Source organism: Pseudomonas sp. c313 (assembly GCF_055407145.1).
This window is the reverse complement of the sequence record NZ_JBUZRD010000014.1, coordinates 1-57,671: the sequence shown is the minus strand read 5'-3', so window position 1 is coordinate 57,671 and position 57,671 is coordinate 1. Positions and strand designations below refer to the sequence as shown.

General features: G+C 52.7%; 54 protein-coding genes (1 of these 54 running past the window's edge). 23 read left to right on the top strand and 31 right to left on the bottom strand.

Annotation, left to right across the window (positions count from 1 at the left end; genetic code table 11):
* The 5 genes from ACZRKZ_RS24735 to ACZRKZ_RS24715 form a co-directional block, all read left to right on the top strand.
* A protein-coding gene (locus ACZRKZ_RS24735; protein ID WP_463983034.1) for a helicase HerA domain-containing protein crosses the window boundary here: on the top strand, window positions 1–1,356 show its 3' portion. The gene continues 15 nt to the left of window position 1, outside the view; only the last 1,356 of its 1,371 coding nucleotides appear in the window; its start codon lies beyond the left edge, outside the window; the stop codon is at window positions 1,354–1,356.
* Between the two features lie 18 nt (window positions 1,357–1,374).
* Complete coding sequence (locus ACZRKZ_RS24730; RefSeq protein ID WP_172689279.1) at window positions 1,375–1,602, top strand: hypothetical protein; 228 nt, start codon at window positions 1,375–1,377, stop codon at window positions 1,600–1,602.
* Window positions 1,603–1,679: 77 nt separating this feature from the next.
* Window positions 1,680–1,940, top strand: coding sequence for a hypothetical protein (locus tag ACZRKZ_RS24725; protein WP_463983033.1), 261 nt, complete (start codon window positions 1,680–1,682; stop codon window positions 1,938–1,940).
* A 416-nt stretch (window positions 1,941–2,356) separates the two neighbouring features.
* Entirely contained in the window at window positions 2,357–2,689 is a 333-nt protein-coding gene (locus tag ACZRKZ_RS24720) for a hypothetical protein (RefSeq protein ID WP_177031951.1), read from the top strand.
* A 513-nt stretch (window positions 2,690–3,202) separates the two neighbouring features.
* Window positions 3,203–3,337: a hypothetical protein gene (locus ACZRKZ_RS24715; RefSeq protein WP_463983032.1), complete on the top strand. Its 135-nt coding sequence runs from the start codon at window positions 3,203–3,205 to the stop codon at window positions 3,335–3,337.
* Window positions 3,338–3,672: 335 nt separating this feature from the next.
* On the opposite strand, the gene ACZRKZ_RS24710 is transcribed toward ACZRKZ_RS24715, so the two are convergent.
* From ACZRKZ_RS24710 to mads1, 14 genes are all read right to left on the bottom strand, one after another.
* Window positions 3,673–4,233 (bottom strand): hypothetical protein, encoded by a 561-nt coding sequence (locus ACZRKZ_RS24710; RefSeq protein ID WP_463983031.1) that lies wholly within the window; start codon window positions 4,231–4,233, stop codon window positions 3,673–3,675.
* A gap of 285 nt (window positions 4,234–4,518) precedes the next feature.
* Window positions 4,519–5,208, bottom strand: a complete 690-nt coding sequence (locus ACZRKZ_RS24705) for a hypothetical protein (RefSeq protein WP_463983030.1) — start codon at window positions 5,206–5,208, stop codon at window positions 4,519–4,521.
* Between the two features lie 119 nt (window positions 5,209–5,327).
* Complete coding sequence (locus ACZRKZ_RS24700) at window positions 5,328–6,353, bottom strand: DUF4238 domain-containing protein (protein ID WP_463983029.1); 1,026 nt, start codon at window positions 6,351–6,353, stop codon at window positions 5,328–5,330.
* Window positions 6,354–6,709: 356 nt separating this feature from the next.
* Window positions 6,710–7,255 (bottom strand): IS110 family RNA-guided transposase, encoded by a 546-nt coding sequence (locus ACZRKZ_RS24695; RefSeq protein WP_463983053.1) that lies wholly within the window; start codon window positions 7,253–7,255, stop codon window positions 6,710–6,712.
* A gap of 586 nt (window positions 7,256–7,841) precedes the next feature.
* The gene (locus ACZRKZ_RS24690) at window positions 7,842–10,457 is read right to left on the bottom strand and encodes an AAA family ATPase (RefSeq protein WP_463983028.1); all 2,616 of its coding nucleotides are present in this window, start codon (window positions 10,455–10,457) and stop codon (window positions 7,842–7,844) included.
* Between the two features lie 514 nt (window positions 10,458–10,971).
* Window positions 10,972–13,074 carry a BREX system Lon protease-like protein BrxL gene (gene brxL, locus ACZRKZ_RS24685; RefSeq protein WP_463983027.1) on the bottom strand — a complete coding sequence of 701 codons (2,103 nt, stop codon included), beginning with the start codon at window positions 13,072–13,074 and terminating at the stop codon, window positions 10,972–10,974.
* 12 nt (window positions 13,075–13,086) lie between these two features.
* Window positions 13,087–15,594: a BREX-1 system phosphatase PglZ type A gene (gene pglZ, locus ACZRKZ_RS24680; RefSeq protein ID WP_463983026.1), complete on the bottom strand. Its 2,508-nt coding sequence runs from the start codon at window positions 15,592–15,594 to the stop codon at window positions 13,087–13,089.
* Entirely contained in the window at window positions 15,591–16,238 is a 648-nt protein-coding gene (locus ACZRKZ_RS24675) for a retron system putative HNH endonuclease (protein ID WP_463983025.1), read from the bottom strand. Before ACZRKZ_RS24675 ends, pglZ begins: the two co-directional genes overlap by 4 nt.
* Complete coding sequence (locus ACZRKZ_RS24670) at window positions 16,235–17,509, bottom strand: AAA family ATPase (protein ID WP_463983024.1); 1,275 nt, start codon at window positions 17,507–17,509, stop codon at window positions 16,235–16,237. The genes ACZRKZ_RS24675 and ACZRKZ_RS24670 overlap by 4 nt, the downstream gene beginning before the upstream one ends.
* Window positions 17,510–17,512: 3 nt before the next feature.
* On the bottom strand, window positions 17,513–20,944 hold the full coding sequence (pglX, locus tag ACZRKZ_RS24665; protein WP_463983023.1) for a BREX-1 system adenine-specific DNA-methyltransferase PglX: 3,432 nt from the start codon (window positions 20,942–20,944) through the stop codon (window positions 17,513–17,515).
* 72 nt (window positions 20,945–21,016) lie between these two features.
* A complete protein-coding gene (gene brxC, locus ACZRKZ_RS24660; RefSeq protein WP_463983022.1) occupies window positions 21,017–24,574 on the bottom strand; it encodes a BREX system P-loop protein BrxC in 3,558 nt (1,185 codons plus the stop codon).
* 11 nt (window positions 24,575–24,585) lie between these two features.
* The gene (locus ACZRKZ_RS24655; protein ID WP_463983021.1) at window positions 24,586–25,242 is read right to left on the bottom strand and encodes a DUF1788 domain-containing protein; all 657 of its coding nucleotides are present in this window, start codon (window positions 25,240–25,242) and stop codon (window positions 24,586–24,588) included.
* On the bottom strand, window positions 25,239–25,850 hold the full coding sequence (locus ACZRKZ_RS24650; RefSeq protein ID WP_218430055.1) for a DUF1819 family protein: 612 nt from the start codon (window positions 25,848–25,850) through the stop codon (window positions 25,239–25,241). The genes ACZRKZ_RS24655 and ACZRKZ_RS24650 overlap by 4 nt, the downstream gene beginning before the upstream one ends.
* The gene (gene mads1, locus ACZRKZ_RS24645) at window positions 25,843–26,046 is read right to left on the bottom strand and encodes a methylation-associated defense system helix-turn-helix domain-containing protein MAD1 (protein WP_256357230.1); all 204 of its coding nucleotides are present in this window, start codon (window positions 26,044–26,046) and stop codon (window positions 25,843–25,845) included. Before mads1 ends, ACZRKZ_RS24650 begins: the two co-directional genes overlap by 8 nt.
* Window positions 26,047–26,484: 438 nt before the next feature.
* Between mads1 and ACZRKZ_RS24640 the strand changes: the two genes are divergently transcribed.
* Both ACZRKZ_RS24640 and ACZRKZ_RS24635 read left to right on the top strand, forming a co-directional pair.
* Window positions 26,485–26,721 (top strand): hypothetical protein, encoded by a 237-nt coding sequence (locus ACZRKZ_RS24640; protein WP_463983020.1) that lies wholly within the window; start codon window positions 26,485–26,487, stop codon window positions 26,719–26,721.
* 133 nt (window positions 26,722–26,854) lie between these two features.
* A complete protein-coding gene (locus ACZRKZ_RS24635; RefSeq protein WP_463983019.1) occupies window positions 26,855–27,103 on the top strand; it encodes an antirestriction protein ArdR in 249 nt (82 codons plus the stop codon).
* Between the two features lie 62 nt (window positions 27,104–27,165).
* Here ACZRKZ_RS24635 and ACZRKZ_RS24630 read toward each other — a convergent pair whose 3' ends face one another.
* The 14 genes from ACZRKZ_RS24630 to ACZRKZ_RS24565 all read right to left on the bottom strand — a co-directional run bounded on the left by ACZRKZ_RS24630 (window position 27,166) and on the right by ACZRKZ_RS24565 (window position 42,488).
* On the bottom strand, window positions 27,166–27,849 hold the full coding sequence (locus ACZRKZ_RS24630; protein ID WP_463983018.1) for a hypothetical protein: 684 nt from the start codon (window positions 27,847–27,849) through the stop codon (window positions 27,166–27,168).
* A 262-nt stretch (window positions 27,850–28,111) separates the two neighbouring features.
* Window positions 28,112–28,915 (bottom strand): hypothetical protein, encoded by an 804-nt coding sequence (locus tag ACZRKZ_RS24625; RefSeq protein ID WP_172693427.1) that lies wholly within the window; start codon window positions 28,913–28,915, stop codon window positions 28,112–28,114.
* Window positions 28,916–28,953: 38 nt separating this feature from the next.
* Window positions 28,954–29,451: a hypothetical protein gene (locus ACZRKZ_RS24620; RefSeq protein WP_138962855.1), complete on the bottom strand. Its 498-nt coding sequence runs from the start codon at window positions 29,449–29,451 to the stop codon at window positions 28,954–28,956.
* Window positions 29,452–29,572: 121 nt separating this feature from the next.
* Window positions 29,573–31,759, bottom strand: coding sequence for a DotA/TraY family protein (locus ACZRKZ_RS24615; protein WP_172693426.1), 2,187 nt, complete (start codon window positions 31,757–31,759; stop codon window positions 29,573–29,575).
* Complete coding sequence (locus tag ACZRKZ_RS24610) at window positions 31,756–32,349, bottom strand: hypothetical protein (RefSeq protein WP_172693425.1); 594 nt, start codon at window positions 32,347–32,349, stop codon at window positions 31,756–31,758. The genes ACZRKZ_RS24615 and ACZRKZ_RS24610 overlap by 4 nt, the downstream gene beginning before the upstream one ends.
* The gene (gene traW, locus ACZRKZ_RS24605) at window positions 32,349–33,593 is read right to left on the bottom strand and encodes a conjugal transfer protein TraW (protein WP_172693424.1); all 1,245 of its coding nucleotides are present in this window, start codon (window positions 33,591–33,593) and stop codon (window positions 32,349–32,351) included. Before traW ends, ACZRKZ_RS24610 begins: the two co-directional genes overlap by 1 nt.
* Window positions 33,593–36,649: a conjugal transfer protein TraU gene (locus ACZRKZ_RS24600; protein ID WP_172693423.1), complete on the bottom strand. Its 3,057-nt coding sequence runs from the start codon at window positions 36,647–36,649 to the stop codon at window positions 33,593–33,595. The genes traW and ACZRKZ_RS24600 overlap by 1 nt, the downstream gene beginning before the upstream one ends.
* A gap of 11 nt (window positions 36,650–36,660) precedes the next feature.
* Window positions 36,661–37,386 carry an HNH endonuclease gene (locus tag ACZRKZ_RS24595; RefSeq protein WP_172693422.1) on the bottom strand — a complete coding sequence of 242 codons (726 nt, stop codon included), beginning with the start codon at window positions 37,384–37,386 and terminating at the stop codon, window positions 36,661–36,663.
* A 45-nt stretch (window positions 37,387–37,431) separates the two neighbouring features.
* Window positions 37,432–37,875 (bottom strand): DUF6750 family protein, encoded by a 444-nt coding sequence (locus ACZRKZ_RS24590; RefSeq protein ID WP_172689334.1) that lies wholly within the window; start codon window positions 37,873–37,875, stop codon window positions 37,432–37,434.
* A 19-nt stretch (window positions 37,876–37,894) separates the two neighbouring features.
* Window positions 37,895–38,428 (bottom strand): conjugal transfer protein TraQ, encoded by a 534-nt coding sequence (traQ, locus tag ACZRKZ_RS24585; RefSeq protein ID WP_172689333.1) that lies wholly within the window; start codon window positions 38,426–38,428, stop codon window positions 37,895–37,897.
* A 10-nt stretch (window positions 38,429–38,438) separates the two neighbouring features.
* Window positions 38,439–39,149, bottom strand: a complete 711-nt coding sequence (locus ACZRKZ_RS24580) for a hypothetical protein (RefSeq protein WP_172693421.1) — start codon at window positions 39,147–39,149, stop codon at window positions 38,439–38,441.
* 23 nt (window positions 39,150–39,172) lie between these two features.
* Complete coding sequence (traO, locus tag ACZRKZ_RS24575; RefSeq protein WP_463983017.1) at window positions 39,173–40,507, bottom strand: conjugal transfer protein TraO; 1,335 nt, start codon at window positions 40,505–40,507, stop codon at window positions 39,173–39,175.
* A 7-nt stretch (window positions 40,508–40,514) separates the two neighbouring features.
* Complete coding sequence (locus ACZRKZ_RS24570) at window positions 40,515–41,720, bottom strand: DotH/IcmK family type IV secretion protein (protein WP_254176737.1); 1,206 nt, start codon at window positions 41,718–41,720, stop codon at window positions 40,515–40,517.
* A gap of 12 nt (window positions 41,721–41,732) precedes the next feature.
* The gene (locus ACZRKZ_RS24565; protein WP_172693419.1) at window positions 41,733–42,488 is read right to left on the bottom strand and encodes a DotI/IcmL family type IV secretion protein; all 756 of its coding nucleotides are present in this window, start codon (window positions 42,486–42,488) and stop codon (window positions 41,733–41,735) included.
* A 981-nt stretch (window positions 42,489–43,469) separates the two neighbouring features.
* Between ACZRKZ_RS24565 and ACZRKZ_RS24560 the strand changes: the two genes are divergently transcribed.
* From ACZRKZ_RS24560 to ACZRKZ_RS24525, 8 genes are all read left to right on the top strand, one after another.
* On the top strand, window positions 43,470–44,735 hold the full coding sequence (locus ACZRKZ_RS24560) for a replication initiation protein (protein ID WP_463983016.1): 1,266 nt from the start codon (window positions 43,470–43,472) through the stop codon (window positions 44,733–44,735).
* A gap of 174 nt (window positions 44,736–44,909) precedes the next feature.
* The gene (locus ACZRKZ_RS24555) at window positions 44,910–45,743 is read left to right on the top strand and encodes a hypothetical protein (protein WP_463983015.1); all 834 of its coding nucleotides are present in this window, start codon (window positions 44,910–44,912) and stop codon (window positions 45,741–45,743) included.
* A 187-nt stretch (window positions 45,744–45,930) separates the two neighbouring features.
* Window positions 45,931–46,860, top strand: a complete 930-nt coding sequence (locus tag ACZRKZ_RS24550; RefSeq protein ID WP_172693415.1) for a replication initiator protein A — start codon at window positions 45,931–45,933, stop codon at window positions 46,858–46,860.
* A gap of 150 nt (window positions 46,861–47,010) precedes the next feature.
* Window positions 47,011–47,325 carry a hypothetical protein gene (locus ACZRKZ_RS24545; protein WP_172693414.1) on the top strand — a complete coding sequence of 105 codons (315 nt, stop codon included), beginning with the start codon at window positions 47,011–47,013 and terminating at the stop codon, window positions 47,323–47,325.
* Between the two features lie 93 nt (window positions 47,326–47,418).
* Entirely contained in the window at window positions 47,419–47,598 is a 180-nt protein-coding gene (locus tag ACZRKZ_RS24540) for a hypothetical protein (protein WP_172689325.1), read from the top strand.
* A 531-nt stretch (window positions 47,599–48,129) separates the two neighbouring features.
* Entirely contained in the window at window positions 48,130–49,194 is a 1,065-nt protein-coding gene (locus tag ACZRKZ_RS24535) for a DNA cytosine methyltransferase (RefSeq protein WP_172693412.1), read from the top strand.
* 173 nt (window positions 49,195–49,367) lie between these two features.
* Window positions 49,368–50,498 carry a ParA family protein gene (locus ACZRKZ_RS24530; protein ID WP_172689323.1) on the top strand — a complete coding sequence of 377 codons (1,131 nt, stop codon included), beginning with the start codon at window positions 49,368–49,370 and terminating at the stop codon, window positions 50,496–50,498.
* A 69-nt stretch (window positions 50,499–50,567) separates the two neighbouring features.
* On the top strand, window positions 50,568–51,536 hold the full coding sequence (locus tag ACZRKZ_RS24525) for a ParB/RepB/Spo0J family partition protein (protein ID WP_172693411.1): 969 nt from the start codon (window positions 50,568–50,570) through the stop codon (window positions 51,534–51,536).
* A 573-nt stretch (window positions 51,537–52,109) separates the two neighbouring features.
* Here ACZRKZ_RS24525 and ACZRKZ_RS24520 read toward each other — a convergent pair.
* Window positions 52,110–53,393, bottom strand: coding sequence for a Y-family DNA polymerase (locus ACZRKZ_RS24520; RefSeq protein WP_463983014.1), 1,284 nt, complete (start codon window positions 53,391–53,393; stop codon window positions 52,110–52,112).
* On the bottom strand, window positions 53,383–53,811 hold the full coding sequence (locus ACZRKZ_RS24515; RefSeq protein WP_172693409.1) for a LexA family protein: 429 nt from the start codon (window positions 53,809–53,811) through the stop codon (window positions 53,383–53,385). Before ACZRKZ_RS24515 ends, ACZRKZ_RS24520 begins: the two co-directional genes overlap by 11 nt.
* Before the next feature lie 155 nt (window positions 53,812–53,966).
* On the opposite strand from ACZRKZ_RS24515, the gene ACZRKZ_RS24510 reads away from it, so the two are divergent.
* From ACZRKZ_RS24510 to ACZRKZ_RS24485, 6 genes are all read left to right on the top strand, one after another.
* Window positions 53,967–54,464 (top strand): hypothetical protein, encoded by a 498-nt coding sequence (locus tag ACZRKZ_RS24510; RefSeq protein WP_463983013.1) that lies wholly within the window; start codon window positions 53,967–53,969, stop codon window positions 54,462–54,464.
* Complete coding sequence (locus ACZRKZ_RS24505) at window positions 54,461–54,682, top strand: hypothetical protein (RefSeq protein WP_172693407.1); 222 nt, start codon at window positions 54,461–54,463, stop codon at window positions 54,680–54,682. Before ACZRKZ_RS24510 ends, ACZRKZ_RS24505 begins: the two co-directional genes overlap by 4 nt.
* Entirely contained in the window at window positions 54,683–55,096 is a 414-nt protein-coding gene (locus ACZRKZ_RS24500; protein ID WP_172693406.1) for a hypothetical protein, read from the top strand. It begins immediately after the preceding gene.
* A 102-nt stretch (window positions 55,097–55,198) separates the two neighbouring features.
* Window positions 55,199–55,426 (top strand): hypothetical protein, encoded by a 228-nt coding sequence (locus ACZRKZ_RS24495; RefSeq protein WP_172689317.1) that lies wholly within the window; start codon window positions 55,199–55,201, stop codon window positions 55,424–55,426.
* Window positions 55,427–55,539: 113 nt separating this feature from the next.
* Window positions 55,540–55,731, top strand: a complete 192-nt coding sequence (locus ACZRKZ_RS24490; RefSeq protein WP_172693405.1) for a hypothetical protein — start codon at window positions 55,540–55,542, stop codon at window positions 55,729–55,731.
* Between the two features lie 83 nt (window positions 55,732–55,814).
* Window positions 55,815–56,003, top strand: a complete 189-nt coding sequence (locus ACZRKZ_RS24485) for a hypothetical protein (protein WP_463983012.1) — start codon at window positions 55,815–55,817, stop codon at window positions 56,001–56,003.
* A 434-nt stretch (window positions 56,004–56,437) separates the two neighbouring features.
* Here ACZRKZ_RS24485 and ACZRKZ_RS24480 read toward each other — a convergent pair whose 3' ends face one another.
* Window positions 56,438–56,677: a hypothetical protein gene (locus ACZRKZ_RS24480; protein WP_463983011.1), complete on the bottom strand. Its 240-nt coding sequence runs from the start codon at window positions 56,675–56,677 to the stop codon at window positions 56,438–56,440.
* A gap of 138 nt (window positions 56,678–56,815) precedes the next feature.
* Here ACZRKZ_RS24480 and ACZRKZ_RS24475 point away from each other — a divergent pair, with 138 nt between their 5' ends.
* Entirely contained in the window at window positions 56,816–57,229 is a 414-nt protein-coding gene (locus ACZRKZ_RS24475; protein WP_463983010.1) for a hypothetical protein, read from the top strand.
* Between the two features lie 166 nt (window positions 57,230–57,395).
* Window positions 57,396–57,671 (top strand): hypothetical protein (locus ACZRKZ_RS24470; RefSeq protein ID WP_463983009.1); only part of this gene is annotated, 276 nt, incomplete at its 3' end.

The following is a 57,671-nucleotide window of genomic DNA, read 5'->3' as shown; positions in this document are numbered from 1 at the left end:
CTGGGCAATGACTTTTGGAAACTGACCAAGGACCAGGTCGAGCTGCCTATTTACTGGCGTCCTGATGCAGTGTCGAATCACCACGTCGGAGTTGCAGGGACCTCGGGTGCCGGCAAGACGCACTGGATCAGGGAATTTGTTACCAACATGGACGATCAGGTAGAGATCGACATCTTCGACTATCACGGAGACATCGAAATACCTGGTGCAGAAACTGTACTTTTCAGTGAGGCGACACGCTACGGATTTAACCCGCTGGTATTGAACACCGACCCCCATTACGGCGGCGTGCGCAGGGCTGTGAATGATGTGATTGAAGCAATGAACAGTACTTCCAGGAAGCTTGGTGGCAACCAGGAAGGTGTGCTACGGCACCTTCTAACGGATGCCTACGCAGCCCGCGGAATATATGTTGATAAGCCTCACACATGGCAGCGCCGTGAGGCGACGGATGACGAAATCAAAGACATCATCCAGCACAAGCGCTGGGCCGAGCTGAAAGGCGTTTACCCTACCCTTTCCGACGTCGTGAGGCTGGCCAAACGGAAGTTGCGCGCCCTTTGGATGGGAATTGATGACCAGGATGACGGTAAACAAGCTCTGAGCTGCTTCGAAGACTACTGCAGAACAATGGCTGCGATGAACAAGCGACGTTCAGATCTGGCCAAGTCACAGGGGCGAAACGACGACTCCGATATCGAAGCTCTGGAAAAACGGCTTGATACAGCGAAGACGAAGGCCGCTGAAGCTCACCAAACGTTCTTGAACAACCTGCAGACCGGGCGAGAGTTTGATGATGCGATGAAGTACCACAGCAAGGATGTAATGCTGAGCGTCATTACTCGACTGGAGAACCTGATCGCAACCGGAATTTTCAATCCAAATCCCCCACCGTTCGGCAACGCTCGGATTCGCCGGCACAACATCAAACCCCTCGCCCAGTCCGAGGATGAATTGAAGATGTTCGTCAGGTTCCGGATGCGCGCAATCATCCGGGAGATGATGCAGCGTGGGGAATCCCATGGAAAACTTCGCCGCTTGATCGTCCTGGATGAGTCAAAAAAATTCAATGACGAAGACGCCTCGAATCCGATCAACGTTGTCGTTACGGAGATGCGTAAATTCGGCCTTGCAATACTTCTGGCAGGTCAGTCCCCTGCGCACTTCAGCTCCGATTTCATCAAGAATGCAGGCACGCTTTTGCTGCTCAACCTTGCTACTGCCGACTGGGATGAGGCTGCTCGCAAACTGAAGATCGATATCAAAGATTTGAAGTACCTTCGTCCTCAAACAAGCGGTGCGGTACGCATGCTTGAAAAAGGCCAGATCGCCAATTTCCGCCAAATTCACTTCTAAACGAGGCATGGAGTCGCTATGAACCCAGTGTTGTTGAACCTTATTCGCAGTATCCGCCGACTCAGCATGGTTGTGGCCTACGTTGTCATATTCGGGCTCATTTTCTACGGAATGGCATTGCAATTCAGCGGCCGAGAGCTCGAGCGCGGCCTGATGGAGTCGGCCCTGAATTGTGCATTTGTAGCGTTGGGAATAAAACTGCTGATCGACATCTTTTTTGGTGACAAGTTGAAGGTGAAAGCTTAATGTACGTATGTACGTATGTACGCATATAAGCGGTGATGGGGCGGCTACCCCGGATCAGAGATGTCTAGGAGCGTTACATGTCTTTAAAAATACCTTGCAGCAATATTTCACAAGCTCTCGCAGAGCTTCAACCAGGTGAATCACTGCTGATTCCCTGCAATGGGAAGACCATTCAAGTTACTCAGTCCAGCATCACGTCGATGCTCAAAAAGCGGAAACTGGTCATGGCAGAATTCTCCCAGAGAAAGACGCTCCTGATTCGGGATGAGAACACCCTTCCCGATCCGCTGATTCTTGTTACCAGGCAAAGTGTGCGGAGCGTGCCTTCAGCTGCCTGAGTGGGGCTAGAGTCCTCTACAGCGGATCGCCCTGCTACATGGGGCACCGCTGAAATAAGAAGTTTAAACGCGCTAACGCGGCAAGCCAAAAACCGGCGCTTCGGGTCGCCGGTTTTTTTTCGTCTGGCAATTGCTGCCGGCGCATTTTCCGTGACCTTTTGGCTACCGAAAGAATCCACAGAATAGTGCCCTTGGGGGACGATAGAGAAAACGGAAAAAATCGTACGCTAAGCATACGGCCTGTCAGGTTGGGGCTATAGAGGTTGACGCCAAAGCGTCAGAAAAATGCACAAAGCGGCCCTACTCTGACGCTACGCCAAGGGTTTAGAGCTGATCAGAGGGGGCACGCTACTGGAGAAATTCGTCATCCTGATAGAATCGTACTAGCTACTCATAACATCCCTCTGAGAATTGGCATGAACCCAGAATTAACTGAAGAAGAGATGCGCCGGGCGCTGTTCGGTGGTGGCGAGCAAGTTGCGCAGGGCAGTGCGCCTCCAGTGCAAAAGCCTCTCTCGGATATCGTGATCACGCAGTCGGCGAAGGCGGCAGAGAAAAAGAAAATCGCGAAAGCATTCACGCCCAGGCTGAGAGTCACGCTGCGGGTGGGCAATGAATTTGAAGGCAAGACGCACGAGATGGTCCATGAGGCCGATACGTTGAGTACCCTCCTAGCTGAGCAAGAAGCTACTAAGGCGGCTAGGAAAAAATTCCGATTTGTCGAAGTGGTTTCGATCAAGTCGATGTAAGTGGATTTTCACGAGGCTTGCGGGCTAGGCGTTGTTGGTGGCTAACCCGAACGATCTCTCTGGGAAGGGCCCCTCCGGCCTGACGTCACTGGCGGCAATCGACCCAGGCTGTGTGAAAACGTTTTAGAGCAAGTTCGACAGTCAGAATCGGAATGAAAGTCTCGTTCCTACGCAAACTTCAGGTCTGCTGACTAACCAAAACACTGGCAGATTTTACGTAGCAACGCAGACTTCAAAACGGGGCATGCGTTTTTACACAGCCTGGGCCGATTGCTGTCTGTAGTCCGCGCCCGCACGCTGCGGTTTATTTGTTGATCAGATCGATTAAGCCCGCTCCCTGGTTTTTCACATTCCCCACAGCCTTATCGACGGCAAGTGGCTTTGAGTGCGATTTCGCGGGCGCTGTGGGGAAACGGGGCGCCGAAGACTAGCGCGGGGCAGCAGATATGAGAAGTGGTTGCTGGACTCTGCCAAAGCTCGTCAATTTAGGTTCGAATGGCCACGCCCGCGTGCATGACCACCCTAGCCTTACATCCTCGTCAAGACGACAGCAACGCAAAGCACCAGTACAACAGCGGTTACTGGAGCAAGGCCGGCAGTGCAAAGCACGCCAACCACGCCGCCGAACGCCGTAAGGCGTTGGGGTAAAGCTGCTGAACCAGCTTGTTCAGAAATGCGCATGGCAATCCTCCCTAGCTGTTCTCCCAGTCTCATAAAGCAGTTGGCAAGGAGGTTCAGACTGCGCTGTCAATTTCCTGTTTCCCGGTTGCCCGGGGCTTTCCAGCGAGGGTGGCGACAGCGACCCAACTGGCCTTGTGCAGCAAGCCACCGTTAGGCGCCATTGCTGTCATTCTGTTGTCATTACTTAGCCAAAGCAGCCCATTTAATCTCGCTAATCGCTTGATTTATAGGCTTATATTTTGTGGAATTTTTAACCCTCTAAGCCGAGCGCAGCGGGGCTGAAAGATGATAGCGCAAAGCTATCAATCGTTGACTTGGAAAGCAAGTTGCAAACCCGCCTTCTCCACAGCGCGGGCGTGCAATGCCGCATCGCTCTGCAAGGCATCTTGGAATCGCCCCAGCGCATTAATGTACTCGATCAGCAGGGCGTGATACTGCACCAGTGTCACCTGGGACGACGCTATCCCTTGGCTCTGTAGGTAGGGATCGATGATTTGCATTACCTCTGCGTCCGATCGTTTGTCGTTGACGAGGTAATAGATCAAGTTCGCATTGTTTTTGCGGTAATCGCGGGATTCGGCAGCCCCGGTATGGAGCAGGCCGCATCGCGCTGCCCACAGGTCGTTAGCGGTGTATGGCAGCGGCTGACCGGAAATAAAGTAGGCGTCTACCCAGGCCTTAAAATCTTTTCCCTCGCTTTCGTGACCGACTGTGGTGAGCCATGCCATCTTGTCAATAGACGAAAACATGGCCGCCAGCGCATGCGTGAAGAGATTGTTTACCCGCAGTACAGTGACTGCTCGCATGTCATCTTCAAGCGTCCGGTTTAGCTTCGTATCCAGCACCTGTTTCGCTTGGGTCATCCTGATTCCTATCTATCGGGTTGAGTTGCCAAAGCGTCTCGGCTTTGCTTCCCGCCTTTGTATCAGCTGCAGATACCCAGCGACCAGACATCCTAGCGAACAAAGTCCAGTCGCTACAGCCCATCTGCGTTGCCATGCACATGGTGGCTCGCCTGCAGGTATCAGCATCGAGGCATAGGTGTGGCGCGGGTGGTACGGCCGCCGGAAAAGAAGAGGTTAACAGTTATTCAATAACGGCAGCTTTCGACCCTTTGCAGAAATTCATAACGATTAAGCGGCGCCTTGTTAACTTCTTGTGTATACATTTGATATGTAACTTGCAAATTTGTCACTCAGTCCGTTATCTAAGTATATGAAGTAGCATGTGCACCTATTAATTTCTTCAGGTTTGCAGAGGCATTGTTTGAGCATTTCAATTTTTTGGCCTCCTGCATTTAGGATTGTTCTTCCATCAAATGGAAAAAATACTGCTAGACGATACTCATCTTCATCTTTAAAAGATAAGTGCTTCATAAAAACGCTATTATGTGGATCTGTCATGTTGAGCAATGGATTCACATCGTAATAAGTGACAGGTCGGTGTTCTACTTGACAGCCATGATCTTTAGGGAAAACAAACTCTAGAAATTCAGTTAGGCTGTCAACGTTAAACTCAAGGCATACATCTGCATCAAATTTATTATATAATTCCGGGGCGTCTTTTTTACTGCTGAAACATATGCAATAACAAAGCCTGGTCGGTAAATTTAATTTTAGATTCGATGCGAACTCTTCAGCCTGTATTTCGTGATCATTGATGCTTAATGTTATTGCTCCCGGCTCATATTCGTACTCTTTGCGCTCTTCTAAGTCTCTAATTTTTTCATTCTCCAGGCGCCCATAATGTCGAATATCACATAGGCGAAGTGTACCGCCACCTTCTATAAGTCCAGATAGGAACTCACTTTTTCCGTATAAATATTTAATTGTGCTCATTGTAGACTGGGCTCGTAGTGAGTTGATTTTGACGATTGAGTTAAAGGGCGCGTACTAACCCTTTTAGATATAAAGCTCTCAATTAGCAGAGTAAATCTGCTGAATGCGCTCATCAGTACTCAGTCTGGGTATTCCGCCTCTTCTTTGGATTGACTGCTGTGCCAATTCGACCACATCTTGATTTCATGGCGGCACTGTTCCTGTGAGATTGTGCGTGGCCTAATAATATTAATCTCGGCTGGGTCAACAGCGAAAACATACCGAAGGGCACTCTCAAGAATAACCTGGCGAAAAAAAACTGCTTCTTGCCAGTTGAGAGTCGTGCCTTTTGGAGGTGGACGCACCCCCAGCCTTGTGTAAAGAAGGTGCTTAGGACTGAGCGGGAGTATTATTTGCACTCCTGGTGTGGCCCATCCGCCGTCCAGGTAATACTCACCTCTCGCATTGAAAGAAATTTTAACTAAAGGATTGTCACTTGTAGGCCAAGTCATTCCTGGCGGTGCGTGTAAGATCGTCCAGCGGTATTTTGGCAACCGATGAATGGTATGGGTTAGCACATGGCGCAATTGCCAAATCCACATCTTCCTACCATTCAGTGCTGTTACCTGCACCCCTTCCGTACCCTCAGCATTCGTAACGCGTGAAACCTTGATTGGCAGCTTGTTCTCAGCGTCGTCGGCAGGATGGGATTGCAGCTTAATACCAGCCTTTGCCGCTGCTTTGAGCTTGGCTAGTGACTTTTCCAGCGTATCAGTGATCAAGCTTGGCAGGGTCTTTTGTTGTCTTTCGGTAAACTGGTGGAGCCCAGATGGTGTTCTAACAGACTGGGCTACAGCGAAGCGAAACAAATTATGCCAATCCTCAGGCTCAATACGATGCCCTATCACTACCTTAGCAATCGAAACAGTCGCCGGACTTTCGAAGTCTCGGTCAAGCCAGCGTTCGACTTCGTCAGTGTCTGCGGTTCCTGAATAGTAAGTATACAAATGTTGATGTTTAGCAATACTGCCGGGAGAGTGATTTTTCCACATCTCGCAATTTTCATGCGGCACTAATAATCGGTAAGTGGGTATTTCGCCTTCAATTGCCCACTGTTTGAGATACGCCTGCGGGACATAGTGATTGTCTTTCTTAAGGTGCCTCACCGTATGACTGCTCCTGAACTGCAAATAGCTAACCTAATGGTGGACTCCATCGTTGCGTGGATCGATGGCGTCAGTAAAGCCCTTCAGCGGCAACAACACCCACAGGATCTGCAATAAACTCAATCACCTCTAGGTTCTTAGATATACCGAATTACCGCTTTTGTCCGGAAGCGCGCCTGATCCGAGCAACCGCTTTTGGTCGGGGCTGTCCTTGGTCGAACGTCCGATTCTGGCCGATTGCTGCCTGTCATCACCATCGGCATCGTGCAGTTCTCAGGCACACGGCAGGCCTACGTTGGTTTTTGGGTCTATTGCTCCAAAGCCGCGAATAGGGAGCACCGGAACAGGGTACGCACTTAAGCCCAGTGGTTTAGCGTACGATTTTTTCCGAATTCTGCGGCCTCCCCCCTTGCGAAGAGGCAGCGGTGATGGGTTTGCGGCAGGACCACCCCAAATTCAGAAAGCAATCCGCGCAGTCGGTTGTAAGTCGCTGTGCGCTCTTCGATAAACCCCTGCCGAGTGCGATGAAGGCAAAGAGTCGCCTGTTGATGCTCGTCCTTGACGGGTACGAACCGCATGCTGGGTCGGGTCACTGCCTCACAGATTGCCGCAGCATCTGCTGCATCATTCTTGCCGCGCTTACCTGACATCCGATAAGGCGCAACGAGTTTAGGCGCCATCAACCTGACAGTATGTCCTTGCTGAACAAACACCCTCGCCCAGTGGTGCGCCCCTGAGCAAGCCTCCATGCCAATCAAACACGGCGGTAACTGCGCGATCAATGGCACCAACTGATCACGCGCAACCTTCGGCTTCACCAATATGGCTTTGCCAGCCTCATTGACGCCGTGAACGGCGAATACCGTCTTGGCTAAATCGATTCCCAGCGTGATAACTGATATGGCTTCCCCTCCCGTAATTGATGCAGCTTTGAAACTTCATCATGGCACTTGGATGCCGCCTCGCGACTTTCGCCGCAGACTTGGACGGGGAAGTCCCTTTCATTCGCTAAGCATTCGGCCTGTCAGGTTGGGGCTTATAGAGGTTGACGCCAAAGCGTCAGAAAATGCACAAAGCGGCCCTACTCTGACGCTACGCGAGTGATTCGCCTGACGCCCAATTGAGGTGTACTTCAACTGGACGTTCGCGGTGAGTAATTGCATGGTCTTAACCAGCTATTTGCATCGCATTTGACCAATAAGTCTCGGGGCAATGACCGACAGAGAACGACCGATTCTGTTGAAAAAGTCGGCCATGGTTTCCACGGTAGAAAAGTACGCGCTTGAGATTGAAATCTTTACATTGAGCAGAGGATTCCGGGCTCAGATTTCGCGTAGCGGCGCGCAAAAAAGGCGTTTTCAGCGGTCACCATGCGGGCAGTCTGGAAGAACCGACTTTTTCAACAGAATCGACCCAAAGCAGCCTATCGGCGTAACTTTCCCCGTGCACGTATCATTGGCTGAGGAGGTGCTAGCAGTGGAGTGTCGCTTAGCCTCTGCGCCTGCGGATGCCTTGGAACAAGGTGTTGACCGCCTCGAGATCTCGCAGCAGCTCGTCCGGTTGCGTAACAGCACGCTGCTGACCGGCCGCATGTGAATGCGCACGCACATTGCGGCAGCACCTATCATGCAAACGCTGCACTTCGCGGAACTCAGCCTCCTGCACGACCATCACACCATCAAGCCGGCCGACCGAGATACCGTCGCGGAACCGCACTACTGTTCCGTTTAGTATTGTGTCCTCGATTCCAACTTCTAGCGTAACGCGAAGGTCATCGTACGCATTGCGGACCGCAATCCGCTCGTCATCCCCAGGGGGGTTATTGAACATAGCTGCAATCCGCTGCTGGTCGGCACGATGTTGTCCAATGCGTTCATTATGCCTTCGCATGTCATAAGGCAGTCCGGCATCAATGTAACCAGGACCTTCTGCGCGATAGCTGATCGACCTCACTTCAGGGACCAGCTGGGCATCTTGGCTCAGCGCAATCAACTCCCCGAAGAACACCGCATCGTGTGTGAACACAATGACTTGCCGGTTGGCGGACTCCTCAACGATCCGTCGTGCTACAGCGGTTCGATGATTGTGGTCAAGGCTCGAAACCGGATCGTCGAATACGATTCCTGAGTTGGACCCTGACTGGTGGAGTTCCGCGAAGAAATAGGCGAGGGCACACATACGCTGCTCCGCCTCACTTAGAACAAGATGCGGATCTATCCGGCATTCGTGAAGCTGGACTCCAAGGCGAACTGAGCCTGCGTCACCGGTTGAACTGACCCTCGCCCTGATGTGGTAAAGATCCAGCCCACTGAGTTCATCGTTCATCCGCCCAGCCAACGCCTCACTGACGTAAGTCCTCGCGAGCTGACCTGCAAGCACGCTAATCGAGCGCGTATTACCGATGTCATCAAAGCAGTTCTGGAGTTTTGCCCTGTGGGCAAGATTCTCGATCACCTGGGCGATACCTTCAATATGCTCGGAAAGTAGCCGCCGTGCGTCCAACTCTTTTAGGCGAAGCCGCTTGGCCGTTAGGGCTTCTGCATCGAGGTTCGCGCGCAATCCGGTCGCTTCGGCGCGAAGGCTCTCCGCAATTTGGCGGAGCGATGCAGTCGGGTTTGCGCCGCGATACGCTGGCCGGTCCAGCCATTCCCCGTTGGCAACGCCAGTTCTGAGCCACTGAAGTCGAGCAACTAGGTCTTCTTGGAAGGTCCGGATCTCATCAGGCAGCGTTGCTACGCGACTACCCAAGCTCTCCAACATGACTGGGGGTACGATGAAGGTGACGATCGCCTGGCCGACATCGCGTACGGTCTCCTGCCAGGCGTTGCGCGCGACTTGAGCGGCTTCGGCCGCCTTTTCCCGAATATAGCGATCGAAGCGCTGCAAGCGATCCTTCGCTGCAGGAGTCAGCTCCTGCTGGCAAAGCACGCATGCTGCACCGTCGTCGGTCACCGGGAAGGCTTGTCCCGGATACGCAGTGGTGGTCGAGTACTCGCGTGCGGCATTGAACAGGAACGACCATGGGCCCTGCCCCGTTCCGGGAAGCAGCGGCGTGGCATCTTCCGTCTGCAGCAGGGCAGATGCGGCGCGCTCGGCCGCCTCGGCTTCAACCAATCTTCGATGCACCAATTGCGCGGCGCCGATCGCATCATCAGACACTACGCTGGCGGTGGTGGCGATGCTGTTGCACAACTCATCGACCCTCGTAGCGGCATTGTCGAGGTTCATCGCCTTGGCGCTAGGGTCCGCCTCGCTGATCTCCTGAGGAAGGCGCGCGTGTTCTGCTTGCTCATCCTGAGTGAGCGTGGCCAGGGCGCGCGCGCGCGTCAGATCCGTGGCCGGCCCGATCGGATGCACTGCTTGGCCGGCCTCGGTATTGGCGGGGATGACATTGAACGGCGTAACGTCTGTGGCGAGACCTGCGATTTCTGCCTGAAGCCCTGGGCGTAGGGCCTGATTGAGACCATTGGCCAGTTGCTGGAGGTAGGTTAGGGCGGACGGCTGAAAGGCGGCTGCCTCTTTCGACTGGAGGTAGTGGCGCGCGCAGTCGCCATCGAACACGGAGATGCCTCTGAGCTCAGTCCGAGGGACATCGCCGCGTTGACCGCTCCAGATAGCCTGGTCGGGGGCACCGTCCAACTCGAAGTCGATAGTGGCGCTCGGTGTGAGCTGCTGGAAGTTCGGGGCATAGGCGTTCGCATAGACGGTACCCGGGCTCCTAGCTCGGCACGCCTGCTTCAGCACGCGCGCATAGCCGGACTTACCGGTGCCATTGCCACCGTACGCGATGGTGAGCCCCCGCGACTGAAATTCCAGAGCCTGGTCGCTCGGGATTTTCCCAACATTAATCAGTGTATGTAGGGACGTGAGAACGACAGCCCTGTCCTGGTTCGCCTCGGCGGGAAAATGGTCTGCGGCGAACCTGATCGGCTGCGGCGTAGGCTCGATTGCGCTGCGGATTCCGTGATGCTGCTTGGCGAGATCGAGAATTTCTCCAAGGTCCGCTTCGCTCCAGCCCCCCTGAACACACAGGCGCCGCAAGGCGTCCTGCCTCCATGGTGGCAACCTGTCCGCCCATGCCAGCACTTCCTCGTAAATAGCCATCTCGATACTCCATATCGGCAAGGGGAATAAGCGCAAGATTATCATTGTGCCATCAGACGACTCATCCCATGCGGCGATCTCGTTGTCTTTCGCGGCTAAGCCCAGTGGTTTAGCGTACGATTTTTTCCGAATTCTGCGGCCTCCCCATCTTGGTCGTAACGGCTGTGCCAAGCTGGCCGAGCGTTACGGCGAATTCATCGAAGAGGAGCTCTGGCGGCAATACGACGCGCTGCAGAAGGAGGGCATGACCCCTTGTCCGTCTCTGGGTGCCAGGGATTACCTTAAACAGCGTTATGCGCAGTCCGCTTACGATAAACCACCCTCGGCCGATGCCGGGGTGGTTATCGGCACGGTGAGCTCTCACTTATTTTTTGCGATGACTCAGCTTTTGCGCTCAGCTCCTGCTACGGCCGAAATCTTGATTTCTCCACGCCTAAGGCGTTCGCAGTCGCCTAGCTTTTCTTTTGACGTGCAGCGAACCTCCGTCAGAGTGCCTATGCCTAATCGCCGTAACTTACGAGCAGGCTGCCGGGTCAACCCGCACAAAGGTCACACTGAATTCTTTGCACTGCCGGTGCTGCTGGAGCCGGTTCGAAAAGCTGAAGGCATCATTCAGCTCAAAGCGCTGAAAAACATCCAAGCCACGGCCAAGCACTATCTTCCAACCCGTGTCGGTTGTGATGTCTCGATCATGCTTGGTGCCGCTGGTGTCGTAGGCCCAACTGAACTGGATGCCAACGCCGGTACAAGCATCAGCGATCTTCTGCAGGCTTTCGGTCTGACGATCACCATTGGAATCATCCTCAACGGTCACCACATGAACAACCACCTCATCTTCCGGACCTTGCAGCTTGCTAATGGTCTCCATCAGTTCCATCAAGTTGCGCAACTGGTGGAACATACGAAGATAGGGGTCTGTGATGATGATGCGCTTGGCACCTACCAGATAGGGACTGAACAATTTGTCAAAACTCAGTCCTCGCTGATTTTCGTGGAAGACCAAATGCTGCTCTTTCAGCACTGGCTCCACAGGCACAGGATTGCTAGGGCGTGAAGTTGGTCCTTGCGTGGCTGGCGTTGCCTCGATAAGCGCCAAAGGGTCAGTGCCGACTTGGGGTAAGTCTGCAGTAGAAACTTCAGTCGCTCCCCGACGATGGTATTGATTAGGATACTCATCCTCTTCCAGAGTGCACACCAAACGCTCCTGAGCATCAGCACCCTGATAGGCAAAACGAACTGCCGGATAGGTCGCGTCAATGCGTAGCAACTGATCCTTCACCCGCTTGCGCCCTTCAATTGCAGTGCGCAATACGTCTTCCACTTCAGCGTCTGTCGTCTCGCCATGCGGGTACAGGATCTTCATCAAACCAGAAAAGGTTTTGTTGATGCCATCGCGGTCGCGCGTCGAAATATCGTCGGATAGCGTGAACTGTCCCTTGTAGCGATCTGAGTAGTCATGACTACGAAGCGAGCGCAGGATCTCGGCCAGGTAGTCCACCACGAAGCCGTAACCACTGGAGAACATCTCGCCACGGATGACATCCACTTCCCAACCGGGGATGTAGCTGTGAATGCGATCGAGAAAGGCTGAATCGTGGAACTTTTCCGGCAGCGGGTCGAACAGGTCCGTGTGCTTAAGCATGTACGGCACGGTGTGATCGGTATTACCCACAAACACCATGCTGGCCTCTGCCCCCAAGGTTTCCACTCCCCGCGAGAACGACTTGTTGGCCATGTAGTTCTTCATGATGTCCACCAGAGCCTTGTCCACTCGCTTTTGCTTACCGGCGAACTCATCGAAAGCCACTACATCCCAGTAACCCACCAGACCGAGCTTACCCGTGCCGTTATGGACGAACAGCTTGGGAACTGTAACTTCGCCACCGGAGATAAGAATGCCGTGGGGTGAAAACTCGGAATAAACGTGCGACTTGCCGGTGCCCTTCGGGCCCAGCTCTATCAGGTTGTAATTGCGCTCGCAGAACGGGATAAGGCGGATAAGCTGAGCGAGCTTATTGCGCTTGCCGAACATCTGCGGATTGAAACCTACGCTCTGGATCAGCAGGTCAATCCACTCATCAGTGGTGAACTGCTTACGTGCCTCCAGATAGCCGTCGAAATCAAAGCGGGAAATCTGAATTGGCTTTAGCGAGGCCAGAATCCAAGGTGAGGCAGACTTGTCCTCGGTGTATTCATACTCCACATCCGCAATGCACCACACACCACCCACCAGCAGCTTCTGGTGGGCCTTGACGGTGTTGGAGTCGATCAGCACCTTCTTGATACCCAGGTTGGCGAACTCAGCCTCGTACACGTCATCCTTGTCGTTTAATGAGACGCTAATACGGTCAATAACCTTGTGCCGCCCCTTCTCCTTGATGGTCGAGCGTACCAGCCCTGCTTCGTTTCGGTGGACATAGTGCTTGCGCAGGATCTCTTTGACCGTCTCGATACCGGTCTGGATCGTCGCCTCGTCATTGGTCGCGCAATACTGGCCCAGCAAGTACTCCAGCACATACGACGGCACAATGGCGTTGCCCTTCACCGCTTTGACCAGGTCTTTGCGCACCACCAGGCCGGCAAAGTGCTGGTTGATCTTGTCGTCGAGCTGACTCATTGGAGCTCCTGCTTAAAAATCGAATTCGCTGCTGAACGAGCGGCGAATGGAATAACGCGCGGCTTTGTACCGTGTGAAGTGTGAAGTGCCTTCCACGGTCTCTTCAAGGAGCAGCTCCACCTGCTGATTGTTCGCCTCATCGGCCTTGCGGCTGAGAATGAAGCGCACCGGCAACTCCCGTTCACGCGAGTTAGCAGAGCTGAAGTCGAACAACAGCTCATGCTGATCGGATACCAGCTCACCGTCCAGCGTGAACAGACCTGCACGCAGCCGGCGCGACTGCAGTTTCTCGGTCACTGCCTCGGTTTGATAGAGCACCACCGCCAACTGCCCGGTGGTGATGGTCTTGCCACCGCCACCAATGAACTCCACATCCACCCGGCCCACATCGCTCTGGCGCTTCTTGTTAATGCGGATGACCGGGATCACCACCTCTTGCAGGGTGGCACCGCCGTGCACAAAGCGGCTGCCAGAGCCTTTCAGCCGCAGACGGTTGATGGACTTGGGAATCTGCACCATAAGCGTACCCGTCAGGCCTAGTTGCACCGGGTTGAAGGTTTTAAAGCTGGCTCCTTCGCGCAAGCCACGACCCAGCACAAAACGCCGGTCACGGTAGAGGACCTCATCGCCCTCCGGCTCACTGCTGAGGAAATCGCTCTCCTGCAGCGGATGATTCTGATAGATGAAGCCATGATCGGCAGTGATCAGCAGGTTACTGGCATTGGCGTTGGTCAGCTTTTTCACCAGACGGATCAGCTCACTGAGCGTTTCCTCGGCCGCCGCAAACACTCGCTCTTCGGTATCACGGGTGTCGCCGGTCTTGTCGATCAGGTTGTGATAAACGTAAACCACCTCATTGTCGCGCAGCAAGGCACGAGAGTCGGCCTGGTTCATCGCCAGTAGATCCTTGGCTCGTACCACCTGGGATGCTGGCACCCTAGTCGCCAGAATCTTGCCCCGGTTGACCGAGCCTTGAGCGCTCTGACCATCCACTATGGCATCGCCACTGTCGTTGTCGGCCAGTTGCAGGCTGCTGTTGGGTAGCAGCGCCGCCATGCCCAGCTGGGTATAGCTCGGCAGCATCGACAGCATCGGTTCCAGATCAGCCTCGAAACGATCTTCCTGACGAATCAGGCTTTGCAGCTCCTCGCCTACCTCATAGCGGAACGCATCGGAAATCAGCACGCACACCTTAGTTCTGCGCTCCACAAAGGGCTGCACATAGCGGCTGAAGAAATTGCGCTGCAGCACTACGGGCGCGGCCTCCCACTGCTGCGCCGCATCCACGTGCTGCTGCCAGCGATCGTTAAGACGGCTCAGGTAGTTGTTGCAGTACAGATTCTCGACCTGCATAGCCAACTCACCCAGCAGCGAAGCCTGGCCGGATTCACGCAGGTGATAGACGAACTTGCGGTAACGCTGATCCAGCCTGAACCACTGACTGGCGTACTTTTGCACGCCATCAGTCAGCGATTCCATTTGCAGCTGCGTTATGTCCAGCACCTGGATGAACTGCGCCGCATGCTCCAGCGCCAGGTACACATCCTTGAAGCGCTCAAACCAGTGGCTCTGACGGCGCTGGCGTACCCACTGCTCCACCTCCTGAGCGGTCACTGTACGGGCCACCACGGCACGTACCAGCTCACTGAGGATCTTGCGGTCGATCAGCTCGAAATAATCCAGCTCCAGCAGGCTACGCCAGTCCAGTTTTTGCAGCTTGTCGTCGATCTGCAGCACCGCCGCGCACTGCTCAGACAGTGTCTCGAAACTCTGCTCATGCGAACGACTGTCCTTCCAGCGTTTGAGGAACACCAGCGCCTCAGCGGACAGTCGCGCTTTGTAAGCCGGGTCGGTCCCAAGCATGAAACAAGCCTTAAACAGCTCGATAACGAAATCGTGTAACCCTGGTTGCTCGGAGCTATAACCATAGGCGCGCTTCATCTGCTCCCACAGATAGGCATTCAAGCCGCTGCTTTCGATTAACTTAATTCGCACATCTTTGCCAGTGGCCAGATCACCCAGCAGGTTTTCCAGAATCACATCCAGGCGCGGCTCGTTGCCCGCACACACGGAGAGCATCTTGCGTTGCAGCAGGTTCTGCGAATCACCCGGCTCAAGTAACTTGCTCAGGGCCTCGCGGCGCTTGGCGGATTCGAAAAACGCCACATGGGCTTCCAGCAGCGGATAGCAGTCCGGTGCCAACTCCAGCTCAGCCAGCCACAAGGCAACCTGATCGGTACGGAAGCAATTACCGCTGGCCAGCTGCACATCCAGCAGCCAGTTATCCAGATGCGCGGGTTCCGCTCCTTCGCGGTAGAGCAGAAATTTTTGCTCTGGTTGTTCGCGCAACAAACGGTACTTCACGCTGAACTCATTGTTAGCCAATTCGATTTTCTCAACGTCCGGCAGCTCCAGCGTGTCGAAATCAGCTCGAAACTCCAGGCGGGTGTCGTACCAGAACACGATGCGCTGCTTGTCGAACAGGTTGTTCAGGGCCTGGGTTATTTTTGTATTACTCACGCGCCATACACTCCCGGCTCGTCACGCCCGAACAGATGCGCAACCGTGCTACAAAACTCTCCGAGCCTGTTGTCTGCATCTCGTGTCAGGTAGGCCTGCGTAAATAGCTGCAGGTCAGCATCACTGAGCTCGGGATCAAGAAACGGCTCGATGGCTCTCTTACGTAATTCCTGCAACTTTCGGATATTTAGCCCGAGCTTCTCGATAGTGATGGCAGCAGCCTGATCATCCGAATCACGGGGCCTGATAGATCCATCCCCGGCAAAGGCAAAGTGCCTTTCACACCCCTCTGACAACGGGGAAACCAGCAACTGCTCGTCGAACCAATCCTCCTTGAGATTACCGCAGTGGCGCGGTGCTCCACGCTCAATCCGGTTCTGGCAAGAACACAGTAGATTGGCGTAATCGAGTGCATCACAGGCCGGATCACTCTGCGGCCTGTAGTGTTCAATGTGCGCATCGTCATCGCGCAAGCGTTGCTCGCAGTAGCAACAAATAAAGCCTTGCTCAACCATCAAGGCCTGCTTCAAAGCTTGCTTAGGTGCACCACTCAACAGCTCATAAGCCGGCTGCCAGTCCGCATTCGCCTGCGCCTTCCAATCCACTAAAGCCTGCGGTTCAGGTTGTTTAGAAATATGCTTCATCGACCGATGACTTCCTTGCGGCGAATCAACACATCTGCGCGAGCCAGATCAGGATCATCACCAATACGTCTACGCAAAGCGTCGATTTTGTCCTTAGCTTCGTTCAGTTCATTCTTATCGATTGCCAAAAATAGAGCGTGTAAATCTTTTTCAATAATTTCTGGCCGAGTTGTCGGCAAGCCCATCAAGTCCTCCAGCACGCGCTCAGCGCTCATGCCGAACGATTCGCGTGGATGCTCAGTCACCAAACCTTGCTCGGTCTGGCGCAACAGATACAGGCAGTCTGGTTGCACATGGGTGATTACATGCGCTGAGTGGGTTGAGAGAATGAACTGGCACTGCCCAAACACCTCCAGCAGCTTAGGCACCATCAAACGCTGCCACTTGGGGTGCAGGTGCAAATCCACCTCATCAATCAGCACCACACCTTGCCCTTGCAGTGGATCATCCAGTGTTGGATTGGCAATGGCCAAACGCCTGGCCAGATCACCAATCAGGGCGATCATGCATTTTTCGCCATCGGATAACTGGCTGACCGAGAGGCGTTTGCCCAGCTTTTCAACTTCCATGCGCAGTGGGTTACGCCGCACCGTCAGATTGGTGAAATCCGGCATAAAGCACGCCAACGCCCCGCGTACTGCCTCCAGCTCTCTGTCTGGAAAGCAGTAGTCATCGGGTTTAACCAGATCATCGCGGTATTTGCGGTGCTCATTCTCAAGGTCCTCGCGCTCGCGAAACCACTCGAAGAATGTACGAAAATTCGCCCCACTGGTCAGCGCATCGTCATAGGCCGAGAGCGGCGAAAACCGATGCCGTTCCTTGATACGCAGCGGAATATCCAGCACCGCACGATTGACGGGGTAATACACAAACAACGGCAGGTTACAGCGCTCCTGGGTCTGGGAGATCTGCTCCTGCAGGTCGTGAATAAACTCCTTGAGCTCATGAAAACTGCTCTTGTCTTCAGACGCATGCCCCGCTCGGCTTTTAGACAGCTTCCAGGCCACGCTGCCACGAGCGCTATGGCAACTCAGCTCTATCGTGGCTGTCGACTTACCATTGGTGATGTCCGGCTCTGCAATCGGCCGCCCGGAAGCAGTCGTATGACGAATACGGCTAACCGCCCACGAGAGTGCCAGTGCCAGTGCATCGAGCACCGACGATTTGCCCGCTCCATTGACGCCGGCAAACACGTTGATACGTTCATTCAGCGTCAGGTGTAGGTCGAGCGCTCCGCGAAAATTCGTCAACTTGATTGAATCAATGCGCATGACTTAATCCTCACCTTTGGCATCGAGCCCAACGATTTTTTTCAACGCTGGGCCAAGTTTGAGGTAGTTAACCTTGACGCCATCGTCGAGATCCAGCGGCAGCTGTTCGGTCGCCAGTGGGTACAAGGTATCGCGCTCGTAGTCGTCCAGCTCCAACAGTTGTTTTTTGAGCGCATCGATTTCCTTAAGGGCACGGGTCTTTTCGCCCTGGCTGGCGGAAGTGCTAATGCCGACCTGTTGCAGGTAGTCCAGGCGCGCGGCGAGCTTTTTGCGAAAATCGCGCAGATACTGCAGCACCACACTCACTGTGTCGGTGCGGTAGCGATGTAGGTAGATCAGCGCGCTGAAGGTGCCCTTGGGGCTGGCGAATAACCAGTAAATGGGACGCTTCTTGTAGCGCTTCACATGGTCGGTGTAGAAGTCCTTGATGAAGTACTTGCGCACGTCCTTACCTAGCGACTGTTCGATAATGGCCACGTTTTCTTCGTAGTGCTGCTCGCCAAAGGTAACGCGCAAGAAGGTGCGGAAGCGCTCCGTCAAATCGTCGGCAAACCACTCGCCATCCAGCAGCGGGATCACGTTGTCTTCGTCCGGCATAAAACGAGGCTCGGGGATCTGACGCAGATAGTCAGCCAGTACGCCTTTCTGATTTGCCAGCACCAAGCCGGGCTTATCCAAGCTATAGCGACCGAACATACAGCCAACTGCATACGATATAAAATCAAGGACTAATTCAACTTGGCTAGCGACCCCTATTGAAATCTCATCTATTTCAACCTCAGAGGTTGTAATATCAGACAGACCATATGCGTTTGATGTGATCCTGTTGTTTTTTACTTCAAGATCTATGGCCCTTCTTAACCGAATTTCTGCCATCTCATTGTAATCAGTAATAGCGCCAAAAATCTTCGAGGATACTGGTTTGTTCGGCAAAAGCGGAGAATTTGAAAAACTCCAAGATTTTTCGCCCTGATCCCACACACTACGACTAATTTCAATTAGCTCGCTTGAAACCACATCAAGTTCACTCAATGCATCAAGTGGAGGAACAGGCATATTTCGAACTGTTCCGCATTTAAATGCCAAAGTCGGCATCATCAATGATGCCAAATAGACAAATGTCTTTGAATTTAGGACAGAAATCATTCTATTAAGGTAGCTTCCGACATATACGGGCCCCTTAGCGTCAAACAAGAATCCGTCAGGGTAATGTTTGACAGCAAATTTTCCGGAGCTTACATCAGGCCAAGTTGCACCCTCCTTGAAGTAAAAAGCCTGACTTGGCCGTACGTGACCACTAAGCTTAGCCATTGACTGACGAGATGCATCATCGAATGAAATGACCCACTCATTACCCCCATACCAGCGTATAGGCGATCCACCCTTGTTATACGGGATCCACTTCTTACGGTTTTTCTCTATCGAGTCATAGCTTCCCTCGCCAATTGAAAATTTGTCATTGCCAATCTCCCACCAATATCTCAGATAGCTATCATTTTGACCGGTGTGAACTCCCTCTCGAAACTCTCCAAATTTGCTAGCGGATGGTAGCTCTTCAAAAACTTTAACAATCAAATTTCCAGTCCAATAGACCATGACCTTCCCAGGAATCTTGGCAAAATCAGTCTGAAAAAATGAGTATCTTTGCCCCTTATTGACGAGGGTCTGATTTTTTTCTGCGCCATCCCCATCAACCAATCGAATAAAGGTGGACGGGATTGTTTTTGGCTTATCGTTTTGCACGACAAAGGCGCACGTTTGAACAATTTCACCACTTATTTCATCGAAGGCCTTGGTACCGAGTTGCGCCAGAGTATTGATATAACAGGAGTCGATAATGAGGGATCGAAGGTGTTCATACGATTTTGTAAACATCCAACCTTGCATTGTCACCATCGCAAGGTAGCTGCGTTTTGCCAGAAGCTTAAGCGATCTCTCCATAAAAATGGCGTATAAATCACTTCTGGTAACTTTGTAATCCTGCTCAAGGAAAGCTCGCAGGCTCGGATTGAAGTTAGCGCTTCCCATATAGGGTGGATTAGCAATCACCACTTGGTAACGCGGGCTGAGGTAATCAGCCATCCGAAGCACCTGCAGCACTTTGGCGTGGGTGCCAGCCAGGAACAAGTTACCAGCCATGTCTTTCGCTTCCAGCACCGGCAACACATTCTGCACACTAGTGAGTTTGGGGCAAATCAGCGAACCAAAGTTGTCAGCTTCTTCAAACTGCTTGAGGGTTTCGCACAGGTCGAGGGTGAACAGGTCGCGCCCCAAGGCCGTAATGTATTCATCCAGTTCGTCAGGGCTGAACGCCACCTTTTCCAGCACGCAGATATTTGGCTTAATCGCCTTGTTGAAAAAGCGGCGCTGTTTGGCGCGAGCCTTCATGGTCAAGGCAAAAGCGGCCAGCTCCCCCGCTCGTTCATCTAGCTCGATGCCGTAGAGGTTGTGGGTAAGGATTTTCTCGGGGATCTCACTGGGGTCCGTCCCAACTTCTTCGTAGATTGCATAGAGCAGGTCGAAGGCATAGGTGAGCATGTGGCCAGAGCCGCAGGCTGGGTCGCAGACCTTGATGTCTTCGGGCCGTGTGATCTTAAGAAAATCGGTTTCGAGAGCCTCGGGTTTGATGTAGTAGTCCATCTGCCCGACCAGTGACGAACTAGGGTGGTTGAGCATCCACAGACGCCCTAGGGAGTTTTCCACTAGGTAACGCACAATCCAGTGCGGGGTGAACAGCTGGGTGGCGGCGGGGATATTTTCAGGGGTGATCTTCTGGTTCTTTTTCAACCCTTCAAACACAGCGTCCTTTTTCTCGGAGATGTAAAACTGGTAGAGCCAGCCAATCACCTCAACATCCGTGCAAGCGTCGGGCGTCATGGCTTCACGGGTGTAGGCCAAAACAGAGTTGCCTGAAAGCAGGTCAGCGGGCATCAGCAGCTCGGTGTAATCCGCGATGCGCTCGAATAGGTAAGGCATGGAGCTGTGGAAGCTATTGCACTCGGCCACCACTAGCAGGCGGTAGGCCTCCTGCTGCGGGTCGTGGCTAGGCGCAGCGCCACTGAGCAGGGCTTGGATCTGCCGACTGATTTTTTCGGGCACGCGATCTTCATCGATATGGCCAGCTTTGGCTTCAGCCAGTATTTCCGGCTGGAACTGGCCTTCGTCAGCGGGCGATACCACGCGGATGCGCGTATAGGTATTCACGTCCATAAAGCGCAGGGCGCAGAAGCGGTTGAACCATGTGTAGGCCACCTTGTCGATGAGTTGCTCGCGGCTGGATGTAGCAATTTGCTTTTCCAACTGGGCCACGGCCTGCGGATTTTCACGGCGGGCGGCGCTGCTGGCATCCAGCACCAGAGCGAGCTTGGCACCGACCTGCTCCAGCAGCAGACGGCGTGCTTGCTGGGCGAACTTCTTGAGTTTGCTGGTTTCCATTTCTCTTCTCTTTATGGGCTGACTCGATCATTTGCATGGTGTGACGCAAATGATCGAGGGCACTTGTCCGTTTTAGATCTGTACGCGGTTGCCGGCCTGTATTTCCTTTAGCCAGGCTTCGCGCTGCTGCTGCAAGTAGTCATCCAGCTCGGCCTCGCTGGCCAACCAAGGCTTGCTGTAGCCCACCTTGATGGTGCGTGCCGGTACGAGACGATCGGCCACTTTGGGCAGCTCTGCGCTTGGCGGCTGCGGATAGTCGATGTCCGGCTTGTCCGCTGTCGGTTGCGGCGAAGCAGGTGGCATTGGAATGGGTGCTGGCTTAGGGCGCGCAAGCCGCTCCAGTTTGAGTAGCAACTGTGCATATTGATTGTCCTCAAAAGTACGCAGCTGATCTCGGATCATGGCGATGCGCTTCTGCCCTTGCATTGATTGCCGAGCCTCAACAAAAGATGCGCCAAGCTCGGCCTGCTGTTCTTTCTTAAGGCCGCTGTATTCGTCAGTGCCCTGCAGACGCAGTTCCAACTCAGCAAGCCGACTAATTGCAGTGCTCATTTCGCTGGCAAGCTGGTTGGTAATGGCTTGTTGCAGGGCCTCCAGTTGCGGTCTAGCCTGCTGCAGTCGGTTGCCCTGCCAGGGTTTATTTTCGGTGAGTAACGCCTTGATGGCTTCAACCTCACCTGTGGCAACATAGGCAAAATTATCTTCCTGGTCCTGTACCAGTTGGCGTGCCTGATCGTAAATAGTTTTTTGCGGGCTACCCATAAAGCGGCGCAGAGGCTCAATGATCTGCTCCTTGCTGTCGAGCATGGCATCGGAGGCACGAGACAGGTCGGTAAGGAACCAGCTGGCGTTTTTGCTGGCGATTTCCTTGAGGGTGGCCATTACGCCATCCAGTACACTGAGAAACTGATATTGGGCTTTTTGCCCGTGCAGGTCGGCCAGTTCGATCTCCAGCTCTTTTATGGCATCGATGGTTTCTCGCGCCAAAGCGCGAGCTTCGTTGCTACTGGCCGGGCGGTCGAAAAAATCGGCAAAGAACTCTTTGAGATGACGGACCTGGGAGGCACTGAACTCAATTTGTGGCTCTAGCACCAGGCTGGTGTGGGCGTTGGTATTACGCAGGCTGCGCTCCAGGTTGTCGCCTTCCAGTGGGTTGCTGTCTTGCCGCACTTCCACCTTGCTACGGGCGCAAAGCAAGGCGAGGTTGCAGAGAATTGCCGCGTAGTACCAACCGTAGTTTTTGCGCTCAAAGCGTTCCAGCAGCGTTTTGACCGTAGTGCGCACACCGCTGCGGGCGTTGCTCTGGATATAAGCCAATAGCTCCTGTTCCGGCTCGGTCAGGCTAGTGACATCGTTGCCCAGTAAGCCGTCCTGTGCCTGGCGCAAGTATTTGCCAATGTCGTTTTCACTGAACGGTACATCGCGCAGCATGCGCAGGTTCGGGTAGGTCGTTTCGATCAGCAGATAGAAGCCCTTGAGAATACGGGTCTGACCGTCGGTGCCACTTGCATCCACATCGGCAGCGTTGATGATCAGATGGGCCTTGCCGAGCAACTCTTTGGCACGATCTTGCAGGTCGGCCAGACGCTCAGTGTTTTGGAAGCCCTTGGCATCGATAATGCGTTTAACCGCTTCCTGCTGGGTGCTGCTGTTCTGGCGGATGTATTTCTCGGTGCGCTTGTGCAGGGTGAGATCCTGCATAAAGCGGGCATCGGCCGGCAACACCACGCGCAGTTCATCACGGCCCATGCTCTGCATACGTTGCACCATGAGGTTGTCGAAGTTGTCGCTCAACGGCGTGACGATATGGATAGCCAACTCAGACTCGCGGCTGAGAGAGCGGTCATCCATCTTGCGCGTGTAGGCGTAGTCCTGGCCGTTTTCATAGCGGACCTTTCGCTGCTTGATCACACCATCAAACAGCAGGGTTTCCAGCTCCTTGATGACATCGGCAGTTTCGATCTCCGTGTTTTTGATCTCTTCTTCGATGTCCTTCTCTTCGTCGGTCAGGTACTCGTAAAGTTCGCCATTGCGTTGGATATAGGTTTGCTGCTCCAGCAAATTGAGTGCCGCTTCCAGCTTCTTGCGTTGGGCTGGAATGTCTTCACCAAAACGCTCCAGCATCAGCACATTGAGATTGCGCAGAGTGGCCTTGAACTCCTTAACGTACTTGACCAAGAACAATGCTTTGAGCACGCGCACCGCGTAAGGGTCGCCAAGGTGCCGCTCGGCATTGTTGATGGCGCTTTGAATAGCGCTTTTCAGCGCGCCGCGAATGCCTTCGAACATGCGTTCGAAGGTGGCCAGCTGGCCGACTGGCTCGTTGTCGATGGCCATGGCCACTTCGCGGAATACGCCGAGCATGGAGCGCTCGCCCACCGAGTTGGCCTTACCCTCAAAGCCGTTGTGCATGGATATGCCACGAATAGCCGACTGGAACAGCGGGAACTGGTAAGGCACGAAGGGGTAGCAGTAGGTGAAGTGCTCCAGATCGCGGAAATTCTGGTAGTGCTGGCCGCCATCAGCAAACTCGAACAGGGTTTTAAAGTTGTTGAACTGCTGGTCGTAGACAGTTTTCAGCAGGTCGGCACCTATATCGTTTTTGGTCAGCAGGCGCTTCTGGATTACCTCAGCCACGTCGGCACTGGTGAGTTTGAGACGGTTGGCAAAGCGGGCCTGGATCTTGGTGAAGTCGTTGCTTTGCTGCTTGCTCATATCGCCCATCACGGAGTCCATATCCTCCTGTGCGGTGACGATGACCCACGCCCTACCCTCGCACTTGGTGGCCAGGCTTTCAGCTACGGTTTGCAGGTTGGTCATGAGTTTGGTGTTGTCGGCAATGTACTGGCCGACCTCATCGATAAAGAAATTCAGGCGGAAGTTGGACGGCTGTTTGTCCAGCCATTCCTTGACCTGATTGCCGAAGTCTTCAATGGAAACGCTGTGTTGAGCGCGGTATTTATCTAGGATGCCCTTGGCCAGCGCCAGGTCTTCGTTGGTGATCTTGGCGTAGGCCTTGGCGATGTTGCCTGTCTCCAGCAGCGCCTGCTCGCGACCACGCTCCCAGGGCTTATTGGCGATGCTCTGGTAGGCTTCTTTGAACGGTTGGAACCGTTCGCGACTGTCCAGGTCGCGCTCAAACTGGGCAATGTAGCCCTGCTTGCCGTAATAACCACACATCTCGTTGAAGACTTTGACGAACACAGAGAGCAAGGCGTCGACCTGGGTCTTGCTGATGATGTCGGCCTTCTGGTCGATGTTGAACAGAATACTTTTCGAGGGGATGGCGACAGCTTTCTTGAGCTGGGCGCGCAACAGTTCGTCGTTGTCCTTGATCTTGGGTAGTAAGATGTCCAATGCAGTACTGCCGTCGACCTGGCGATTTTCCAGCAGCAGGGCGAGCATTTTCAGCAGGTGCGACTTACCCGAGCCGAAGAAGCCGGACACCCAGACGCCGTTGGCATGGTGGTAGTCGGTGTAGGCATCCAGGAAATGCTCCAGCCGTTTGGCAACTTCGTCAGTGAGTACGTATTCACTCAGCTCGTTGTACAGGCTGGTCTCGTCGTCAGCTTTGATGACGCCTTCAATCGGCCGGCCGACGGAGTTTTTGAAAATGCCATTGAGTTCCATTGACTGCTTCCTTACACCTGAGACTCGAAAATATTGAATGCGCGGTAATACTTGTCGTCGTGTAGCAAACCGAACAACTCCAGCGACGCGCCCTGTTCCAGCGAATGCCGATACTCACCGGGGAAGAACATCACCGTGGGCTTGTTCTTGGCCGTGCTTTGCAAGTTGTTGAGTACGTTGTGCGAGCGGACATAGGGAAACACTTCTCCGATGCCGGAGAGAAACAAAACGTCGTAATCCGCCTGGGCAATCCGTTCGCTAATAGCCGGGATCAGGTGCTCCTTGACGTCCAATACACCCTGCAAAAGTTCCAATAGGTTGTCTTTATCTACATCAGACTCAATCGCGCGGATCTGCTCCCACAAGCTGACCCCCTCGTCACCGCCCTCACGAGCCTTTAAGAGATCGATGGTCAGGTCATAGAGGCTGATTTCCAACACCTTCACGCCACGCCCCTGTAGACAATCGACACGCAAACCAGCCAGCGTATTGACCAATTGCCGCTGCATGCGTTGTATCTCAAAGGCTTCCGCCGCCTTGAATTCGCAGATATAGAACGGCAGATCGTTATTAAGCCCCTTCATTTCCAGAAAGCGCCGACCACTCATGACGCTCAATAGGTGCTCAAAGCGAGCTGCCAGCGGCTGCTGACTGATTTTCTGACTCATTGCAGCCACCTTTTAATTTCATGGTCAGTTGCCGGAAATATCAGCAATTGCTCGTTACCGTGGCGGGCCAGTAAGTGGGCCAGCGCGGGGGTCATCAACACGGGCTGGATCAGATGCTGTGCACTGACTAAGTCGGCATCGCGCAACATGCGAAACAGATTTTGCCGGAGCTTGCTATGCGTGGACGCAGCCAGTTCATCCAGCTCGGCATGCCACAAAGCTTTGGCATTGCAGAAGGCATCGTAATCGCTTGTCGTGAGTTGGCGGCGCATAAGCAGGTAATGCTCGCGCAGAACTTCGCGTGCGAAGTCGCGGATGAAAGCATAGCGCCGGCAAGTTGCTGCCCACAGGAGGTAGCCTTGCTCGCGCAGGCTGCCATCCATCAAGAACTCCAGCTCCTCTGGATCCAACAGCTCCAGACGCGCGATCAACTCCTTACTGATACGTGTCGCAGCAGCTGCTGTACGAACTTGCAATAGGTTCTCATCACGCACCTGCTCCCGTGTTTGCTTCCAATCACGCAGCGTTAGATAGCGCTCCACAACCAGCGGTGCTTCCTGCAAAAACAGGCCACCTGTGGTGAAAGAAAGACGATAACGCTCAGCCATCACTTCGCGCCTGCTGCGATTCGTCACTGGCTCCGCCAGCTTTGACCCAGGTATCCACCTCAACCTTCTGGAACTTCCACAACCGACCGACCTTGTGAGCTGGCATGCTGCGTTTGGCAATCCATGCATAAACGGTGTCCTTGCTGACGCCGAGGTGTTCGGCAATTTCATCAACGCTGAGCCAACGGTCGGTCATGGAATTGATTCACAGTAAAAAATATCTGACGATCTTAGCCGATTTAGTCGGGTTTAATAAGGTTATACCGATATTCCACATTAACCGGCGCTGGCTTTACTCTCCGCGCTGAGAGCGGCCGATCAAGAATGCGCGACAGGAGTTGGCGGCCGAAGATGGGGTCATGCCGAGATAAGGGAAAATTCACTCATTTGGTCTGCAACTACTTGTCGGGATTGAGAATTCCTGAGACAACGCAATAGGCTTGCGCGGATTGTCCGAGGTGGCCAGCCATTCAGGAGGACTTGAGGTGGATTTCACGCAAGCCTTTATAGAACAACCGCTTGCGAAGAAAATGTCCTAATTTTTGCCTTATCTCGGCATGAGCCCCGGCCCGTTCGATTGGGCCTTTGCAGTACCGGGGCGTGTTTTTGCGTCCACAACACTGAGAGGGTTGCCATGGATATTCGGTGCATTGATGAGGCGGCAGAAGATATCGCCGTAACCATCCGCAAGCTGCGTCAGCACGGTTTCAGAATCGTGCGTGACGAACCAGGCACTGTGAGAGAGCAGCAGCTACATGACGACGCGGCATCTGTCGGGTGCTCGATGCTTGGGTTGGAGAACACCAGGGACAACCGAGGCAAGCTGTCGGTGAACGTGATCGCGAGAGCGATTACGCGCAACCTCACATAACCACAGAACTGAACATGTAAAACCAGTCGGGCAATTGACTAGCGGATTCACCTCCATCTGTGTTGTTTTTGTGCAGCGGAACGAGCAAGGTCACAAGCCTTTTCAACGACTTACGGATTCACGGTAAACGGTTATGAGTAAGCTTGTCGAGGCACTACACGCAACAGTCGCTCAATGGCGTTTGGGCAACCAGGAACACCGTGGCGGCGTTGTACTGGTTTGGCAAGGTGAAGTGTATGGCTGGAAAAACTGCTTGCGGGATGCGGTTCACGAACGCCCAGGGGCCTATGCCGTTGACGACGCTGGCCACGTCTTCATCGCCGAGGGTGGTGATGATCAAAACGGCGCCAAATGCTGGGTTGTGGTCGACCCAGACAGTTAAGGGAAATTTGCACCTGATACACCCAAGCCCCGCCGTCTTGGCGGTTTTATTTTGGAAGATCGTTAGGCCGGTCGTGGAGCCTTAGGCACTGCAGGTGGTGCTTCTTTGAAGTGGATTCCGTGTTCAGCCTGGCGTTCGCGGATCAGCAGCGAGTGGCGTTGTTTAACCCCTACCGTTTCATCGATGCTTGCGCCTGCCTCTGCGAATGTATTGAACTGTCCGTGCGCCTTGCGCTCACCGTCTACAGGGTTACCGGGAATACCCGTGCTGTATGGGATGTGAGTAGAGGTTTTGACCTGGAACACGTCGAATCTATCACCTGGCCCCTCAGTGTTGTGCATAACATCGAGGCGGTGCCCGTGCACCAATCGTCCCATTTCACCACGCTCATTGAACTGCGCGGCTTCAGAGGTATGGTTGTATTCACGGGATGCGAAAATCCGTGAACCGCTAATCACTCGCTCGCGAAGACGTTCATCGCCTTCTGCAGGGGCTGCCGGCAACGATTCAACCTGGAATGCACGATTATGCCCAGGATCCCGGAAAGGAGCTGGAGCATCAGGTCCTTGGTGTTGTGCCAACTGGGCAACGAGCTTTCTGGTTTGAACCAGGCTCTCTACATCCTTTGGCTGGGCATCGATGAGGCCGACCAGCTCCTTGTATTCACTTCCCGTCAGCCTATGGCGTTTTTGGTCTGCGATGTCCTTCAGGACCGCCTGCCAGTCTTGGACGTTCAATGCACTCATCGCGGTGCCTCCTTTCAGATTGCTCAATCGTTCTGGGGGGGACGCCTTCACGATTCGGATTTGATCTACAGCCTTTGCGGGCACGAATTTCCTGATCGCTTGGCCTTTGGGTGTTGTCGAACCTGAACGAACCGTCGTCGTATTGCTCCAGGTAGCCCCAACTGCAGTCGTTTTCACTTTGCCCAGGCTTCGGTGGTAACTCCCACCAGGGCTCGCGGTTCACTAATTGCTTCATAAGCACCTCCGGTGGGTACGGTGGCCATCACAAATTGACGGTCGTTAGTACTTTGGAAGACTGACGATCGCGCAGCTCGATGACACCGTGCACAACCTCACCAGCAGCTGTCATGCCGGACGATTTTGGAATGTACAGGTACAGCGTACCCCGCAAATCGAGTGTGCCCTGCGCCCTCGCCTGCTCGATCTCCCGGGCTTGATTTTGGTCTGGGATTTTTATGCTGCAGGGGAACTGGGAAGGCTGGATCTGCAGGTTCATTCCTACGTTATTCCGCACCGGGTTAGCCCAGCAGTACTGGCCGTAGCTGGTGATCGGAAATGTAGAACTGGCGAAGTCGTAGGAACCCACCATGACGTTTTGCATTCCCATACCCTCAGATACCGATGAACCTTTAATCGGGAGAGAGTAATAATCGTTTTTGGCGTATCCGTTCAGCTGTGCCTGTATCGCCGGCCATTTGGCCTTTTCGATATCCTGTCTTTTGAAGGCGTCCGAGGTGGCTTGATATTCCGGGGATAACCAGCTCAGTTTCTGCTCGGATGTCGTGCTGCTCGCAGACTTGGCCAGCACCAGGTACGTAAGCGCCTGACCACCTGGAAGCGTATTGAGGTCGACGTACTCGTTCAAAGACACTGAGGTGTCAGCTGAGCTAGGAGCCTGCACTGCACGTGGGCGGTTAGACTGCGGCGTACTGCTGACTTTAGGGCTGTTGAGCAATGAAGACGGCCCCGAGGAATCAGCAGGCGCTGCGTGGTCTGTGTTTGGTTTGTCGCATCCGACCATGAGACAGCAAGCTGCGAGAGACAGCGCAGTCAGTTTAAACGTCATGGAAAGCTCCATTCCTTTGAGTAGATCGGTCGTACGGTTCACCCGAACAACGTATGCATATCGGACTTCCAAGCCCCTGGACGATTGATTCTCACACCAATCTCCCTCAGATCTGGAAGGCGGGTAACAAGTTTGAGCAGCGGATGAGGGCTTTTGTCGGGGCTAAGCTCCCAGCTATCGATCTGGTCGAAATCCACCATCACCCCACCGGTGGTGATATCGAAGTACAAGGCCTTCTTTGCCACCGGGTCGAAACCTACATACCGGTTGTAGGCCACTGAGAAAGCTTCGTAGCGAGGTTTGAAACCTTCACGTTTGTAACGCTCTACACGTCGCTCCAAGCGGCGCCGCAACATGCCTGGTGCTGCAGCAAACAAAAAGTACCCGAGCGCAACGTAGAGCAATCCAGCAACAATCAACATCCCTGCAACGTCGGGGTCGCGGCGGTAGTCGAAGCAGGCGATCAAGGCGACTGGAACGACCGGTACCAGTCCCATCAGGTAAAACGGTCGAAGAACCCACCATGCAATATTCATAATGATCTCCATGTTTTCGTATCATGTATACGATACGGAACCTATAATTTTATTCTACCACGACCTCTTGACAGGTCAAAGCCCTATTGATAACGGGGCCAAGAGGCCCCGTTAGTCATTCCTAAGATCTTATACCGTTACCACCTGTTGTCCCTTTTCTATGATCTCCAGCAGGCCCAGGGCGCGGCGCGAGATGTTCCAGCTTGCTGCCGAACACGTTCATGGCATTTTTCATCTTCTCGTTATCATCACGGCCCATGGTTGCCGATGCGTGGCCACCTACCCAGTTGATGACCTGGTCCGGGACAATCATGATCAGGTTGAAGCAGCTATGCACCAGGTTCAAGCACATTGAGCAGTAGATAGTCAGGAAGAAAATGATCGAGAACAGCCCCGTGGTCGAGTCGAACTGCGCATTTGCCAGCGCCACACCGAACAACTGATTTAGCAGCGTGCCGCCTGCGATCAGAGCTGCCCCACCGAGAAAGAAGCCCAGAACCATCAGGATCGGCCGCACCATCACATTGAGCAGAAAGATGTAACCGTGGGTTGTCTTTTGCCCCATACCATCACCCTCACCGGTCAGGTGAGTGATAGCCCAAAGAGGTGCCGCGATAACAGCCTCGCCAACCACAACCAGCCAATTAACTGCAGCGCCAAACCAGATGATGAAGGGCACCATCGGCAGGTAGGTAGAGAGAGTCCCGCCCAGAATAAACAATGCGATGATGAGCATAATGATGAATGGGCCAACAGCACCAAGCACCCCTGAAAGCGCATCACCAACAGAGCTTACTGCGTTCGCAACCTTCGAGAAGGCACCGGCGATACTCCAACCATCCTTGACCTTTTCAAGCGTTTTAGCAGCTACGTATCCACCCAAGGCCGTCTCGGCCGCCACCATCGTGTAATCGCCGAGATTTTTCATTTTGATCAGCGGATTCACTTGGCCCATGCCTTCGCCGCCGGCATTGACGTCGACCAGGTAATTGACAATCCGTTGACCAGGTGCGGAAAAGATACTGCCAATGATGCTCCCCGCATCGGCACCACCAGCCCCTTTGGAATAGTCACCGCTGGATTGAGTGCCCAAGGTACTGGTGAAGGTTGAGGTCTCCTGCTGAGCCTTGTACGCCGTCATTGCAGAGGCGTAGACGTTTACGATGGCTGGATCCCCACCAGAGGACATGCCGAACACTGACGCTTTTGCAGCCATAGCATCGGAGAGCTTAGTGTTTGCTTGTGCGAACGTTTGGTACCAGGCCCCCAGCGTCCACCATCCCGCCTCTTTGATGCTTGAATTCATCTTGCTGGCCAGCTCACCAATATTGCCCTGTTTGGTTGCTGCCACGCTGTTGACAGAGTTCTCGTATGCCTGTGATGCAGACTGAATGGCCATCTCAATGTCAGGAAGGGAAGCAGTGTTCCCTGATTGACGTTGGATCACAGCATTTACGAAATTTTGAGCGGTAGTGCTTAGGGTTGCTTGCATAGCCTGAAGGGCAGAAAGGTGGGCCTGGCGAATATCTGATACATCAATGGTGCCGCCGAACCAATCAGTGGAAGCCGACTGAGGTTCCAGATCGCCTTGGATATCAGCACCACCACAGACGAAGCTGGAGTTTTTGAGAATAAAGCCGCTTTGAGTCGCTGATTGCTGCACGTATCCGTTTTGGGTCACCAAGGCTCCGCTCGCTTGAGCTTGAGCAATGCCAGCATTGATACCGTGAAGGCAAAGATTTGCCTCGAAAACGCTGTGCGCAAGACCAACTGTCGAAGGCATGACGGGTTGAACGACCATCGATGTTCCGTCGGTGAATGCACTCATCGCGCTATCGACGCCGAGGTTTGCAATACCGATCCCCATGACGGAGGCACCCCAGAGCATAAGCAGCTGTGATAACGACCAACCGCTGGCAGTTGGTACCAATGAGACCAACCCCCAAACAAGGCGTACAGGCCCCCAGATGGTCGTTTGCTGTTTGTCGAATACTGAACCGTCATGAGCCGTACGGGTCAGCTTGCGGAAGACGATATAGCAAGCCCAGATCGCCCCAACCACCAACAGTGCGCCATTGAAGACCTGGAAAATGCTTGCAAGGATGGTATCGCCGCTGGTGTCACCCCCGGCTAATGGGTTATTGACGACATTCCCGTAGATCGCCACCAGCGCTTCGCGGGACTTATCACCTGTCCTTTTCGCCGCGGCTGATATCTCGCTGATGGTTGTTCCATCTGCTGCCCAAGTTGGCAGAGACACAACCCACGCAACCAGGAACCAAAAGCTCTTACTCACAATTGCTTTCATAGCCGTGCTCCTTTCGATTTGCCGTATTGAGGGCTCAGCGTTTTCAGCAACCAGTTTGGATTTTCTTTCAGGAAATCATTGAACCCACCTTTTTCACTCACGGAAAGACGACGGGTTTCTAATTGCCACAAGCGAAACTGAGCGCTCAATGCGAGCGCGAACAAAAGAGGAGTCGCAGCCGCAATCGACAAGAAACTTTGGATAATTGTTTTCGTGGAACCATCGATGCTCCCGGTCACGATTCCGATCAACCCCAGCAACCAAAAGATCGACCCTGCAAGCAGCGCAGCACGCTTCCTGCGCAAGAAATAGAGGTGCAGCTGCTCTACAGACATCGCACCAGGCTTGCGGTTGGCCATCGCTTCCTCGAACGTCAGCGGTTTACTTTCTGCAGACTCTTCACCATCGCCGCGCAACAACGCCTGCTTCGCTTCAGCAGACATTTCTTTGATGGTTGCCCAATTTTCCTTTGTCTTGGCAGCTTCCTGCTTTGCAAGCCGAACGGTTTGCCTCATGGACCAGAACGGGAGGAGGATGCGCAGCGCTACAGAAGCAGCTTGCTTTGACTTGGATGGCTGTTGTTCCGTCATCAGTTGCTGCCTCCCATATGGCCAGATACAGCCCGGTATTTTTGGCTCAGGATCGGCTCGAATTCCGAGCGTGCACCGCTAGCGAGGTTTAATCCGTTAATCACGTTCCCACGCTGGACGTCGTTGCGCAGCTCAAGCAGCAGCCAATTTGTCTGAGACTGCACACGGATCTGTTCGCGAAGCAGGTTGTCACCTTCCATGTTCTGCAAATCTGCTTGGTATTCGGTATTGGCATACCGACGTCCGACTTCAAACGATTCAAATTCCCGGGCCGACATCGTGCCGGTTGCTTTTGCCTGAGTAGACGCGGTTTTGGCGTAGTACGCTTGGGCCGAGGAGGACTTGAGCGTGTCGACAAGCAGATCTTTGGTCGCAGGGTTTGGTTGGCTATCAGCGACCAGCTGGTCCTGCGGATCAGTAGCGGCCGAGAGGATCGAGTTGTACTGATTCATGAGTCCAATGTACTGCGAGCCAGCTTCGCTTTCAGCTTCGCCTTTGCGAAGCTGGCTGCCGATCGATCGCCGAGCCGAGTTCTGGGTATACATCAACGCAGCGTCAGTCTGCTCTTGGGAGAAAGTGAGATCAGCACTCTTGCCATTAGGACCGGCGCCGATCATCACGGAGTCGAGGCGTTTGTCGGCACCTGGCATTGTGGTCGACACGCTCGGGCACGCACTCGCCCCACCATATGCAGCGTAGTCATCCGTGTCGCAGTAGTCAGCGTGGATGCTCGCTGAACGCATGGAATCGATCTCGCTGGGCGCTGCCGGCGACGTCAATGCTTGTGCAATTTTGCGATTCTCGGTTTTGCCACCACCACCAGACCGCATAGTTGTTTTGATAGCCGCTACACCTGCTTTGACATCGATAGCGCCACCGGAGGCGGATTCGCTGCAAATTGCATTGGAGACGTAGTAACGCTGGCGTGCATCCTCATAGCGACGGTTCTTTTCTTGAGTCGCTGCGAACTCCCTATCAACCCGGGCTGCAGTTTCGACGGTATTAGCGACTTTGCTGCTGCCCTGAGTCACAGCGGTACCGACTTGGTACAGCATTGTGTTTACAGACGTTGCCATGGCTCCTACAGCAGCCGTGGTTGCGTTAACGGCCAAGGTGATGCTGAGGTTTGCGGTTTCCACAGCACCGACCACACACCCGTCGCAAATCGCGTAGGCAGGCTTGGAGGCGAACATTCCTACCGTCAGCATTGCAAGTGCAAGAGGGGAAAACTTGAGTACGTTCATTAGATATGCGCTCCTGCTTTGCGGCTTGCTCGGTACTCGGCAGTCATCTCATCAGCGAGGTTCATGACTACCGATTTCGCTTGTTCTGCGCCGGCTTGCAGCTCCAGCTGCTCAATGTAGGTTTTCGCGGTACCGAGGGGGAACCTGGCAGCAAGTACCTTGCGTGCCGCCATCGAGCCAAGTCGGCTGTACAACGCGGTACGTAACGAAACGTCCTGCTGGGTTGTAGAAAAAGCCCATAGCTCCAGAGCACCGGTGGTGTTCGTTAGGATCTGCGTGATGGTGCCCTGGTTGGTTTTGAAAATGGCGAGCATGTTTGCGCCCTCTTCGGTCGGCCCGACACATTTTCGATGAAGCTCGCTGATGGTCTGGTCGGAGACCTGGAAGGATTCACGAAGCACTTTTTCATCACTCCGGTTCCCACCGCGGAGCACGTACACCGACGTCGATGCATCCAAAAGGGGTTGTGGGAAGTCACCCATAAATTGGGAAATTGCAATGATGCGGATACCCCATTTACGACCTTCGCGACCATCTTTAATGACGGTTTGAACTGGAGCTTCAAGTCCAGAAGTGTTATGCCACTCGTCATAAGCGATAATCTTTTGTTGTGAGGCCACATCGTCTGCACGCTTGATGTGATATTCCGCATACAACTCTGGAACGACCTTCACCAACTCCTCCTTTCGGAGAAAGTAGTTTTTGGCGGCCAGCTGTCTAGCAAAGAGATACATGCAGGACGTTTTAATGGCTCCCTCAGCAGTTTTAGAGCCGATGACGTCGTTAAGGTCGATTGAGATAACACGGGTTGTTGCATCCAGGTCGAACCTGGTTCGCCCCGAGAACAGGGCAAAGCTCGTAGTAGCAACCACAAAACAACGTGACATGTAATTGAGCAAAGGCTCATGACTTTTCGTTTGGATGGTCCCAAACATTTGTCGAATGCTCTCGTTGTTCAGCATCGCGTTGAAGTCAGCCAGAACCGGCGACGCTTGCCGCTGAGCAATGGTCGCTTCCTGAACATAGCCCGCAGCGAACAACATGTCTGTCACTTCGTACCAAGTCGCAGTGGACCACCATTTCTCGTCATGCTCCGCCAGAATCCCGGTCTCCAAAAGGATCTTGTCAACGAGCGGTACGACCTCGGGTTCGTATTGATTAGCCCCGTTCTCAGCTCTGTCGTCGTAAACCAGGGTAAGGAGGCGCTCATTGACACGCGAAACCTCGGCAGGTGCGCGGCCGATATCGGTATCGGTGCATAGCAGGTTAAGGAAATCGACGAGAAACTCCCGCTCGCGTGTTGTTGGTTCGCGCGCGCCGAGCTGGGTATCGAAGGGGTTAACCGCGTACTCAACACTGTTTTGCAGCTTGAGGTATACAGCTTCGTTTTTCCGATGATCAGGTAGCGAGTCTCTAATGACTTGGATAAGTCCGGAAGAGGACGGACCAACGTCGACGATAGTCATCAGAGGAAGTTGGATCGCTCCCGGCCGATGGATCGCAGCGTTGTTCATGGTGTTAACCGTTACGGACTTACCGGAACCAGGAATACCTGAGAACAGCTCGATCCAGGTATCTTGGATGCTGCTACCTAAACCTACAGGATAGATCTTGCCTTCAGGCGTCCTGAGGATCCATGAACCGGTTTCTGCCCAAGGCGTCGCAGGACGTTGCAGGGGGAGCATAGCCAAAGCATCCTGCAGTGGGGGCAGCAAACGATTCGCAGTATTCTTGGTGGTGAAGGCCGGAATTGTTGATGCAAGTCCGGCCATCGGATCGCCGTGATTCTGGCTAACCTGACATGTACCCCAAGACTGGAGAGACTTTTCCATCGAGGACATACGCTGCTTAACAGTGTCTTTGTCCTCAGCCCATGTGGAAGCGGCCACTTTCATAGAAAGAATCGCCTCTTCCTTTTGTAGTTTCTCAAGGTCAGCAAAGGATTCACGTATCGAGCGGTTGCTTGGCAATAACCCTACGAAACCTGCAACCATCCGGCGCATCCGTACTTCATTGAGCCCACTGGGATTCAGGTCAAATCGAATGCGCCATGGCACCACCCGATCTACTGCGCTAAAAAGTTCTTTAAATGGCAGAGGATCCTGCGGACCAAGTTCCATACCGAAGGACCCATGCCAGAGTCTATCGGTACGAATAAAGTTGCCATCCGGCTCAACATTGTTGCTGCAAATCTGATAACTCAAGCGCGGAGGCACCAGATCTGAATAGTCGTCAGAACGCTCTGGTCCGCTCGGAATATGACGATCACCAGGTAGGGATGGGCGGAATTTCTGAGAAGTACCTTCGCGGTTAATCATAATTCTGACGCGCTTAACTGCTTCATGCGCAGTCAGGGGTTTCATCATGATCCCTTTTTGCCCATCGACTCCGCAGTTTGCAAAATCATCCTGCAAGCGCTTGACCATTGTGTCGTGACGATATTTCAAAGCGGAAAGGGCAAACGCCGGATTTTGGCCAAATTGCGTCCGAGGAACATCATGTTTAGCTAGGTTTTTAGTAAGCGCGTTCATCTCGCGCTTTTGTTCCTCTGAACTCATAGCGCTCAAGTGGGTGTACACGACGAGAATATTCTGTTCCCAAGAGCACAGTGGATAGTTTCGCATGACACGATCTAAAATAATGTCCTCGGTATCAAGTCCAATCCGACGTGCAGTATTAAGCAATGGCTCCGCGAGTCGCATCAACTCATCTTTGGCGCGCTCGGGATCGCGTTCAAATGAAAAGGTCAGCGAATGCCCGTAACGTTTCATGTAACCGGTCATGCGGACGCGCAACGAGTCGATCATTGCGGAAAATTCATCCTCTGAGAGCATCTGAAAAGTGCCCTGGAGGTCAAAAACGGTCAATAGTGAGTATCCATTGTTGACCAACGTGTACGGGTCCTTCAAATCTGGAGAACGCCGAATGTCTTCATCGGTCACACCTACTGCGGTCATCAGTTCGCAGTAGCTTGTCATGTCTTTGTTAATGAGATGGCGTGCAAGGTACTCAATTGCACCTTCAACAGCATCTACGCATTTCTCCAGAACTCCCATACCCTTCCCCTTCAGCTCGGCGCATTCATAATTTCGTGATACAAGTTAGGCCAGGATGCTGTAGGTGAAGATTTATAAGCATCATGAGCCCATTTTTGAGCGCTTGCGCTGTAGGTCCCAGGGTTAAAAATTACCGCAAGATCTCTAAACACAACACCGTGAACATCTGCACCGACTCCCTCCATTTTTACTAATGCGTTTGCAAATACACTAGGCTCGAAAGTTCCCCACGCGGCTTCGGTGTACTGTCTATGAGAAGCGAGCCAGTTCAATAATTTTTTGGCGTCGGCTTTAGTTTCATCATCACCAGTTTCCAAGGCGACTAATATGCATCGCTGTAGATTATTTACATCCTGAGCAACTAGCCCTGGAAGGTATCCAATGAATGCGTTTCCCTCTCCTAACTCCCCGAGATGCTGCCAGCCATGACACAGAGCATCTACGGCGCGTAGATTCTCCTTACGTACGTCCTGATGATTGTGGTTGAGGTTGTGGATTTCCAAACTTTGCGAAGGAAACCCACAAAGGTAACAACGATGTTTGCTCTCGCGTATCACCTCAGCATGCAATTCGATGCTCAACAACTTTTTACCAGGCTCCATCGCGCCCGGCTCTTTGTCACCCCAAACTTGAGCTTTGGTAGACAAGGTCATGCCGGGAAGCGCTGGGCGCTCGAAGTTTCGACCGAGCGATGCATCGGGGACTACCATGTCTGTCTGATTATCAACGCTGCTCATCAAACCTCCAAGGCAGCCTGTGAGGCTGCCTGTTCTTGCTGTTAATTAAGGTACAACGCCCTGCTGCCCAGCATCGATACCTACTGTTTCACCTGCAGTAGTCATCATGAAACCAGTTGCGCCGAGCGCCGCGCCGCCCAGTAACGGGCCCCATATTTGGGTGCCGGTGATACGACTGTTTTCGCCTTGTTGAGTTTTTTTCCACATGTTCATGCCACCCCAGCCCGCACCACCAAACCCCATCACGGCGAAAAGTTTGCCGAAGCTGTCTTTTAAGGAGTCGCCCTGGTCAGCTGCCTTCGTACCCATATCGGCAAAGCCATCTGCGTGCGCTTGCGCGACAAACATGGTTGTCATGGTCAGGCCTGCGCTTGCCATCATGATGCGACGCTGAACCGGATGACGGCTGTATTCATCGGTCTTGGTGATCAGATGCACGTGAGCTTTACGCACAGCATCACCGACTGCTTCAAAAGGATTAATTTTCATGAGAACGCTCCGTTGTTGGCTACCAATAAAGTTTGAATGTTTCTTGAAACGCATCGATCATTTTGTCGACGTGAACTAAGCCAGCACCTGCAATTAAGTGAGTCAATGCACGCCAGATCAAATCGTCTGCACCGTTGGAAGACTCACCATCGATGCTTGCTTTTTTCAAAAGCAATAAACCCTTAAAGCAAAAGAACCCACCAGCGAGGCTTGCCAGAGTTAGTACCGCATTCACAGCCTCTTTGAACTTACCGAACTGCTCTGCACCGCTCCAAGAGATAGCGCCGTAGTTGGATTGGCCTTCTGAGAAAGTCGTCCAGACGGTACCAATCGTCCCTGAGAGGTTAAAAAGGAGAGCACCAATGATAAGGACCATCATGGTGCCGCCAGCAGAAATTGGACGCCGCCCAGGTTGAATACTGGCGAGCTGCATCCTGCGAAGCACTGTGCCTGCGTAGAGGATGCCTATTAAGGCGCCTAGGCTCCACAGAAGTGCCCACATCACACCGGTCAGCGAGTTTGCTGCCGCAATGATCATGCTCGCGAGATCCATTACTTACTCCTTAGCGGATCACGCCGAGGTTTGTATCAACCTGGCGGGATACTGGATCAATGCGAAGAATGCGGATTCCATCAAAAGCGTCACCCACTTGGACAACGAAAGTTTTCTGGTCGTGCTGCAGCCAGGCCTGATCTGTATACACGGTGTTTATGCTGTATCCAGCGAGTGCCTTGGAAGTGGAACTAGCCGCGGCGACAGGTTGTTTGCGTGCGACCTGGACTCTTTCTTTAGCCTTGGGCGCAGCATCTTGAGGCCGTGACTCCAGCACAGCAATTTTCGCCTGAAGTTCACGGACCTGGCCTTGGAGCTCAGATGTGGTTTTGGCAAAAGTCTCCATTTGGCCTTGAGCCTGGATTAAATCCAGTTGTTGGCTGACAGCTGCTGGAGGGCTCTGGGGTTCTTCAACCGGGTTCGCCGGGTGTGAACGCTCATACGCTTCGTACGTAGGTTGGGCTTTTTGGGCTGTGAACTGTTGTCCCTGAGGGATCGAAGCACTTGAATGCAGAAATTTCGGCGCGAAGATCCAGATCGCAGCTACCACAGCGACAACGGCAATGAAGTGCCACGGCTTCACCTTTTCAACGTAAGAACTCATCTTTCTTTTAGGCGAAGCTTCTTGAGTCGGTTTCGGATCTGCGTCCGGTTGAACTACGCCTGCTTTCCGGGCTGGGGAAGCAAATACATCAATGTCGCCCGCTGTCTGTGTTGTCATGTTGGCATCCTTTCAGCGCAGACTCAGTACCGAGTCGAATTCATAGTGTTGGGTTGGCCAAGTCCTGGTGTGTAACCCGGATAACTGCCGCTCATACCCTCTTCGTCCCCGCTGCCTGTTGCGCTAGGCGACAAGCGATATTGAGGCTTAGGCTGTCCAGCAGGCTGGCTCAAGGTGTTCAATTCATCTTTTTGGTTTGCCTGAATAGCATTTTTATCCAATGCATCACTGGCCATGACCGGACCGATAAATTGAATACCGATTGTTGTGCCTAATGGTCTGATTACTTGCTTCTGCGGCATGTTAGCGGCGTCATTTGCGAGAACCTTACCGGCCTGCTGTCCTATGCCACCCACAAATGTTCCAGCAACTGCTGCACCGTCTGGTGTTTCTGGATAGGTTTGAATCACTGCGCCTTCGCTGGTGATAATATTCTGAGCGCTCGACTGCTGGTAGAGCTGGCCTGTCTTGCCTATCGCAACTGCAAGTGCAGGGAGGATGATTCGTTGGAAGTAACGGTTATTCACTTCGCCCGAAAGTGCGGTTCTCATGCTGTCTGGATCCACTGCCTTAGCATTAATTTTGTAGGAGTGGCCTTTCCATTCCATGTAACTGAACGTCATATCGACAGTTTCATTAATGCGTTTGTAACCCATCGCAAAACAAACGGCTCCAGCAAATGGGCCAGCCGCAATCTCCGCACGAACCATTGAATTTTCGTCAGTATCAATCTCTGTTTTGAGAATGGAAGGCGCAAGCGTGAACCCAGGTATGACCACTACGTCCGGCGCTTTCGCTGTAGCTGTGCCATTGCCTGCTGGTTGATTAGACGCTCCTGAGACTCCCGCAACAGCCAAGGATGATGGCATGATCGATTGCGTATAGGCTTCATCTTCACTCACTTTTACTGACGAGTGCGGCCTTTCAACCCATGCTGTCATCAACCCCTTTACTTGATCGGCAACCTGTTTATCGTATTCTTTATTCCGCGTTACTACCTGTTGTTGTTGCTGTGGCTGCTGGTAATAGTAGGTAACTTGTTGCGGCTGCTGCTGTGGAGTCGCACTATTTGTTTCGGGCTTAACTGACTGTGCAGACATTACCGACATGTAGGACCCACCGCTAGACTCAGCTTGCTGCGCGTTTGTCTGATTATATCGGTTAAGGACCTGACGATATTGTTCACTTTCTTCCGTTTTTGTCCCCTTCGCGTTTGTAGTGATACCGCGAATGGAAGAGTTGGTTGCATTGTGGTTTTGGAACCAAGTGTAAGCAAGATAGCCGCCACCGACGAGCACTACTGCTATGATGGCAACAATAACTTTGGTTTGGCGACCAATATCAGCTTGAGTACTCATATGGACCTCAGTTGATGTCAAGTTGAAGGGTAACTGACTGGCCCATTTGAGACAGTGTTACGAACGGAGTTGCTGGAAGCCGATAGACCTTGGTTCCATCTCCTGAGGCTAAGCTTTGATCGAATGCCGTTTGAATGTCTTGCTGCGTGCGCACGAAGATGTCGCCATTGTACTGCCACACTTTTGTGTGCGTAGGAACATCCCCGTGCGCAACTACAGCTCTTGCATCCTTGGGCGGAATGCCATCAAGAAAGGCTTGAAGGGTGTCGTCGTAAAGAGCAATTTTCCCCGGTCCCATCAGCGGCGCTTTGGCGTTGGGACCTCGGCCAGGGATCCGCATGTCCAAGCGGGCATCAACGATTCGTGATTTTTCGCCCTTTCCGTCAGGTTCCCCAGTAACGAGTTTTACAACAACGGGTGTCGTTGCCCCTTGCAGAAAAAGCGCGAGGTTTCCTGATTCGTAGGAGGAGGTAGTTGACACCACGACTACGTGCGAACCTTTCATCCATTCGGCAGTAAAAATGTCATCTTTGGAAATCCTTGGGGTGATTGCCAGTGGCCAAGGCGCGCCGGTTGAGTCAAGGATTACCAAGTTAGAAATCTCACCTGGCATCACTCGTAGTACTGGGAGTGATGCGCCTGGACTGAGGTCTACGGAGACACTCGTAATTCTCGGGATAGCTCTAACGGGTTGATAGGCTTTCGCTTTTCTCGTTTCCTCAAGGCTCCCCCGCATCTCTCGAATTTGCCCAGGAGCAAAAGGAGCCACGACTTTCATGGCTTCATCAAAATCGGTAGATCCAGCTGGTGCCTCCAATGGAGGCAGAGGTGCGACCCCATTTTGCTGCTGCTGGTTTACAACGTTGTTCTGGGGTTGACCGCCTACGGCGTAATTCCCGGCGCCGTAGTTCGTTTGCGGAAACGCATTTTGCATCTGAGGATTTACATTGGTGTTGGCTTGGCCTGGCGGCACTGGAAAATTTCCAGGAACCCCCGGGCCTTTCACTTGAACCCACTGACCAGGCGCATGCGGTGCAGGTTGCTGCTGTTGCATTTGTTGTTGGGCTGGTTGCTGTGGCACTGGTTGTTGCTGCAACGTCTGCTGCTCAGCGCCGGGGATCATGTCACCGCTTTGTGGTGCTTGCACTTCTTGCGCGAACGCTGTGTTGATTGCCAAGACAAGCATCGGCATTACAAGCTGAAATGGTTTCATATGGTTCCTCCCTTAACGGGGCTTGATGACGATGTTGTCGAGGGCGACGCCCACTAGGGAATCCAGGGTGGGAATTCGAGTAACTGTCACAACAGCGATAAAGTTCTGTGCTGGTTGTTCGGTCACCTGTCCTGACAGCTTTATCTCGAGTGGAAGCTCCACCTTGCGTACCCAAATGCCGTCTACAAGCCGATCGCTAACGATCACGCCTGTACCTGCTGTAACAGTCATGTTCATGCGCTTGGTCTTGATCGAGTCCAGGTATCCCCTAGCTTCAAGCTCTTGCAAAAATTGCTTAAAGCCATCGCGAGTCCAATCTTCGCGTGCGTCCTCCAGCTGGCCGCGGTACTGCTGAAAATTGATTGTCAGCGAACGGTTGATGGCATCCCGGGCGAACTGGATAACATCGGCTGGCTTCAGATAAGGTTCTGAAAGTGGTACCAACTGAATCACTCGCGTCCCATCAGCCGCAAAATATTGACGGTCTGGGTGAACAGCAAACCAACCGAGCATCCCGTTGAGGGCTACTGACGCCACAAGTCCCCAGGTCAACACCATGTTTGATTTCGCAAGGGAGCCAGAAAGATTGCTGAGATGCTTGCGATCTTTCTGGTCTCGAATCATTGGATCAACCGCATCAACGTTCTGGTGCAGTGTCTTCGCTAACCCAAGCAGCTCTCGCTCATATTCTGTACGGCCCAAATCGCTGCCGCTGCCAACCGCTGCTTCGCGTTGAACATCCGATGTTGGCTCTCGCAATTCGGTCATTAAGTCCCCTCCGTTTTCCGTATTCTAACCATGATGCGGAATCGGTCAATAGCTAATGTTCAATGTTGAGTGCCTTAAACCACGGGTCGCACACAGAATCATCTTCCTAAGGTAGGCACGATACGGAATTGCCATTGATGGCATATTGCCGCTATTTGGTCGGTTTGGTCGTTCGTATATCACCGACGTTTCTTAGGCAATGTCGTATATCACCGACGTTTTGCGCCTCTTTGAGGTGCCTAAAGCCCCCTAAAAATGGGGTTTGTAAGGGGGTAGTCGGTATATCGGAGGCTTGATGGCTGGTGAATGCTCTAGGAGGGGGGATTTGGGGCTGAATCGTATATCGCCGACAAATTTATTTTGCCTGTGGATACCCTCGTATATCGCCGACACTTCTATTCGTATATCGCCGACGCTTTTGTCGTATATCGGCGACGCCCCTTTCGTATATCGCCGACACACGGTTATGCCCAGACGCAATATCCACGCGGCCTGTAGCACTCATGAGCTACGCATAACACGCGCACGTTGCTTTACAGATTTAACAAAAAAAAAGATTTTATAACTAGCTGGAAAATGCTGGAGGCCACGTCGCACGCGGGTTTCAGAGGGTTGACGTGAGCTTTTGCAAGCTCTAGCCTTCGCCGGAATCTAGATCCACTTAAGTGTTTTTAAAGGGTGTCGAGGAGTGAAATTTACCCCCCCCTCCCCTCTCTTCCGTGGATGCCTTTGGCTTCTAGAAACCATACAAACCACTCTGAGGAGATCGGCCAACCAAGGCTGAAGAACAAGAGTACGAAAAAATCCCTGGCGAACGCCGGGCAAAAAAAAGAGCCATCACGTCTCATCCTGGCAGATAGTCGACGTGAGGGCTCACCGATTAGGTAGCTCGATTATGGACACCTGCGCCTTTGCGTGCAAGGTACACCGCGGATTTTATCGCGCTGATTTTACCTTGCGTTTGTGTACGGATTTTCTGCTGTGAATCAGGCAAAACCTGGAGCACTTCAGACGCCTGTCGACCCTCGCTTTTTTGTCGCTGATACGGCCCTCAATAGAGTCTTTGAGGAGGCTTCGTATCTGGCCAGGTGCAGTGACAACAAAACAGCTATGCGAGTACGTCCGCGCGAGCACGCAATCCGGTATCCCTACTTACAGGTCAACCGGTTAGATCGAGTGTCGTGGCTTATTTTCGACCTGGATCACGCAAACTCTCTCATCTGGGACGATGCCGGCCTTCCCCCGCCCAATCTGATTGTCCGCAACCGTCATTCCGGGTCGTGCCATCTCTACTACGCAATTATTCCTGTATGCACGTCGGATAGCGCCCGGGACAAACCAATCCGTTACATGAAAGCGATCTACAAAGCTTTCGTTGACCGGCTTAAGGCGGATCCCGAGTACCACGGTGGGCCAGTCGCCAAGACTCCAGGCCATCCGTGGTGGCACACCATGGAACTACATAGCAATGTCTACGAGCTAGCCGACCTAGCTGAGTGTGTTGAACTTGAGCCCATAACCCCGTGGGGTAAGGGTCCAGATCTGGACGCAGTATCCCATTCACGTCATTGCATGCTGTTCGAGAACCTGCGGTTTTTCGCGTACAGCATCGTCAACAATGAGCGTGAACATGGTAGCTACGACCATTTCATACAGCGCCTTACCGCCCATGCTCATAACAGTAATCAGTTTGGTGGACGGGGCGCATTCCGTGACGATTTACCTCTGTCCTCGATCCGCTCAACCGTTCGATCTGTAGCTAGATGGACGTGGAACCGCTACACAGGCAACAGCCGGTGCCATCGGGGCGTTATGGAGCTGGACAAGTCTACCCCTCTCGAAGAACGTCAAAGACTCGCTGCAAGACGTACCCATGAAGTACGGCAGAAAGCGACTGAATCCAAGATTCGAGCAGCCTGCCGCGAACTTCACCAGCAAGCTAAGCCTTTAGCTATTGCCGCTCTTGCAGCCCTCTCAGGCTTGAGCAGACAGACAGTAGCCGCCTACCGGCACGTCATTAACGAGACACGCGCAAACGTCGTAGTCGCTTTGCAGCCGCGCTCAAAACAGTCGTCCGATGCAACATCTTCTCCCGTTGTAAAGGCGAGCCAGGTCATCAAGCCCCAGGGTGTTAAATATGGTGCCAATCAGATACCTGCTGGTGGGGTATCGACCCCGCAGGGGGAGATGCCATCCACTCTGCTTGTTTTTGATGATGTGTTGATTGATCCAGGTGATAGCTCATAGGTGTTGATGGGGAGTGTTACGGCACACCGCTTTTAACCCTTACGGCGCGCACTTGCTAAACCTCTCATTTGCGTATGTACGTACGTACGCAAATTGTGCTATTATGTGTTCTTAGGGTTTCGTAACGAGCCTACCTGGCGGCTACCAGGTCAATGTTCTAGGAGCACGTGACACATGAATCAATTACAAATAGGTTTGTTCTTCGACGAATCCAGCGTTGATGTCGCGATCAGTGATTTTGGTTGCTGGAATTTCCCTTGCTTTAACCTCGCTGAATACCAGCTGATGGTCACGCAGGCACGGGGGAACCTGGTGAAGGTCTCAGCCGACCTTCTACCGTTTTTTTTGCAAGGAGTGGAAGCGAGCGAACAGTCGCTTTCCCAAGCCAGAGCTGATGATGTACGGCCTTCTCAGTGGCGCGCAGTGGCTCATTTCAATGACCACACTTGGCTCGAATTGAATCGCGTGGCCACAAATGGCGTGGGCTCAGGTGCCGAGTGCAAGGTTCGTTCTGCTCCGCGTTCCAAGGTGATTGGAATCTACGTTGAAAATGTTGGCTCAATTATCGTGCACGGGTGGTTAAACACTGGCGATGCTCGTTACTGGGCTGAGTTTCTTCCTTGGCGCTCCTGTTTTTTCCGTCCAAGCTTTCGCGATAACGTTGCCGTCATTTCTGAGGCTTATAGCCGGTGGGAAAATGCGGTTTCCTGCATGCAGTTTTCTTCTGCCGGCGACAAAGTACCATCGGTACCAACAGTGAAGGTTAAAGGCCGTGAGTATGTTGTGACCAGCGCGGTTTACAGCCGAGAATATCGTGAAGGTGAAGCATGGGCTTTCGTTCGGCTTTGCGATTGGGCTGCACCGAGCTTCACCTATGACCAGAGCATCAAAGAAATGGAAGCAGGCCGTAAGGAGCGTGGTGATCAGCGTGGTACGTTGGCTAAAATCCGCGGTGAGCTTTGTGTCTTGTCCGAGATGGTGATTTTGGCTGATCACAGTCCTTTGTAGTCTCAGAAAAGACGAAGCCCAGACGGCGGCTACCGATCTGGGCTTCTACCAGGTTGAACTCGTCTAGGAGCGTCTGGATTTTTTCATGATAGCGATTCCTCCGCGACTCCTCAACAAGGCTCGGCCGCAAGATTCAGTACTCAGTTCCCATGTAAACTGCAGCGATTCAGAGAAGAAGAATTCAGATATGAGCGAAGAAGGCGAGCAGAAATCCAAACGAGGCCGTAAGCCGAACCTTGTCCCTTATGTTCAGACGGATATGTTCCAGGCCAATATGGTTGAGTGGCCGGTTAAGGACGACCTGGCCAGCATGGAATTCCCGCTATTCACTCTCTCTACTAATCCGGATACAGCGATCCGTGAGTACCACCAGCCTGGTACCAACAAGCACGTACGGATCATCCCACCTGTGATTGGTGCTGCCACGGTTTTCGATAAGGATCTGTTGTTATTCATAGGTTCACAAATTATCGAAGGTCGTAAGGCTGGTTTGCCCATCTCAAACACCGTCAAATTTGATTCCTACGATTTTCTTCTTGGTACAGACAGAGAGCCGGGTGGGAACGCTTATGCGAACATCCTGGACATGCTTCGGAGGCTCAAAGGCACGCAGATCGAGACAAATATCGTTACGGGGGGTGAAGAGCAAACCAAAGGTTTCGGCTGGATTCATGACTACACGATCACTAAGAAAACCGGTAATGGGAAAGGCGTTCTTGAATGTATCGTGCAGATCTCAGACTGGATGTACAACGCTCTCCTCCACTACGAGGTTTTGACCATTGATCGGCGTTATTTTGCGCTAAGAATGCCCCTTGAGCGTCGTCTGTATGAGCTTGCTCGTAAGCACGTTGGTAACAAGGCTATCTGGAAAGCAGACATCGTACTGATGCAGCAAAAATGCGGATCTACTCAAGATTTACGTCACTTCAGGGCTGACGTACGCAAGATAATCAAGCGTGACTCCTTGCCAGATTACCGAATGGCACTGGATAAGAGCTGTAAGCCCCATAAAATCGTCTATTACACCAGAAACACTAAGCTCCTGTCTGATGAGTTGGTTGCTACTGGCAAAGGCGCTTGGTTTGAAAGTCTTGAGCGTTTCGTACCGGATTAATCGTATATCGCCGACATTTCAGGGCTGCTAATGCAGCCTTTTTTGTTGCTTCTATTTACATACGTACGTACGTACGTATAATTAGACGGTAGCTCAATCGAGCTACCCCTGGCGGCTACCAGGGAATGAATGAAGTCTAGGAGCGAACAAATGAAACGTATACCTCTCCGATCTGTTGACCGGGATGACACCCAGCACCTGCAGGATGAAATTGAGAAGCTCGAATCTGCCCAGAGCGTCATGCTCGAAGCGAACCGGGCTTTAGAGGTTGGTGACGAGCTTACCCTGATACGCTTAGGTCTTGATCCGGCTCACATCAGTGAGCTTGAGCAGCGACACCATGCTGGAAAAAAAGGTTTTCCTGATTACGTGATACGTAACCTCTCACACACCATCCAGCAACTGCAGGAGTACCGTAGGACGTCTGGTCAGCACCGGGGCGACAAGGAAGAATTCGCTGAATAACCTGTTGATTCACATGTACGTACGTATGTATTTGCGTACGTGCGTACATGTATAATGCTCTGTATTGACCAAATTTATTTCAGAGGTGCTTGTATGAAGGCTAAACCAAATGCTGTGACCCCCAAGGGTGAAGCGCCTACCCGCGCAAACAAAACCATAAGCCTTCGCACTGATTTTAACGAACGCTTGCGCGAAGAGGCTCATACAAAAAAAACAACAGCTTCGGCCCTCATCGAAAAAGCCCTGGCCGAAATGTGGGGAATTGATCAGTAAAACTGTCTACGGGTTTGCATGCCTAAGTTTTCTAAACTTGAGCGGTAATGACGGGATCATGGGAAAAGTTCCTGATCCTGTGATCGCTAAGATGGCCAACAACAACTGAAGCTGTTCGTGTTCGGCGAATTAAACTCGGTAAACCAGCTTACTCCCCTCCCCTCCCCTCCCCCTCCCCACCAGGATGCGATTGCTCTCATCGAGCCCTCGGTGCCTATCCCGCTGCCATGCTTTCACGCGCAGCAAACATCCCCCTTCACCAGGTCACCAAACATATTCAATCATTGGGGGTGACCCCTTACCAACAGCCAATGCCTGATTGAGCCCTATCGAGACATGCGTCGACGGCTAAAAGCTGAAGCGAAGTTAAAAGATCCCATGTGTTCTAAATGTTGCTAGTAGCAACAGTTTGAAATTTTACGTACGTACGCATATACGTACGTACGTATTCAATTTATAATGCTCATGACATCAAGGCAACAGTGGCGGCTACCACTGCGCAGCTATGAAACAAGTCTAGGAGCGTATTGCATGGGTTCGGAATTGGCATTGGATTCGATGGTATCGGCATTCTCGGCGACGCAAGCGTACGAGCAGTCAGTCGGGATTCATCATCTTTTTGACCAGCCTTCTAAAGGCGATGTAGTCCGGTTGGCCGATAAGGTCCAAGGGCACCTGACCCCTATGCAGGCCCGTAATCGGATCGAAAACTGGATTGCTCACGCTAAGAGCCAAGCGGCCTGCATGAACAACAGTGACAAAATTGTCCTATCACTTTTCGATACATCGGGCGAATGGTCTAAGCCATGGGAAGAAGCTGGTTACCAGGTCTACCGCTTTGACATCCAGGACAACCCAGAGCTGGGCGACGTTAACAATTTCAATGTCGAATTCTTCAACGAGTGGTTCGGTGACTTCTACGGGCAAGATGTTTTTGCGATTCTCGCTGCATGCCCGTGTACAGACTTCGCTAGATCTGGATGCAGACATTTCAGTAGCAAGGATCTGGACGGCCGAACCATGGCCTCTGTTGAACTGGTTCACCAGACTCTTCGGCTTATTGAGTACTACAAACCTGCATTGTGGGCTATCGAAAACCCAGTAGGGCGGATCGAAAAATTAGGAGGTCTCCCTTCCTGGAGACTTTCATTCGATCCGTGCCATGTTGGGGATCCGTACACAAAGAAGACTTTGATTTGGGGACGTTTTAACGCTGATCTGCCTGTAGCCCCAGTTGAACCGATTGAGGGGTCAAAAATGCACATCAAGTACGGGGGCCGCAGTCTTGCCACAAAAAATGCCAGGAGCGTCACCCCGGAAGGCTTTGCATACTCGTTTTTCATGGCTAACAACCTCATAGATCACCCCCGGTTGGCACTGTGCGGTAAATACGATCGTCTCTCCCAACGACTTCTTGGTCAGGCCATTGATGCGGGTATGGAGTTGCGCGAAATAAGCGACCTGATCGATGACGCCTATCTGATGGACCTCGATGACGAGCGCGCAGATGCTCTCCTGCGGAATGCCGTGCAGGTACGTGGCTGCAATCTCGATAGCTTTGTCGATATAGGCGGGCAGGTTGCAATGAGCATCTGACAGATTCTTGGGTCCCTACTGTGCCCATCCAGAGGCACAGACAGGGTTGTTGCTACTAGCAACAAAGCCAGTTCAGGGATTTATGATTTTTTGCGTTTAATTCCTGAATTTATATATTTACAGATGCAATTCATGAACTATAATCAATTCTCAACTTAAAGAAGGACGCTCACATGAACTCGAACGAAGAATCTCAACAAGATCTCCAGAGTTTTGTTGATTTTGGAGGTCTGACCTACTCCCCGCAATTTGCCGCGGAATGTTTTGGGCTCACCACCCGGCGCTTGAAAGACATTGAGGAGGAAAACGGTGTTGAAATTCGACGAGTTCCGCGTGGCAGTTCGACAGCCCGGGTTTACGGGGTTGCAGATCTGTTTGCAATCGCCGCGCTTCGTCGCCGGCTGGGCCACTCGAAAGGGTTAGGGCGTCAGATTGTCGTCTCAACTTTTGTCCCTAAAGGCGGCACTGCCAAAACAACAACGGCTGTTAACCTTGCTTTATCTGCTCAGTTCGCTGGCCTGAAGACGCTGATTATCGACAATGATCCCCAAGGGGATACGTCCAGCATGTTGGGATACGACCCTGATTTGGGTCCTGATGATCTGACAGAGATGGGTATTCCCCATGATCGCCTTGTTGATGGCCATCTAGGCAACCTGATCAGTCCGCTTTTGCGGATGCGCGCCTTCGATCCAAAGCCACTGGAAGAGGTCATCAAGAAGCCATTTGGTGAGGATGGCATTCATCTGATCCCGGCAGACACTTACATTGAGGATTTGGGAGTGGCGTTGGACGCCTCTAACAACGCCGACATGTGGTATGCCCGCTGGATTGAACAGGCCAAGGCCGGTGAAATTCCGGGATGCGATCTTTCGGGTTACGACCTGATCATTTTCGACAACGCACCCGCTGGCTCCCGTTTGACCAAAAACTCAGTCGCAGCAAGTGACTTGCTGCTATGCCCGATCCGGATGGACAAGTTTTCGTTTCGTGCTCTTCTTCGGCTCAACGACTGGTGCGCTCGCTTTGCGCGAGAATATGACTATGCACCCAAGATGCTTGCGATTCCGACCATGTTCATTCGCAATCGTCCTTCGCTCATCAACAATCTTTACCGGCTCAATGAGCTTTTCCCGGACCGCGTAACCGAGGAAAAAATATACGTCTCTGAGGAGTATGCCAAATCGTTGGATGAAGGCATTCCGTTGCTTCTTTGGAAAGGAGCGACCTCCAAGAGTCTTGGTCCGGTACGCAGCGTCCACCGCGAGATTATCGACAAAATCCGCGAAGTCGCTTCTGCCTGAGTTGTTGCTACTGGCAACACCAAGACCAAATGTTGCTACTAGCAACACTGATTTTTGGAGATGAGCATTATGAAATCGAACGATTACCCTGGAAAACCGAAGCCTGGTGTCGTTGGCCTTCGCAAGCCAGCCGAAATTCCAGCGGGTACACCTTCGAGCGCGAAGGGTAGGGCCGCAATGCTTCAAAAGCTGGATGCAAAGAGTCAGGAGCCGTTGGTTGGTGAGTGGATTGGCAAAGACCAAACCCTGGAGGAGATCCAGGTATCCGGCGTCAATGTCTCCCCGTACCAGCCCAGGTTGGTGTTTGACGCTGTTGCAATCTCGCAACTTGCAGAGTCAATCAGTGAAATTGGCCTTGGGAAACCCATTCTTGTAAGACCGCTTCCAGATGGCCGGTATGAGCTTGTAGGGGGTGAGAGACGCTGGAGAGCTGTCACCATCTTAGGATGGGACACTATCACGGCAGTTGTGAAGCCGATGAGCGACGACATGGCTATGTTGCTCGCCCTGGCTGATAACGAACACGAACAGTTAACAGATTACGAACTTGCCCGTAGCTATGATCGGTACCTTCAAAACGGTAACGACAAGAGCCAGAGCGCCATTGCTCGCCGCTTAGGTATTAATCGCTCCGTAGTAAGTCGGTGCATGGACCTGATGAAGCTCCCGCCAGCGATCCGCCAGTTGCTGGATCAGCATCCAGGATTGATTACCGCGAATTACGCTAAGAAGTTCGTAGAGCTTGCGGATCAGCATCCTCACATCGTCGAACGACAAGTGCTGAGCATGGTTGATAAGGGCACAAAGCAGGAGCAGGCGCTGCGCCAGATTGCTTTGAAGATTTCAGCATGTTCCAACCAGGGCGCACCGGCATTTGTACCGCGTGCCGTCGCCGGCATTGGCACAATTAAGCTTTCAGGTCAGAAACTGGAATTGAAGTGCGACAAAGGTGTGAATCCAAATCTGCTGATGCAGCAGTTTGAAGAATTCCTTAAGAATATCGACCGTAGCAAACTGGCCGCAGTGGAAGCGGAGTAGGGCGCTAGTTCATGGAGAATAGTCATGAGAGTAAATCGGCAATGGTCTTTGCTATGGCTGGCACCAGTTGCAGTTATCGCAGTTGCGACAATCAACCAGTATGTACAGCACACAAGGCAGGTTGAAGCCCGCCTGAGTGCAGAGCGGGATACGCGTTGTTCAACGCAGCTGGTTACACCCTACGTGCCTTTTAAAGACAGCCTCGACTGTGTGGGCTGGAAACGTATCAAATCTGATATTCCACTTCCCGCTGAAGGTTAACGGCCAATGGGTACTCAGCAGCGAATCTTATTTGGTGATGAGGCGGATGCTCACGCTTATTGGAAAAACCGGGAGTGGAAAACGTACGCGGTGGACTTGGTGACTGGATCAGGGAAAAAACGCAAGGTCATCCACACCATGTATGTACGTGCCAGAGACGAGGAGGGGGCAAGGCTGTGCGCCAGGGAAAACGATGTTCGCCGCTCTCCGAAGCCCTTTTACTCCCCACGCCTCGCTGGACCTCGTGAGCTTGGCTGTACACCGGAGGAAAAAACGGCACGTTCGCTCTGAGCCGATTCTAAGCCCGTTCCGCTATCTGCAACTGACCTTCCACAATTGATTGAAATCAGTCATATAACTTGGACTGAGAAAATCCCTTCGCATTCCCCAGTCTGGTTCGGAAGGAACGGCCGCGGTGCGAAGGCATTCTCGACCCCAGCGCCGGTTTACCTGGTCCATAACCCGCATTAAGGCTTCAGATCGGGCAGGTTGATTGACGGAAAAAAGGTCATCCGTGAATTCGCCTCGACACCGCAAGTCGATCAGCAGGATCTCAGCTTTGCTGTACCTCATTCCTTCCCGAAAGATAGCATCTAAACCCCGAAGCGCAGCGCCGGTGAGTACTCGAGTATCATCTGTGGGGTAGGGGAGGGTGCAAGTGATCCCTTGCGCGTACTTTGGGCCGTCACCGAAGAACGAGGTCTGTATGGAAACCCTCAAAACGGCGCACAGTGAGTTTTGTGCCCTGAGTTTTCCCGCTGCTCGATGCACGTAGCTGGCAACAGCCTCCCGTAGGCCTTGCAGCGTGGTTACGCGCTCACCGAAAGATCTGCTGCAGCAGATCGATTGCTTCGGTAATCCGACCGGATCCAGGTCAAGGCATTGCTCACCGTTCAACTCCCTGACTGTACGCTCTAGAACAACAGAAAACTTTTTACCGAGTACTCGTGGGTCGCACTGCGCTAAGTCCCATGCCGTGCGTACGCCGAGTGGTTCGAGGTTATCTTTCATCCGTCGACCAACGCCCCAAACTTCGTCTACGGGCATACGCTTCAGGAGCCACTCCACGGCTTCCTCGGAGCGCAGGTCTACCACGCCACCCGTTTTCTCTTTCCATACCTTGGAAGCGTGCTGTGCAGCCTTGGCAAGGGTTTTTGTGTGCCCCAACCCGATTCCTACAGGGAGCGCGGTCCATAACATGACGCGCGCCTGAATGGCCTTAGCAACGTCTTTGAGCGGTTCTGCTAATCCGTCAAGTCGTACAAATGATTCATCGCAACTGTACGATTCCACAGCCGGTGCAAGTGAGCTAATAGCTAACGACAATCTATGACTAAATTCACCATATAACGTGTAGTTGCTGCTAAATACAGAAACTCCGTTACTTTCGATAGATGAGCGAACTTTAAAATATGGGTCGCCCATTTTTAAGCCCAAGCTCTTAGCCTCTTTGCTTCGGGCCACAATACAGCCATCTGAATTACTGAGAACAACGACTGGTTTGTTTTTTAATTCGGGTCTGAATATGCGTTCGACGCTGCAATAAAACTCGTTAACATCAACCAGCCCAAATACAGGATTGTTATCAACACGCATGTTGGTTGAAATTCCAAGTTACCACGCCAAAGGTAGTTATCTCCGAAAAGTCAGATTGAACTAGAGGAGGGAAGTCAGGATGTTCTGACGCCAGCAGCCATTGACCACCTACTTGAAGGAGCCTTTTTACAATTGGTTGATTATCGACGTAAGCAAGAACAATGTGACCCGACATCGGCGTTATTGTCCTGTCCACCACCAGGCGGCAACCGTCCAAAATGCCGGCCCCTGTCATGCTGTGTCCTTCCACCTGGACGATGAACACGTGGGGTGCGCGGATATTGAGCAGATCGTCCAGCGAGATTGGCGCTTGATAGTAGTCAGCTGCAGGGTTAGGAAAACCTCCGGCTGCAGTGCCTGAAACGAACTGCAGCGGCAGCATTGAGGGGGTTAGGTGACGGATAGCGACAACGTTCATAGGAACACCGATTACTGTTTTTATATACAGTAAACCAGTGGGGGCGATCTCACCAGTGCCAGGCCGACCGAAGGATGGGGGAGGGGTTACTGCTGCGTTTACGTACGTACGTACGCATGTGTATACTGTGCATCTCACCAGACAAAGGAAGACACATGGCAAAGTTTGACGGATCAATAGGCGACAAATTACCAGACCTCATGGCTGACTCACCTTTAGGAGCAGGCTTCGCGATAACTGCTGCAAAAGCGCTTAAAAAAAGAATAGCGACGGTAGCGCGCACTTTACCAATACTGCATAACGCTGATTCGGATCGTATCAGGTACGTTTTACATTTCAGTGAAAATACTCAGATAACGCACTTTGAGGACCTTGCATCGCAGTCGTGGGCAAACGTTATCAGCGCTGGTCATGAGAATGTAACGACGATCACTAGCTTGGATACCCCACAGGATTACAAAGCTATATATATCCTCCGTGTTGGACTTGCAGAAGGTGAGCCATTTTTAGAAGAGTGTGCTTTTTTCTGTGAACAGCCTGAGCTAAATCTCAGAGCTGGTTGCTACGAATATGCATTACGTTACGCGATAAAAGGCGGAGGCTTTGGTAAGGTCTTAATTGGTTTGTCCCCTTGCGGAAATAACTTTGTATGAAAATGATTAATATTGAACCATTAAAAGTTTTTATGGATGCAGCGGAAGACGCGCACAACCAGTATTTGAACCAGCCCAAGCTTCTGGGTGATAAACCTCTTACAGGGGAGGAGCTAGAGGACTACAACCGACAGAGCTCTGAACTTTTGGAATCGTATAACGATGCCTGTAGAGCTCTATTTACAGCCCTTTCGCTCGTGGCAAAAAAGGAGTCCTAAATGGTCACTCAACCCGAGTACCAGGTAGTGGTGGAAAAGTTGAATACCGCTGGATTCGACGTGCCTTTCAATGCTTCCCGGGGTGATCTGCTGGTGATGCTTCAGGACATTCGTCGCGTAGATCAACGGCATGAGGAGTTCGTTGATGAATTGCGCGAAGTCATGGAGATTGGCGGCCGGCGTGATGACCAGCTTTTTACACGCTGGCTTGAAACCGCCCATAGCAGGTTAATGACGTTGGGTAATAGTTCGCCTGAGATAGACACAGAAGAGCATCCAGGGTGGTTCTACGAACGGTTCGAGGCAGGAGTCGACGCAGGATGTGCCGCTGATGAATGGGCAACTTCTCAGGCGAGTAACCAACGTGACAGGCTGCCAGGTGATCAGGCGATAGGTGCCAGACTGGCAGATTGAAGAGGAGTCGGTATAATTGAACTATAGTTAAATTTAAATAGACAATTAATTAACTATAGTTCAAAATAACCTCATCGAAGCTAATCAATGAGGAGTGTCAAAATGAGTACCATGCAAGCCGTATTTGAAATGCCGAAAACGTGGACTGGTCGTCTACAGATCCGTGGTTGCACCACTGGCGATAGTGGCATTCAAGAGGCGGCAGACTGTGACGCAGAGTTCTTCGGGGTTTATGCACAAGACGCCGAGGGGTTGCACATGTGGGTTGAGGATTGTGATACCAAAGAGCAGGCAAATGACCTCGCGAAGTACCTCAAATCCGCATTCTGACGCTTAGGCCCGGTTAAACCCCCACGGGCAGTTCGCTGGCCCTGTCGAAAGCCTTCTTACAAAAGTCGGTTTTCGACAGCAATGATTTAAACAGACAGAGATTGGAACTGAACATGAGTGAAGGTACCCAGCGCTTAACCCCGGTCGAGTTCAAGGCCCTGTTTAGACAGCGCGGATGGACCGGCAAAACTCTTGCTCTGCGGTGGGAAGTATCTGAAGCCTGGATCAGTAAAATTCTGAAAAATCCAGATCGTGCCCCCCATTGGGATGATGCTGTACGTGGTCTGCCCTATGCGGATAATTGAACTATAGTTAATATAATCCTTGCGATTTAATTAACTATAGTTCAAAATACTCTCACTGAAACGGAAAACGTGAGGGTAAAAACATGAATTACACAGCCACGTATAAAGCCCCTATGGGAGCTGGAAAGACGGTCTACGGCTTTGAGATTGAAGTGATCGATCTGCGTACAGAAGTGCGTAGCTGGATCTGCATTGATGCCAACAGTAAAGCGAGCGCTGGCAAGAAGGCTCGGGAGCTTGGGTACTCTGTTTGCTCGATGAATTTCCTCTAACTAATCATTCAAGGAATAGAATTATGAAGTCTCAAATCCTCCGCGCAGCACTCTTGATCGCCACTGCACAAGCCGCTCAGGCGCAAGCGTCAAAAGAAAGCACTCCAGTGTCTACGCCTCCTTCGCATCACAGTTCTACGGAGTCGAGGCATCTGCAGTCGACGTGACGATCACCAAGCTGGAGTCGCACACAGCCACAGCCATCACCAAAGCCCCAGGGCACCCTCTCTGCTCCCTTGAGCTGGCAGAGGTTCCAGACGGTGTGAACACCAACTGGGCCCTTGGCAGTTGGACCTGTGACAAGCAACCAGCCTCCTGAGGGGAGACAAATACAGCAGGGCCGAGCGCTATCGTCGCCGGTCCTCCTTAAGGGTTGCAGTATCGGTTCTGGTCGAAGTGGAGAGAAGGTTGTTGGTGTACGGCGCTGCATTGTCTCAAGCACATATGGCATTAGCTTCAAAGGAACGTATGACTGTTGATTGGAAGCTCATTGATTTGCCCAGTGGTACGACTGCAAACTGGGTCGGATGAGCGATCAGGCTTTGGCTGATGCTGTCGGTACCACAAAGGGACGCATTCGACGGCGGCGGCTCGCGTTCGGTATTGAGGCTTTCAGCGTCGATCAACTGATTGCGCCTTACCGCCATTTGCTGGGTGTCGAATCGGATACGCATGTCGCCCGTTTGTGTGGTGCATCGCTATTCAGCGTGACTGCCTATCGTGAGGCCCAAGGAATAGCGCCAAGACCTAGACGTGTCCCCCTTCCTCGAAAGCCGCGGATCCCGGCAAGTCATCCAGTCGGACCCTACAAGGTGTTACTCGGTCTGGTAGCCGACGAAGACATTGCAAAACCTGCAGGCGTGCCGGTAGCGACCGTCACAGTCTTGCGCGAGGCATTCGGCCTTCAAGAGGCTGCGCCGTTGCCCGAACAGGTCAAGCCCACGCCCATTCCGAACTACACAGGCCCTTGGCTAGGATTTGAATCACTGATTGGCACGATGTCAGCAGCGAAGATCAGCCGTGCCGTAGGTGTGCCGTTCACCGTTGTGGAGCGCCGGCAGGAGTTCCTTGGCGTCACTCCATACCGGCGTACTTCGCGCCTGGAGCGCTACTCGCATTTGCTGGGCGTTGTTTCAAACGGCGTGCTGGGAAAGCTGGCAGGTGTATCACCGTCCCGAGTCGCGGACTACCGCGCACAGAAGGCGTCAGAGCGTGAATCCTCATAAGTGGAGGTGTCAAATTATTTTGTCTAAAACCACCTGACACATCGACGTCACATTCAGAGGTCGATGTGTAGGATTTTCCGTGACCTTCGGGCGGTCATTCTGCGAGGGCTCCAGGGCGCACTAAACTTGAACCTCACCCTTCAATATATGCAGGAGTGTCGCAGCGATGAATGCCCCTGATCCGCAAGCGATCGATGCTGATGTAACTGACCAGATCGATAGCGTAGACGACTGCGATAGTCTTGATGCGATCTCTGAAATTCGCTCGTACATCAAGGGCTACCTGTACAGCCTGTTCAAGTATCAAGTCATCAACGCCTCCACCTACCATCGTTACCAGGATGGGGATGTAAGCCGGAACCCCAGAAATTTCCGTCACCCTAGTTGGGTGGGCTCAACACTCGTGTCACCAGCTACCTTCTGGAGAATCGAGCTCGGCCAT

Coding starts and splice junctions, on each gene's coding strand:
- ACZRKZ_RS24730 (WP_172689279.1), top strand. CDS start 1,375: ATGAACCCAGTGTTGTTGAACCTTATTCGCAGTATCCGCCGACTCAGC.
- ACZRKZ_RS24725 (WP_463983033.1), top strand. CDS start 1,680: ATGTCTTTAAAAATACCTTGCAGCAATATTTCACAAGCTCTCGCAGAG.
- ACZRKZ_RS24720 (WP_177031951.1), top strand. CDS start 2,357: ATGAACCCAGAATTAACTGAAGAAGAGATGCGCCGGGCGCTGTTCGGT.
- ACZRKZ_RS24715 (WP_463983032.1), top strand. CDS start 3,203: ATGACCACCCTAGCCTTACATCCTCGTCAAGACGACAGCAACGCAAAG.
- ACZRKZ_RS24710 (WP_463983031.1), bottom strand. CDS start 4,233: ATGACCCAAGCGAAACAGGTGCTGGATACGAAGCTAAACCGGACGCTT.
- ACZRKZ_RS24705 (WP_463983030.1), bottom strand. CDS start 5,208: ATGAGCACAATTAAATATTTATACGGAAAAAGTGAGTTCCTATCTGGA.
- ACZRKZ_RS24690 (WP_463983028.1), bottom strand. CDS start 10,457: ATGGCTATTTACGAGGAAGTGCTGGCATGGGCGGACAGGTTGCCACCA.
- brxL (WP_463983027.1), bottom strand. CDS start 13,074: ATGAGTCAGCTCGACGACAAGATCAACCAGCACTTTGCCGGCCTGGTG.
- ACZRKZ_RS24675 (WP_463983025.1), bottom strand. CDS start 16,238: ATGAAGCATATTTCTAAACAACCTGAACCGCAGGCTTTAGTGGATTGG.
- ACZRKZ_RS24670 (WP_463983024.1), bottom strand. CDS start 17,509: ATGCGCATTGATTCAATCAAGTTGACGAATTTTCGCGGAGCGCTCGAC.
- pglX (WP_463983023.1), bottom strand. CDS start 20,944: ATGGAAACCAGCAAACTCAAGAAGTTCGCCCAGCAAGCACGCCGTCTG.
- brxC (WP_463983022.1), bottom strand. CDS start 24,574: ATGGAACTCAATGGCATTTTCAAAAACTCCGTCGGCCGGCCGATTGAA.
- ACZRKZ_RS24655 (WP_463983021.1), bottom strand. CDS start 25,242: ATGAGTCAGAAAATCAGTCAGCAGCCGCTGGCAGCTCGCTTTGAGCAC.
- ACZRKZ_RS24650 (WP_218430055.1), bottom strand. CDS start 25,850: ATGGCTGAGCGTTATCGTCTTTCTTTCACCACAGGTGGCCTGTTTTTG.
- mads1 (WP_256357230.1), bottom strand. CDS start 26,046: ATGACCGACCGTTGGCTCAGCGTTGATGAAATTGCCGAACACCTCGGC.
- ACZRKZ_RS24640 (WP_463983020.1), top strand. CDS start 26,485: ATGGATATTCGGTGCATTGATGAGGCGGCAGAAGATATCGCCGTAACC.
- ACZRKZ_RS24635 (WP_463983019.1), top strand. CDS start 26,855: ATGAGTAAGCTTGTCGAGGCACTACACGCAACAGTCGCTCAATGGCGT.
- ACZRKZ_RS24630 (WP_463983018.1), bottom strand. CDS start 27,849: ATGAGTGCATTGAACGTCCAAGACTGGCAGGCGGTCCTGAAGGACATC.
- ACZRKZ_RS24625 (WP_172693427.1), bottom strand. CDS start 28,915: ATGACGTTTAAACTGACTGCGCTGTCTCTCGCAGCTTGCTGTCTCATG.
- ACZRKZ_RS24620 (WP_138962855.1), bottom strand. CDS start 29,451: ATGAATATTGCATGGTGGGTTCTTCGACCGTTTTACCTGATGGGACTG.
- ACZRKZ_RS24615 (WP_172693426.1), bottom strand. CDS start 31,759: ATGAAAGCAATTGTGAGTAAGAGCTTTTGGTTCCTGGTTGCGTGGGTT.
- ACZRKZ_RS24610 (WP_172693425.1), bottom strand. CDS start 32,349: ATGACGGAACAACAGCCATCCAAGTCAAAGCAAGCTGCTTCTGTAGCG.
- traW (WP_172693424.1), bottom strand. CDS start 33,593: ATGAACGTACTCAAGTTTTCCCCTCTTGCACTTGCAATGCTGACGGTA.
- ACZRKZ_RS24600 (WP_172693423.1), bottom strand. CDS start 36,649: ATGGGAGTTCTGGAGAAATGCGTAGATGCTGTTGAAGGTGCAATTGAG.
- ACZRKZ_RS24595 (WP_172693422.1), bottom strand. CDS start 37,386: ATGAGCAGCGTTGATAATCAGACAGACATGGTAGTCCCCGATGCATCG.
- ACZRKZ_RS24590 (WP_172689334.1), bottom strand. CDS start 37,875: ATGAAAATTAATCCTTTTGAAGCAGTCGGTGATGCTGTGCGTAAAGCT.
- traQ (WP_172689333.1), bottom strand. CDS start 38,428: ATGGATCTCGCGAGCATGATCATTGCGGCAGCAAACTCGCTGACCGGT.
- ACZRKZ_RS24580 (WP_172693421.1), bottom strand. CDS start 39,149: ATGACAACACAGACAGCGGGCGACATTGATGTATTTGCTTCCCCAGCC.
- traO (WP_463983017.1), bottom strand. CDS start 40,507: ATGAGTACTCAAGCTGATATTGGTCGCCAAACCAAAGTTATTGTTGCC.
- ACZRKZ_RS24570 (WP_254176737.1), bottom strand. CDS start 41,720: ATGAAACCATTTCAGCTTGTAATGCCGATGCTTGTCTTGGCAATCAAC.
- ACZRKZ_RS24565 (WP_172693419.1), bottom strand. CDS start 42,488: ATGACCGAATTGCGAGAGCCAACATCGGATGTTCAACGCGAAGCAGCG.
- ACZRKZ_RS24555 (WP_463983015.1), top strand. CDS start 44,910: ATGAATCAATTACAAATAGGTTTGTTCTTCGACGAATCCAGCGTTGAT.
- ACZRKZ_RS24550 (WP_172693415.1), top strand. CDS start 45,931: ATGAGCGAAGAAGGCGAGCAGAAATCCAAACGAGGCCGTAAGCCGAAC.
- ACZRKZ_RS24545 (WP_172693414.1), top strand. CDS start 47,011: ATGAAACGTATACCTCTCCGATCTGTTGACCGGGATGACACCCAGCAC.
- ACZRKZ_RS24540 (WP_172689325.1), top strand. CDS start 47,419: ATGAAGGCTAAACCAAATGCTGTGACCCCCAAGGGTGAAGCGCCTACC.
- ACZRKZ_RS24535 (WP_172693412.1), top strand. CDS start 48,130: ATGGGTTCGGAATTGGCATTGGATTCGATGGTATCGGCATTCTCGGCG.
- ACZRKZ_RS24530 (WP_172689323.1), top strand. CDS start 49,368: ATGAACTCGAACGAAGAATCTCAACAAGATCTCCAGAGTTTTGTTGAT.
- ACZRKZ_RS24525 (WP_172693411.1), top strand. CDS start 50,568: ATGAAATCGAACGATTACCCTGGAAAACCGAAGCCTGGTGTCGTTGGC.
- ACZRKZ_RS24520 (WP_463983014.1), bottom strand. CDS start 53,393: ATGCGTGTTGATAACAATCCTGTATTTGGGCTGGTTGATGTTAACGAG.
- ACZRKZ_RS24515 (WP_172693409.1), bottom strand. CDS start 53,811: ATGAACGTTGTCGCTATCCGTCACCTAACCCCCTCAATGCTGCCGCTG.
- ACZRKZ_RS24510 (WP_463983013.1), top strand. CDS start 53,967: ATGGCAAAGTTTGACGGATCAATAGGCGACAAATTACCAGACCTCATG.
- ACZRKZ_RS24505 (WP_172693407.1), top strand. CDS start 54,461: ATGAAAATGATTAATATTGAACCATTAAAAGTTTTTATGGATGCAGCG.
- ACZRKZ_RS24500 (WP_172693406.1), top strand. CDS start 54,683: ATGGTCACTCAACCCGAGTACCAGGTAGTGGTGGAAAAGTTGAATACC.
- ACZRKZ_RS24495 (WP_172689317.1), top strand. CDS start 55,199: ATGAGTACCATGCAAGCCGTATTTGAAATGCCGAAAACGTGGACTGGT.
- ACZRKZ_RS24490 (WP_172693405.1), top strand. CDS start 55,540: ATGAGTGAAGGTACCCAGCGCTTAACCCCGGTCGAGTTCAAGGCCCTG.
- ACZRKZ_RS24485 (WP_463983012.1), top strand. CDS start 55,815: ATGAATTACACAGCCACGTATAAAGCCCCTATGGGAGCTGGAAAGACG.
- ACZRKZ_RS24480 (WP_463983011.1), bottom strand. CDS start 56,677: ATGCGTATCCGATTCGACACCCAGCAAATGGCGGTAAGGCGCAATCAG.